The organism is Rheinheimera sp. (genome assembly GCF_036782235.1).
Classification (GTDB): domain Bacteria; phylum Pseudomonadota; class Gammaproteobacteria; order Enterobacterales; family Alteromonadaceae; genus Pararheinheimera.
Genome location: NZ_DAIPZL010000003.1, coordinates 346,029 through 391,118, shown reverse-complemented (window position 1 = coordinate 391,118; position 45,090 = coordinate 346,029). Strand labels below are relative to the sequence as shown.

38 protein-coding genes (1 of these 38 cut by a window edge) are annotated in these 45,090 nt (G+C 49.7%); 8 read left to right on the top strand and 30 right to left on the bottom strand.

Annotated elements, in window-relative coordinates:
• Nucleotides 1–94: 94 nt before the first annotated feature.
• On the bottom strand, nt 95–403 hold the full coding sequence (locus V7P87_RS05785) for a DUF6482 family protein (protein WP_333796576.1): 309 nt from the start codon (nt 401–403) through the stop codon (nt 95–97).
• A gap of 122 nt (nt 404–525) precedes the next feature.
• Nucleotides 526–1,605, bottom strand: a complete 1,080-nt coding sequence (locus tag V7P87_RS05780; RefSeq protein WP_333796575.1) for a DcaP family trimeric outer membrane transporter — start codon at nt 1,603–1,605, stop codon at nt 526–528.
• Between the two features lie 327 nt (nt 1,606–1,932).
• Here V7P87_RS05780 and acs point away from each other — a divergent pair, with 327 nt between their 5' ends.
• Nucleotides 1,933–3,882: an acetate--CoA ligase gene (gene acs / locus V7P87_RS05775; protein ID WP_333796582.1), complete on the top strand. Its 1,950-nt coding sequence runs from the start codon at nt 1,933–1,935 to the stop codon at nt 3,880–3,882.
• Between the two features lie 153 nt (nt 3,883–4,035).
• A complete protein-coding gene (locus tag V7P87_RS05770) occupies nt 4,036–4,716 on the top strand; it encodes a response regulator transcription factor (RefSeq protein ID WP_333796574.1) in 681 nt (226 codons plus the stop codon).
• Between the two features lie 7 nt (nt 4,717–4,723).
• On the opposite strand, the gene V7P87_RS05765 is transcribed toward V7P87_RS05770, so the two are convergent.
• From V7P87_RS05765 to V7P87_RS05755, 3 genes are all read right to left on the bottom strand, one after another.
• Nucleotides 4,724–5,515, bottom strand: a complete 792-nt coding sequence (locus V7P87_RS05765; RefSeq protein ID WP_333796573.1) for a kinase — start codon at nt 5,513–5,515, stop codon at nt 4,724–4,726.
• The gene (locus tag V7P87_RS05760; RefSeq protein ID WP_333796572.1) at nt 5,496–6,656 is read right to left on the bottom strand and encodes an AI-2E family transporter; all 1,161 of its coding nucleotides are present in this window, start codon (nt 6,654–6,656) and stop codon (nt 5,496–5,498) included. The genes V7P87_RS05765 and V7P87_RS05760 overlap by 20 nt, the downstream gene beginning before the upstream one ends.
• A 163-nt stretch (nt 6,657–6,819) precedes the next feature.
• Nucleotides 6,820–10,377, bottom strand: a complete 3,558-nt coding sequence (locus V7P87_RS05755; protein ID WP_333796571.1) for a PAS domain-containing hybrid sensor histidine kinase/response regulator — start codon at nt 10,375–10,377, stop codon at nt 6,820–6,822.
• A 164-nt stretch (nt 10,378–10,541) separates the two neighbouring features.
• Between V7P87_RS05755 and V7P87_RS05750 the strand changes: the two genes are divergently transcribed.
• The 5 genes from V7P87_RS05750 (at nt 10,542) to V7P87_RS05730 (ending at nt 15,825) form a co-directional block, all read left to right on the top strand.
• Entirely contained in the window at nt 10,542–10,805 is a 264-nt protein-coding gene (locus V7P87_RS05750) for a DUF4212 domain-containing protein (protein WP_260656852.1), read from the top strand.
• A gap of 5 nt (nt 10,806–10,810) precedes the next feature.
• Nucleotides 10,811–12,577, top strand: a complete 1,767-nt coding sequence (locus tag V7P87_RS05745) for a sodium:solute symporter family protein (protein WP_333796570.1) — start codon at nt 10,811–10,813, stop codon at nt 12,575–12,577.
• A gap of 92 nt (nt 12,578–12,669) precedes the next feature.
• Nucleotides 12,670–13,197: a hypothetical protein gene (locus V7P87_RS05740; RefSeq protein WP_333796569.1), complete on the top strand. Its 528-nt coding sequence runs from the start codon at nt 12,670–12,672 to the stop codon at nt 13,195–13,197.
• Nucleotides 13,198–13,329: 132 nt separating this feature from the next.
• Nucleotides 13,330–15,156 (top strand): DUF294 nucleotidyltransferase-like domain-containing protein, encoded by a 1,827-nt coding sequence (locus V7P87_RS05735; protein ID WP_333796568.1) that lies wholly within the window; start codon nt 13,330–13,332, stop codon nt 15,154–15,156.
• Nucleotides 15,157–15,825: an exonuclease domain-containing protein gene (locus V7P87_RS05730; protein ID WP_333796567.1), complete on the top strand. Its 669-nt coding sequence runs from the start codon at nt 15,157–15,159 to the stop codon at nt 15,823–15,825.
• Nucleotides 15,826–15,984: 159 nt separating this feature from the next.
• Here the strand turns inward: V7P87_RS05730 and efp are convergent, their stop codons facing one another.
• From efp to V7P87_RS05635, 19 genes are all read right to left on the bottom strand, one after another.
• The gene (efp, locus tag V7P87_RS05725) at nt 15,985–16,545 is read right to left on the bottom strand and encodes an elongation factor P (protein ID WP_442967935.1); all 561 of its coding nucleotides are present in this window, start codon (nt 16,543–16,545) and stop codon (nt 15,985–15,987) included.
• Between the two features lie 18 nt (nt 16,546–16,563).
• Nucleotides 16,564–17,736 carry an elongation factor P maturation arginine rhamnosyltransferase EarP gene (gene earP / locus V7P87_RS05720; RefSeq protein WP_333796566.1) on the bottom strand — a complete coding sequence of 391 codons (1,173 nt, stop codon included), beginning with the start codon at nt 17,734–17,736 and terminating at the stop codon, nt 16,564–16,566.
• A 13-nt stretch (nt 17,737–17,749) separates the two neighbouring features.
• Nucleotides 17,750–18,127, bottom strand: coding sequence for a hypothetical protein (locus V7P87_RS05715; RefSeq protein ID WP_333796565.1), 378 nt, complete (start codon nt 18,125–18,127; stop codon nt 17,750–17,752).
• Complete coding sequence (locus tag V7P87_RS05710; RefSeq protein ID WP_333796564.1) at nt 18,124–18,660, bottom strand: hypothetical protein; 537 nt, start codon at nt 18,658–18,660, stop codon at nt 18,124–18,126. Before V7P87_RS05710 ends, V7P87_RS05715 begins: the two co-directional genes overlap by 4 nt.
• A gap of 88 nt (nt 18,661–18,748) precedes the next feature.
• The gene (locus tag V7P87_RS05705; protein ID WP_333796563.1) at nt 18,749–19,177 is read right to left on the bottom strand and encodes a rhodanese-like domain-containing protein; all 429 of its coding nucleotides are present in this window, start codon (nt 19,175–19,177) and stop codon (nt 18,749–18,751) included.
• A 49-nt stretch (nt 19,178–19,226) separates the two neighbouring features.
• On the bottom strand, nt 19,227–19,844 hold the full coding sequence (locus tag V7P87_RS05700) for a LysE family translocator (protein WP_333796562.1): 618 nt from the start codon (nt 19,842–19,844) through the stop codon (nt 19,227–19,229).
• A gap of 226 nt (nt 19,845–20,070) precedes the next feature.
• Nucleotides 20,071–21,732, bottom strand: coding sequence for a glutamine--tRNA ligase (gene glnS / locus V7P87_RS05695; protein WP_333796561.1), 1,662 nt, complete (start codon nt 21,730–21,732; stop codon nt 20,071–20,073).
• A gap of 192 nt (nt 21,733–21,924) precedes the next feature.
• On the bottom strand, nt 21,925–23,448 hold the full coding sequence (locus tag V7P87_RS05690) for a S10 family peptidase (protein ID WP_333796560.1): 1,524 nt from the start codon (nt 23,446–23,448) through the stop codon (nt 21,925–21,927).
• 145 nt (nt 23,449–23,593) lie between these two features.
• The gene (locus tag V7P87_RS05685; protein WP_333796559.1) at nt 23,594–25,642 is read right to left on the bottom strand and encodes an LTA synthase family protein; all 2,049 of its coding nucleotides are present in this window, start codon (nt 25,640–25,642) and stop codon (nt 23,594–23,596) included.
• Nucleotides 25,643–25,727: 85 nt separating this feature from the next.
• On the bottom strand, nt 25,728–26,429 hold the full coding sequence (locus V7P87_RS05680) for a hypothetical protein (RefSeq protein WP_333796558.1): 702 nt from the start codon (nt 26,427–26,429) through the stop codon (nt 25,728–25,730).
• Nucleotides 26,426–27,166: a hypothetical protein gene (locus tag V7P87_RS05675; RefSeq protein ID WP_333796557.1), complete on the bottom strand. Its 741-nt coding sequence runs from the start codon at nt 27,164–27,166 to the stop codon at nt 26,426–26,428. Before V7P87_RS05675 ends, V7P87_RS05680 begins: the two co-directional genes overlap by 4 nt.
• Complete coding sequence (locus V7P87_RS05670) at nt 27,156–27,509, bottom strand: cupredoxin domain-containing protein (protein ID WP_333796556.1); 354 nt, start codon at nt 27,507–27,509, stop codon at nt 27,156–27,158. Before V7P87_RS05670 ends, V7P87_RS05675 begins: the two co-directional genes overlap by 11 nt.
• Nucleotides 27,510–27,559: 50 nt before the next feature.
• Nucleotides 27,560–28,975 carry a sensor histidine kinase gene (locus V7P87_RS05665; protein WP_333796555.1) on the bottom strand — a complete coding sequence of 472 codons (1,416 nt, stop codon included), beginning with the start codon at nt 28,973–28,975 and terminating at the stop codon, nt 27,560–27,562.
• A complete protein-coding gene (locus V7P87_RS05660) occupies nt 28,972–29,631 on the bottom strand; it encodes a response regulator (RefSeq protein ID WP_260656834.1) in 660 nt (219 codons plus the stop codon). The genes V7P87_RS05665 and V7P87_RS05660 overlap by 4 nt, the downstream gene beginning before the upstream one ends.
• Before the next feature lie 19 nt (nt 29,632–29,650).
• Nucleotides 29,651–30,358: a hypothetical protein gene (locus V7P87_RS05655; RefSeq protein WP_333796554.1), complete on the bottom strand. Its 708-nt coding sequence runs from the start codon at nt 30,356–30,358 to the stop codon at nt 29,651–29,653.
• Nucleotides 30,359–30,430: 72 nt separating this feature from the next.
• Entirely contained in the window at nt 30,431–31,213 is a 783-nt protein-coding gene (locus V7P87_RS05650; RefSeq protein WP_333796553.1) for an SDR family oxidoreductase, read from the bottom strand.
• Between the two features lie 2 nt (nt 31,214–31,215).
• Nucleotides 31,216–31,908 (bottom strand): TenA family transcriptional regulator, encoded by a 693-nt coding sequence (locus V7P87_RS05645; RefSeq protein ID WP_333796552.1) that lies wholly within the window; start codon nt 31,906–31,908, stop codon nt 31,216–31,218.
• 15 nt (nt 31,909–31,923) lie between these two features.
• The gene (locus V7P87_RS05640) at nt 31,924–33,483 is read right to left on the bottom strand and encodes an AMP-binding protein (protein WP_333796551.1); all 1,560 of its coding nucleotides are present in this window, start codon (nt 33,481–33,483) and stop codon (nt 31,924–31,926) included.
• Nucleotides 33,474–34,310: a thermostable hemolysin gene (locus tag V7P87_RS05635; protein WP_333796550.1), complete on the bottom strand. Its 837-nt coding sequence runs from the start codon at nt 34,308–34,310 to the stop codon at nt 33,474–33,476. The genes V7P87_RS05640 and V7P87_RS05635 overlap by 10 nt, the downstream gene beginning before the upstream one ends.
• Nucleotides 34,311–34,532: 222 nt before the next feature.
• Here V7P87_RS05635 and V7P87_RS05630 point away from each other — a divergent pair, with 222 nt between their 5' ends.
• Entirely contained in the window at nt 34,533–36,632 is a 2,100-nt protein-coding gene (locus tag V7P87_RS05630; protein WP_333796549.1) for an ATP-binding protein, read from the top strand.
• Nucleotides 36,633–36,760: 128 nt separating this feature from the next.
• Here the strand turns inward: V7P87_RS05630 and sucD are convergent, their stop codons facing one another.
• From sucD to sdhA, 6 genes are all read right to left on the bottom strand, one after another.
• The gene (sucD, locus tag V7P87_RS05625; protein WP_031570684.1) at nt 36,761–37,633 is read right to left on the bottom strand and encodes a succinate--CoA ligase subunit alpha; all 873 of its coding nucleotides are present in this window, start codon (nt 37,631–37,633) and stop codon (nt 36,761–36,763) included.
• The gene (gene sucC / locus V7P87_RS05620) at nt 37,633–38,799 is read right to left on the bottom strand and encodes an ADP-forming succinate--CoA ligase subunit beta (protein WP_260656862.1); all 1,167 of its coding nucleotides are present in this window, start codon (nt 38,797–38,799) and stop codon (nt 37,633–37,635) included. The genes sucD and sucC overlap by 1 nt, the downstream gene beginning before the upstream one ends.
• A gap of 199 nt (nt 38,800–38,998) precedes the next feature.
• The gene (odhB, locus tag V7P87_RS05615; RefSeq protein WP_333796548.1) at nt 38,999–40,192 is read right to left on the bottom strand and encodes a 2-oxoglutarate dehydrogenase complex dihydrolipoyllysine-residue succinyltransferase; all 1,194 of its coding nucleotides are present in this window, start codon (nt 40,190–40,192) and stop codon (nt 38,999–39,001) included.
• Nucleotides 40,193–40,459: 267 nt separating this feature from the next.
• Complete coding sequence (locus tag V7P87_RS05610) at nt 40,460–43,264, bottom strand: 2-oxoglutarate dehydrogenase E1 component (protein ID WP_333796547.1); 2,805 nt, start codon at nt 43,262–43,264, stop codon at nt 40,460–40,462.
• A gap of 149 nt (nt 43,265–43,413) precedes the next feature.
• Complete coding sequence (locus V7P87_RS05605; RefSeq protein WP_296299546.1) at nt 43,414–44,133, bottom strand: succinate dehydrogenase iron-sulfur subunit; 720 nt, start codon at nt 44,131–44,133, stop codon at nt 43,414–43,416.
• 12 nt (nt 44,134–44,145) lie between these two features.
• On the bottom strand, nt 44,146–45,090 hold the 3' portion of the coding sequence (gene sdhA / locus V7P87_RS05600) for a succinate dehydrogenase flavoprotein subunit (RefSeq protein WP_260656824.1). The gene runs 828 nt beyond the window's last position; 945 of the gene's 1,773 nt are visible here — the last part of the coding sequence; the start codon falls outside the window, past its right edge; it ends in the stop codon at nt 44,146–44,148.

The following is a 45,090-nucleotide window of genomic DNA, read 5'->3' as shown; positions in this document are numbered from 1 at the left end:
GAAATGGCGCAAGCGTGAATTTAAAGAAATATGCCTTTTTGCATTCAACCGCGCATTTAATAGACAAACTTAGGGTTTTGCCGCCTATTCCGGTTCAGATAAGCACCAGTCTGAGGCTATTATCTACTTTCCCTCCCTGCCCGACCATTTCATCATAAGCTGACTGATGTAGCAGTACCGCGTTTTTTACCTGTGCTTTATCCAGCAGTTGTAATACCTCTGTGACACTTTTGAATCTTTGTGGCCTGCGCAGACCTCGTTGCAACAAGTCGGCCTGCAGAATAAAACCAGTTTGTCCCCGACAATTCGCGTGCGCCAGATAAAGTCCCATTTCAAAAGAATGGATTGTCAGTTCATTAATGACGGTACCAGGTACATTAAGTGAGACCAGGGTGAATGCCATACTGTTTTGCTCCTCTCTGTTTAGAGAGCATTACGGCATCAAGATAAAAACGGATGAAAACAGCCCTTGTTTTCATCCGCTTTGTTTATTCACACTTCACTTGAGTTCACAACACTGACAAATCAGAAGTCGTATTTAGCCGAAAACTGCAGGCGATTTAAATCACCTTCCAGATCTGACTCCAGTACTCTGTTGGCATGACGGAATTCAACACCCACTGAAACCTTACTGGCCAGCTGATAAATCAGGTTGGCACTGTAACTGTGGGTACTTTCCGTTTGTGCTTGCCCTGTATATTGCACAGGGTTATCAATTTTTTGTGCTGAATAAAAGATGCTGGAGCGCAGTTTGTCATTCCAGGCATGTTTATAGGCCAGGGTGTAACCGACACTTTTAATCGCTTCGAGTTTGTTGTCACCGCGAAGTACTGCATCGTTGCCGGTGTTCAGGCTCATGTAACGCCCAAGCGCGTCACCATAGTTTACCGCAAAACGAATATCGTCGGTTTTTGACAAATTCACTTTGCCGCTAAATGACAGGCCGTAACCCTGCACCTGATCGTCAATCAGACCGTTTTCATAGGATAACTGACGTGATAATGCAGATACTGTGAGCCCGCCCCAGTCGGCTGTATGGTTGTAACGAACCACTAAATCCGGTGTTGAATTGTCATCTGTCACTAAACGGGTACCACCATTCAAAGGTGTCACTGTGGTTTCCGGGTTTTCAATCGCAAACTGGAAACCGCCTGTGGTGTAACGGATTTGCGCCTGACGTACGAAGATAGTGCCATCTGTGGTGCCAACAAAATCAAGACTATCCGGCAGCGCGTTCACGTCCATAAAAGTGGACCAGGTTTGACCGAACAACCAGCCGTCATAAGCAATAAAGGCATGACGGATCTCAGGTGCATAACCGTTACTGACGCGTTGATCGCCAATAGTGGTGGCCATCATGTCAAATTCAAAACGGCCACTGATTTTTTTGCCGTTTTCAAGCAAGGTATCGCTGGTGATAAAAAAGCGCGACTGGCGGGCATGCATATCCCATTTAGCCGACTCTGAATTGCCACCAACAGGAATAAGGCTTGGTACATAAAAATCACGGCCAATACCTGTGGCAATACTACCATCTGAGGTGTCTGTAACCATGGCATCAAGTTTCAGGTAACCACCAATACCAATTTCGGTGTTATCACCCATTTTAAAACCAGCATATGCGTGCTGGCTGCAAAACAGTGTCAGCATCAATGCCGCCACCGGGACTAATTTGTGTGTCTGAGTTGTTTTCGCATGTTGCATCTTGCTGCTCCGTTCGCCTTGTCGGTTATCATTGTTATAAATAGCTGTCATCATTCGATTACAAGCTAACTGTGGTGCAGGAATACAAAGTCCTCAATTAGCCTTTAGTCGAACACTAAATAAACAATGGTCAGCAGCTAGACTAATGTCTAATTTGCGCTGCTACACCTTTGCGGTAGAACAGCTTTATTAAAAACATCAGGTGCATAGCGCCTACGGGGAAGACAAATCATGTCACAACAACTTTATCCGGTAAGTGCGGCTGCAAAAGCCAGAACCTTGCTGACCAATGAAGCTTATCTGGCCATGTACCAACAATCTGTGGATGCGCCGGAACAATTTTGGGCCGAACATGGTAAACGCATCGACTGGTTTAAACCTTTTACCAAAGTCAAAGACACCAGTTTTGAGCTTGGTAAAGTCCATGTGAACTGGTTTAGCGACGGCACCCTGAACGCCAGCTACAACTGTCTGGACCGCCATCTGCCGGAAAAAGCCAATCAGGTTGCTTATTATTGGGAAGGTGATGAACCCGGTGTTGATAAGGCCGTCACTTATCAGCAGCTGTATGACGAAGTTTGTCAGCTGGCCAATGGTATGAAGAGTCTCGGCATTCAAAAAGGTGACAGAGTTACTATTTATCTGCCGATGATCCCGCAAGCCGCCGTCGCTTTATTAGCCTGTGCCCGCATTGGTGCTGTGCACTCTGTGGTATTTGCCGGTTTTTCTCCTGATGCACTGGGTAGCCGCATTGTCGACTGTGACTCTAAATTAGTGATCACTGCCGATCAGGCCCTGCGCGGTTCGCGCGTGACTGCACTCAAAGACAATACCGACCAGGCACTTGCCCACCTTGGCAAAGCTAATCCGGTGAAACACGTCATAGTGGTAAAGCATGTGGGTCAGAATATTGATGAACACGCTGGCCGCGATATCTGGTACCACGACTTATTGGCAAACCAGAGCAGAGAGTGTGCACCTGAAGTGATGAACGCTGAAGATCCACTCTTTATTCTGTATACCTCTGGCTCAACAGGTAAACCTAAGGGCGTGCTGCATACCACAGGCGGTTATATGGTGTGGGCTTCAATGACTCACCAGTATGTGTTTGATTACCATCCGGGTGATGTGTACTGGTGCGCCGCCGACGTTGGCTGGGTTACAGGCCACACTTATATAGTGTACGGACCACTGGCAAACGGTGCCACCAGCGTGATGTTTGAAGGGGTGCCAACTTACCCCAACGTTAAACGTATTGCGCAAATTGTCGATAAATTTCACGTGAATATTCTCTACACTGCACCAACTGCCATTCGCGCCCTGATGGCACATGGCACAGCAGCAGTAGAAGGTTGTTCCCTGTCCTCACTGCAAATTCTTGGCAGTGTGGGTGAACCGATTAACCCGGAAGCCTGGCACTGGTATCACCAGCAGATGGGCAAAAGCAACTGCCCAATAGTAGACACCTGGTGGCAAACTGAAACCGGCGGTATTTTAATTACACCATTACCTGGTGCGACCGCTTTAAAGCCAGGCTCAGCTACCCGGCCATTTTTTAGTGTCAAGCCTGCCATTGTCGATAACGAAGGCAATCTGCAGCAAGGCGCCTGCGAAGGTAACCTGGTGATCCTCGATAGCTGGCCAGGTCAGATGCGTACTTTGTATGGTGACCATGACCGTTTTGAGCAAACCTACTTCTCTACCTATAAAGGCATGTATTTTACCGGCGACGGTGCCAAACGGGATGAAGACGGTTATTACTGGCTGACTGGCCGCGTTGATGATGTATTAAACGTATCGGGTCATCGTTTAGGCACAGCCGAAATTGAAAGTTGTCTGGTGGCACACGAAGCCATTGCAGAAGCTGCAGTGGTGGGCTACCCACACGACTTAAAAGGTCAGGGTATATATGTGTTTATTGCACCTCGTGTTGGTGTGGAGCCGAGTGACGACTTAACCAAAGCAGTCAAAGAATGGGTCAGACGCGAAATTTCCCCAATCGCCAGTCCGGATCTTATTCAGTGGGCGCCGGGTTTACCCAAAACCCGCTCCGGTAAAATTATGCGCCGGATTTTGCGTAAAATTGCCGCCAATGAATACGATCAATTAGGGGATATCTCAACGCTGGCTGATCCGTCAGTGGTTGAGCACCTGATTGAAAACCGTCTGAATAAATAACCACTTGAACAAGTAACCACCGAAGCGGAGCATAAACCAATCCATGGTTTATGCTCCGGTAAAAGCATAGACAGTCAGCAATGTCTTGATTATGCTGGGGTCATAAACACGGCGTGCTTATTTTTGCGCCGCCTTGTCGCACCGGAGTCCAGTATGGCCAAACTAATAGTTGCGGATGATCATCCGCTGTTTCGTAATGCTCTGATCAATGCCATCAGCAATACTTTTGTTACCAAAGCAACCATCGAAACCGATTGTTTTGAAGCCACCTGTCAGGCGCTGGAACAACATCCGGACACCGACTTATTGCTGCTGGATTTGCATATGCCGGGCAACTGCGGTTTTCTGGGGTTAATTCAGCTGAGAAAAAAGTACCCGGCTTTACCGATAGTGGTGATTTCTGCCAGCGACGATCCGGACGTCATTCGCCGTGTCATGACTTTTGGCGCTTCTGCTTATGTGCCTAAATCGGCTCATCCGGTAGAAATTGGTAAAGCGCTGACGGCAGTGATGAATGGTGATGTTTGGCTGCCACAACACATGCAGCAGCTGTTTAAACCGGATCCGAATAATCTGAACGATTTGGATTTGGCCGCCAAAGTGGCGCAGCTCACCAATCAGCAATATAAGGTATTGTATTACCTGACTGAAGGCTGGTTGAATAAACAAATTGCCTACGATTTACATATTTCCGAAGCCACAGTCAAAGCCCACCTGACCGCTATTTTCAGAAAACTGGGTGTCACCAACAGAACCCAGGTGGTGATCCAAGCACAGCGATTACAACTTGAAGCACCGGTAGACAGAGCTTTAGCCCAGCAGCAGGACGCCTGACACCACCTTATTGGTTTTTGCCGATCATTTGTGTGACAAGATGCTCCGCATTCAGCCGCAGCTGTATCTGTGCGATCTTTTCCAGTTGGGTAAAAGCGGCCAGCGTCAGCCGCTCAAAACTGCCCATAAAATGCTGCAGTGTTGTCTCGTCCATACCTCTACCCGTTTTGTGCCGCAGTTGCTGTTCCTGCTGTGCCCGCCAGACACAAATCTGCTGCCAGTCTGGCGCCCTGAGCCAAATCAGCGGTCTGAATAATTGCCAATATTGCTGATATTGACCGCCAAGTTGCTGATTAACAAAACAGCGCCAGCGGCCATCGGCATCAAATTGTGTTTCAAAAGGGCTGATGGCTGTAGCGATCTCTTTTTTATCTTGTGGTTTGAGCCCAATACACCAGCCTTCCACCAGCAATAGATCAAGCTGCTGCGCGGGCAAAGCTGCGGCGGGTTCATCCAGCGCTTTATCAAAACGAGGTAACGCCACTGGATCCCCAGCCAGCACAGCTCTGGCATCTTCAATTGCTTTGTCAATATCATGTGTGCCTGGCACACCACGCTGGCGCAGCAGCGGATGCACATCTGCTGCCAGCTGTGCCCTTTGGGCACCGGACAGATAATAATCGTCGAGTGACACGGCGGCAGCGCGAAGGCCCAAAGCCGAAAAATGCGCCACCAGACGTGCGGCCAATGTTGATTTACCCGAACCCTGAGCGCCGCTGATCCCAATCACAGCGGGCAAAGACTGCAACTCCAGCTGCAACAGCAGCGCCTCTAATACGTCAAGGTTGGCTCTGGTCATCTGCAATAGCACCTGACGGCATGCTCTCTGGTGCTGCCACAACCTGCTCTGCGGTGTTGAGCTGGGCGCCCTGCTGCAAGTCATCATCTTCCAGCAGCTTATGCTGATTAAATTCAGTCATAAATATCTGCCAGAACGCCATAAAAAGTGCCGCCACTAAAGGCCCAAGCACAAAACCATTAATCCCCAGTAAGGTAATACCGCCTAAAGTGGAAAAGAGCACAATATAATCCGGCAATTTAGTGTCGCGCCCAACCAATAAGGGCCGCAGAATATTGTCAGCAAGGCCAATCACCAGCGCCCCATAGGCAATCAGCACCGTTGCCTGCCACCACTGACCACTGGCATACAGATATAAAGCCACAGGGAACCAGACCAAAGCAGCGCCTATGGCCGGTAATAAACTTAAAAAGGTCATCACCACGCCCCAAAGCACAGGAGCCGGTATATCTAACACCCACAGAATAAAACCACCTAAAGTGCCCTGCACCACAGCCACCACCATATTGCCTTTGACCGTTGCCCGGGTCACTTCCGCAAATTTGGCAAATAATAACCGCTCCCGCGCATCACCTAGCGGCAGTGCTTTTACCAAAAGCTCCACCAGTTTGGCCCCGTCACGCAGCAGGAAAAACGCCAGATACAGCATTAAACCAATATTTAAAAACAAACCGGCGGCATTCTGGCCTATCGCCAGGGTTTCTCTGGCGAGTAAACGACTCCCCTCCACAGCAGCGTCGGACAATTGCTGGCGCAGATTATCGGTATTGACGCCAAATTCCTGCAAAGTGGCAGACACTGTCGGAAAAGCACCACGGATTTTATCCAGCGTGGCGGCCGGATTCAGTTCGCCGTTCTGAATACGCTGGTAAAAAGCCACCCCTTCTTGCGCAAAAGAAAAGCCGATGGCCAAAATGGGTAACACCACCATCACCATACAAATCAGCAGGGTTAACAGCGCAATGCGGTTGGGTTTGTCACCCAGTTTTTGCGTTAACAGGCTTTGCAGCGGATAAAAAATCACAGTCAGGGCACAGGCCCAGAAAATGGCGCCCCAGAAGGGTTCCAGCACAAGCCCAAAAGCAATAGTGACAGCCACCAGTAAGATCAGAAAAAAACGCCGTTCCAGTTGTGCCCGCATTATAGCTATCTCCTTGTTTAAACAATGTTTAGCCTACCACGGCGCACTATGCTCTGCCCAGCATCAAGCTGCATGGCTGCTTTGCGTCTGGCTCAACACGCCGCGGTCCGCTTAGACAGCCTGGGAATACAGCTTGGGAATAAAGCGAAGTTTTCAGCTACTGCTAACCCCGGCCTCTGGCCAGTTTTACCGAATTTAAACAGGCCCGAAGCGCTGCCGCTTTAATAGGTTTGGCTAAAAAGATCAAACCAAGCTCGCGGGCTTTGGCCGGTAAATCTGGCTCGGGCGCCGCCGACACTAAAATGGCCGGCACTTGATACCAATACTGCTGTAACTCGCGGTACAAACTCAGGCCATCCTGCTGATTACTCAGCTGATAATCCAAAATCAGCAGATCCGGGGCCGGATGATTGGCGGCATAAGCCAGACTCTCTTCCACGTTATCTGAACTTTGCACCTGCCCCACCTGCCACTGCGCCAATAAAGTGGTCAGTGCCGCCAGATTGGTGCTGTTGTCATCTACACAAAATATTGAAAAATTGGCAAAAGGTCCGGCTTCTGTCAGCTGCACTATGGCCGCGTTGTCACCAGGCTCAACCTGCTGCTGCGCCACAAAAGGTACTGTTAAGCGAAACACTGTGCCTTGACCAGGCATGGAACTGACGCTGACCTGATGGCCCAGACTTTTGGCCATACGCTGTACCACACCAAGACCAAGGCCAACGCCCTGCTGACCACGCGAGGTCGCGTCCACCCGGTAAAAATCATCAAAAATATGCTGCACATCGGCATCATTGATGCCAGGGCCTGTGTCCCAGACTTCAATCAGCAACTGACTGCCTCTGCGCCTGCAGCCCAGCAATACGCGGCCGGATTGAGTGTATTTGATGGCGTTGGACAGCATATTCTGCAAAATCCGCCGTAAATAAGTCGGGTTACTGCGCACCAGATAAGGTACCTGCCGCACTTTCAGTTTCAGCTGTTTTTGACTGGCCAGCAGCGCAAACTCATCACCCAGCTGGGCCAGCATAGGCGCCAGTTGCAGTGTACTGATTTCAGGCTCCATTTTGCCGTCATCCAGTTTGGCAATTTCCAGCAAGGTCGAAATCAGCTCTTCGGTGGCTTTCAGTGAGCTATCCAGTTGGCGGATAGTTTCCTGCTGCCTGGCTGGTTCTGTTTGTTCCTGCAAAGCGGCAGTAAATAACCGGGCAGCATTGAGCGGTTGCAAAATGTCGTGGCTTGCCAGCGCCAGAAAACGGGTTTTAGAGGCATTGGCTGCTTCAGCTTCAGCTTTGGCCAGCAACAACTGTTGCTCTGTGGTGCGCCTGAGCTCAATTTCGTCCCGCAGCTCCTCGTTGATCTGACTGATCTTTGCGGTGCGCTCCAGCACCCGCTGCTCCAGATGTTGTTTGGCTTCTGCAAGTTGCTGCACCGCATGCACATGTTCAGTGATATCGGTAAAACTGGTGACAAAACCGCCGCCCGGTATTGGGTTACCGCGCATCTCTATCACTGTGCCGTCCGGGCGCACCCGCTGAAACACATGGGCTGTGCCACGCTGCATATGCTGCAGTCGTTTTTGCACATGTTCATCGGCGCTGCCCTGGCCACAAAGGCCGCGCTCGGCATTAAAACGGACAATGTCGGCAATGGCGCGGCCCACCCGCACCATGCCTTCGGGGTATTGAAACATCTCCAGATATTGTTTATTCCAGGCTACCAGCTGCAGATCACGGTCTACCACACTCACGCCCTGACTTAGGTTTTCCAGCGTGGAGAACAAAATTTTGCGTGAAAACTGAATGGCCTGACGGGTATCATCAAACAGTGTTACCACATCTTCAAAGGCCAGCTGACGACCATCGAGCACAGCGTTGACCATAGCAGCGGCGCTGGATGAGCCAATCACACCAGCCAGTTCACGCTCAACATGGCGCACCAGCGCTGGCACCGGTGTTTCATCCAGCTGCAAAGGCTGCGGTTGGCGACGGCTAAATTCAGCCAAAGATTCCCTGGCGCGCTGGTTGCCGACAAAACGTTCCAGTAAGGTTTTTAAATCCTGACCATAAACGCGGGTACGGCGGATTGATTTATCTTCATCCAGCGGTAAATTGGGTTTTACAAAAGCCACTGCCTGTAATCTGTCGTGCAGGTCAGCTTTATGAAGTAACGAAATACCAACATAAAACAGTACGTTCAGCCCCAAAGACCAGAACACGCCATGACTGAGCTGATCAAGCTCCAGCCCGAACAGCGCGGTGGGTTTAAGCCAGCTGAGGCCAAAGGCGCCGGATTGCAGCCATTCCTGCCCCAGTACACCAACACTGACCAGCTGTGGCAGCATTAAACAATAAAACCACAAGGCAAAACCAACACCAACACCGGCATACACACCCAAAGCATGGCCACGGCGCCAGTACAAACCACCAAGCACAGCAGGTGCCAGCTGGATGATCAGCGCAAAGGCCAGCAAGCCGGTTTCGGCCAGTTCGTAGTTACGGGCAAATAAACTGTAATATCCATAAGACAGCCCCATCACGGCAATAATCATCAGCCGGCGTACCCGCAGGATCAGCGGACTGTAGTCTTTTTCCAGCTGCTCTACAGTGCGGCCACGTAATAAAGTCGGCATCACCACGTCGTTACTGAGCATGTTACTTAAGGCCAGAGTAGCGATAATAATCATCGAAGTTGCGGCAGAAAAACCGCCGATAAACACCAGCGCACTGACACTTTCCCAGCCCTGACTGGCCGGCAGCAGCAGTACAAAACTATCCGCCTGTGCAAGTTTGTCTGGAAACAGCTGTAAACCCGCCAGTGCTATTGGCAGCACCACAATAGTTACCAGTAGCAGATAACTGCTAAACCAGCGTTTGGCGTGTTTTAAATGTTCAATATTGGTGTTTTCAACAAAGGTGACATGAAACTGCCTGGGTAGCAGAAAAATAGCAGCCATCGCCAGCACAGTTTTGGTGATAAAAGCAAAGATCCCACCCTGCTCGGCCTGATATGCGGTCTGACTATGACTACTGGCATACAAGCTAAAATCCGCCAACATCTGCCAGGGACGGTCGAGTACAAACCAGCTAACCGCCAGCGCCAACGTTAATAAAGCGGCTAGTTTGATCACAGATTCAAAGGCGATGGCCACCATTACACCGCGGTTTTGCTCGGTCAGATAGACCTTGCGCGTCCCAAATAAAATGGCAAACAACGTCATGGCCAGCGCACTTAACAGCGCTGAATCCTGCCACCAGATTTGCATGGCGTCTTCACTGCGCCCCAACAGCACCTGATAAGACACAGCCACAGCTTTGAGCTGAAGTGAGATATAAGGCACCACTACCACTAAACATAACAAAGCGGTCAAAGTGGCAATGGTGTGGCGTTTACCATAACGGGCGCTGATAAAGTCGGTAATAGAAGTTACGTTGTGTTTTTTTGCGACATGCAGCAGCTTTCTTAGCACTCTTTGGCCGAAGATAAACACCAGCAAAGGCCCAAGATAAATAGGCACATAGTCCCAGCCGGAACTGATGGCTGAACCAACAGCGCCATAGTAGGTCCAGGAGGTACAATAAACCGCCAGCGCCAGGCTGTAGATCAAGCCCCCATACTTTCGTAGTAGCTGATCAGAGGCATGGCGCTCCGCCCAGTTGGCAATACTGAATAAACCACCGACGTACAGCAGTGCTAATACCGCTACAATCCACGCTGCCACGCCCTTCTCCTTAAAAAACATTTGACTGCATCAATACCCATCTTCGCAGGCAAGGCCCTGAAGTCAAGCCAGGCGCCATTCTCTTCGACTAAAGTCGGGCTATCGCTTGACAAGGCAACTGCTAGATTAAGTTGGCTCGAGAAAAATAACTAGAGGAAACAACTATGGCGGACGACAAACACAACGCTCAGGCCTATTGGCAAGCCAACTTGCGCCTGATCATCATTAGCCTCGTCATCTGGACTGTCGTGTCCTATGGCTTTGGCATTTTATTAAGACCTTTGCTGGCAGGTATTGAAGTCGGCGGCACTGACTTGGGCTTTTGGTTTGCACAACAAGGCTCAATTCTGACTTACATCGCGCTGATTTTCTTCTACGCCTGGAGAATGAATAAGCTCGATAAAGAATATGGCGTGGACGAGGAGTAACTCAGATGAGTCAGTTTGCAATTAATATGATCTTTGTGGTCGGCTCTTTTGCGCTTTATATCGCCATCGCGATTTGGGCAAGAGCAGGCTCCACCAAAGAGTTTTATGTGGCCGGTGGTGGTGTACACCCTGTGATGAACGGTATGGCAACAGCCGCCGACTGGATGTCTGCGGCTTCTTTTATTTCAATGGCCGGTTTAATTTCAGTGGGCGGTTATGCCAACTCCACTTACCTGATGGGCTGGACCGGTGGTTATGTGCTGCTGGCCATGTTACTGGCACCCTACTTACGTAAATTTGGTAAGTTCACAGTACCAGACTTTATCGGTGACCGTTTTTACAGCTCTGGCGCCCGTTTAGTGGCCGTGGCCTGTTTAATCATCGCTTCTGTGACTTATGTTATCGGTCAGATGACAGGTGCCGGTGTGGCCTTTTCGCGCTTTTTAGAAGTCAGCAGCGATATGGGATTAATCATCGCCGCAGTTGTGGTCTTTATGTACGCTGTACTTGGCGGCATGAAAGGTATTACCTATACCCAGGTGGCGCAATACGTAGTGCTGATTGTGGCTTATACCATTCCGGCCGTGTTTATCTCATTACAGCTGACCGATACCTTATTACCGCCTGTTGGCCTGTTCTCTGAACATACCCAATCAGGTGTGCCACTGCTGCAAAAACTGGACGAAGTGGTGCGTGAACTTGGTTTTGTCGATTACACCGCTGATGTAGACAATAAACTGAATATGGTGTTATTCACCCTGTCACTGATGATCGGTACTGCAGGTTTACCACACGTGATTATCCGGTTTTTTACTGTGCCAAAAGTTGCGGATGCTCGCTGGTCGGCTGGCTGGGCGCTGGTGTTTATTGCCATTTTATATCTGACTGCTCCTGCTGTTGCTTCTATGGCACGGTTAAATCTGATGACCACTATTTACCCTGCGGGCCCAACCGCTGACGCCATTCAGTATGCTGAGCGTCCGGACTGGATCAAAAACTGGGAAAAAACCGGTTTGATTAAGTTTGAAGATTTAAATGGCGACGGTCGGGTACAGCTGTATAACCACACACCACAGTTTGCCGAAAAAGCAGCTGAACGCGGCTGGAAAGGCAATGAGCTGACGGTGAATAACGACATCCTGGTGCTGGCAAACCCTGAAATTGCCAACCTGCCAGCCTGGGTTGTGGGTTTAATTGCTGCCGGTGGTCTGGCTGCTGCTTTATCCACAGCTGCTGGCTTATTATTGGCGATTTCTTCAGCCGTCAGCCATGACCTGATCAAAGGCTCCATTAACCCCAATATCAGTGAAAAAGGCGAACTAAGAGCGGCCCGTATTTCAATGGCAGTCGCAATAGTGGTAGCCACTTATTTAGGGATGAATCCGCCAGGCTTTGCAGCGCAGACAGTGGCGCTGGCTTTTGGTATAGCCGCTGCGTCCATCTTCCCGGCGCTGATGATGGGGATATTCTCTAAACGGATAAACAGCAAAGGTGCTATTTGTGGCATGCTGGCGGGTTTAATCTCGACCACTGTGTATATTTTCCTGTTCCTGGGTTGGTTCTTCATTCCAGGCACTGCTTCTTATGAAAATATCCCGGCCAACTGGTTCTTCGGCATCTCCCCACTGTCCTTTGGTGCTGTGGGTGCGATGATTAACTTTACCGTGGCCTTTGCAGTGTCCTCGGTCACCGAAAAACCACCTGTGCATATTCAGGATCTGGTAGAAAGCGTTCGTTTCCCACGTGGCGCTGGTACTGCGGTTGATCATTAAGTAGCATAAGGCACTGACCTTAAGCCACTTTTAACTCACGGGCTTTAGCGATAGTAGATGCTAAAGCCCGTTTTATTTCAGGAAAAAACATTATGCTCTGGGAACTTGTTGCCACAGTTTTTGCTGGTTTAGGCGCTGCTGGTATTGCCTTAATGCTGAGAAAATTATCGGCACAAAAATTACCCCGTTATCTGGTGCCTGTGTTCGCCGGCCTTGGCATGCTTGGCTTTCAGATCCACAGCGAATACAACTGGTACAGCCACCAGCTGACGTTACTCCCTAAAGATGTCGTGGTAGTTAAAGCTGTAGAAGAAAAAATCAGCTGGCGCCCCTGGACTTTGCTTAAACCACAGATCACCCGTTTTATGGCATTGGACGTAAAAAACTCTGTGGCTAACAGCAAGAATCCGGAATTAATATTGGCCAATCTGTATTTGTTTGAACGCCGTCAGGCCGCAATTAATGTAAAACTCGTCGTGCACTGTCCGAGCAAACAAAGAGCCAACTTTACTGAACAGCTGGAACTGCCAGCCCAGGGGGAAACTCCGGGCACAGACTTTATAGCTATAGCCGCAGATGAAAGTGTGTTGTTACAACTTTGTCCGCAAAATAACGCCTGATCAGGCGTTTAACCGCCACACCGGCGCAGACTACCGACTAAAGTAGACTTTCGCCCCCCTATCGCTGTTGCTACAGTTGCAGTGCTGTTGATGCCCTTGTCACAACTGCACTGAAGCTGCAAAGGAGCAGTGATGGAAATCAGCGAAGTTATTAAATTTCTTGCCAAAACCACACCTTTTAACCATTTGTCCACGGCCGAACTCAACCAGCTGTGCAAACATATTGGGGTATATTATTACCAGGCAGAGGACAAGGTGCCCACCAACGGTCGCCGCCTGCTGATCGTCCGTACCGGCGTTTTTGCACTGTACAGCGACCAGCAGCAGTTATTGGCCAAACTGCAGGAAGGTGATTTTTATGGTTATCAGCTGTTATTAACAGATTTAACCGATGCCGATGTGCTGCAGTGTGAAGAAGATGGTTTGGTGTATTGGCTGGACGGTCAGATTTTTCACCAGCTACGCCATCAGTTTAAAAATGTTGATTTGTTTTTCCAGCGTTTATTCAGCCGCCGGCTGCATCAATACAAAGAACAACAACAAAGCTCCCGTTTTACGCTGAAACTGCACGACGTGGTGCATGCCCATAAAATTGCCATTACCCCAGAACAAACAGTGCAACAGGCCGCCCTACTGATGACGGAAAAACGGGTATCGTCATTATTGGTCGAGCAGGAGCAAAAGCTGGTGGGTATAGTGACAGACCGCGATTTACGCAGCAGGGTTCTGGCGCAGAACTTACCCGCCAGCACAACGGTGGCAACTATCATGACCCGCCAACCGCACACTATCGACAAAAATGCCTATTTGTACGAAGCAGTGCAACTGATGAGCCGTTTTAATATCCATCATTTGCCGGTGACCGAACAGGGTCTTTGTTTTAGCATGATCACCGCCACCGATATTATCCGGGCGCAGCAGGATCATCCGGTCTATCTGATTGGCGAAATTCACCGCCAGCAATCAGTGGACGGACTGGAGCAATGTAGTCTGCATATTCAGGAGCTGGCGCAAACTCTGGGCAAACAACAGGTACCGGCCCATGAAGCGGGCCATATTATTACCACTATCACCGACGCCCTGACACAACGTCTGATTAAACTTGCTATGCAACAATTGGGCGACCCCCCTTGTGTGTTTTCCTGGTTGGCCTTTGGTTCGCAGGCCAGAATGGATCAGAGTTTAAATGCCGATCAGGACAACGCCCTGCTGCTGGAAAAAGAGCCGGTCGGTGATGTTGAACTTTATTTTGCAGCGCTCGCAGATTTTGTCTGCACTGGTCTGGCCCGTTGTGGTATCAAACTCTGCCCCGGCAATATTATGGCCAGCAACCCTGAACTTCGGCTCAGTTTAAAAGGCTGGTCCGGTCGTTTTGCCCGCTGGATCACCACTCCAACCCCTCAGGCGCTGCTCAACGCCAGTATTTATTTTGATCTGAGAGTGATTGAAGGCAGCCGCGGTTTATTTAATGCGCTACAACAAGATATTCTGGCAAAAACAGCTAACAACGACTTGTTTTTACTGCATTTATCCAAAACAGCGCAAGAGCGCACTGCCCCGCTTGGATTTTTGAAAAACTTTATTCTGGAACAGGACGGTAAACACAAAAAAGGGCTGGATCTGAAAAAACGCGGCATTAGCCTGATCACCGATCTGACAAGGGTTTATGCGCTATCGGCCGGCATCAGTGAGGTCAATACCAGGCTGCGACTCAAGGCCTTAGCCGATAGCCAGGTGATGGATAACCGTGATGTACAGAATTTACTGGACGCTTTTGATGTGCTGGCGCAACTTCGCTGGGATAAACATCTGCAGGAGCTGCAACAAGGCCATGATGTGACTAACCTTTTGGATCCGGCGCAGTTATCTGCACTGCAGCGTCATCAGCTCAAAGACTGTTTTGCCGTCATTCATGAAGCGCAGTCGTCAATGCGCTACCGTTTTAGCCGGGAGCTGTAGATGTTTGGCTGGTTAAAACTACACAAAGAGCCGGTGAACGCCATAGTGCAGCAGTTTGAAGCTGTCGCCTGGCCCAGCCCGGACACCCCAGTATCCCAGTGTCGCTTTTTGGTGCTCGACCTTGAGACCACCGGCCTTGATGCCAAAAATGATCATATTGTCAGCCTCGGTTGGGTTGTGATTGAACAACAGGAAATTGATCTTGGCAAAGCACAACACCTGCTGGTAAAGCCACCGGTCAGCGTAGGTCAAAGTGCAGTATTCCATGGGTTACATGACAAAGATTTATCTAAGGCGCAGGATTTAGCCGATGTCATGGCAGAGCTGCTGCAACTTTATGCCGGCGCCGTTTTTGTTGCCCACCATGCCAGTATTGAACAGAAGTTTTTAACCATGGCCTGCCAGCGTTTGTATGGCCGCTCACCCAAATTTAAGTTTATCGATACCATGCAACTGGAGTGGCAAAGGTTATTAAATCGCGGCAAGGTGGTGCATCAACGTGATTTACGTTTACCCTCTTGCCTAAGCCGTCACCATTTACCACACAATCAGCATCATCATGCGTTAGAAGATGCCTTTAGTTGTGCTTTGCTACTGTTAAGCCAGCTGAAAAAAAGCCGCAACCATCAGATGACACTGGGCGAACTGGCCGCACTGAGCAGGGGTTGAAACGTGGTTGAAGCCGGGTGTTAAAGATTACAGAATAACACCGGAACAACGCCCCCAACTTTGGCCTGTGCCACATAAAAACCAGGCGTTTCACAAAAGGTAAAATGCAAAAAAGCCAGTCAATGACTGGCTTTTTCTAACGCTGTGCGCTGCTAAAAATTATTTAGCGCGGCCACGGTATTCGTCAGTACGGGTGTCGATTTCAATCATGTCACCAGTTTCAACAAAAGCAGGAACCATCAGCTCAAAGCCGGTGTCCAGTTTAGCTGGTTTCATTACTTTACCTGAAGTGTCACCACGGGCAGCTGGTTCTGAGTACACAACTTCGCGAACAACGATAGTTGGCAGATCAACAGAGATAGCGCGCTCGCCGTAGAAAACAACTGAACACTGCATGTCTGGCACTAAGTATTTCAGTGCGTCAGTCATGTTTTCAGCTTCGATTTCGTACTGGTTGTATTCAGCATCCATGAATACGTACATTGGGTCGGCGTAGTAAGAGTAAGTCACTTCTTTGGTGTCTAACATGACTTGTTCAAACTTGTCGTCAGCACGGTAAACAGTTTCTGAACCCTGACCAGACAACAGGCCTTTTAACTTCATTTTTACTACAGCAGCGTTACGGCCAGATTTGTTGAATTCAGCTTTCTGAACAACCATTGGCTCGTTGTTGACCATGATCACCTGGCCAGCGCGTACTTCTTGAGCAGTCTTCATCATAATTGAAATATCTTCTTGTTAGGAAAAATTGCGGGGCATTTTACATTTATTTTCGGCAAAACGCACGAGGTTGCTGGCAAGATCTTCATGTGTCATTAAAAAAGCGCGCCATGCCTTGTTATAAAGCGCAATTTTTTCTTTATTTTCAAGCAATAACGGCCAAAGCTCCGCCAGAGGTAACTCCAGATCCCAGCGCCGGTGCACTTCAAGTAACAGCTGCTGCAAAGGCGATGCAGCCTGCTGCAGATACTTTGTTAAAAAGGCGTCCAGCTTTACCTGATGTGCCTGCTCCTGCTGGCGGTAAATTTGCCAGATAAAAGTTTTGCCCGCCCAGTGTGCGCGGATCACAGAATCTTCACCGCGGACAAAGTTAATATCACAGGCAGCAAGCAGATAGTCGTATTGCTGCTGCGGCATAAAAGGCAAAATATCAATCCGAAGTTTACCGCGCTGTGCAAAACTCTGACTGCCAAGTTCAGGCCACAGCGTTTTTAACCTGTTGGCCAGCACACCTTCAGGTACCAGCAACACTGTGCTATCTGCACTTTGGCTCAGCTGTTCTAACCAGCTGCCAATCGCAGGCTGATCATAAGCAAACAAAGATACTTTGCTATCAAATTCAGTAACATGGCTAAGCCCAAGCTGTTGCCAGAATTGCTGTTGTGCCTTTGTGTCAGCAGCAAAAGCATCCAGTGTTGCCACCAAATTGCGCTCTCTTAATAAAGCGCCGGTTTGTGCGGTAAACCCAGGGAAAAAAAAGTATTTGTGAAGTGCCAGCCCCGGCTGTGGGGACGCCAGGCCATGACAGCCATGCACCCAGTCTTCCGCCGATAAATATTCCAGATTCAGCCAGAGTGCCTGTGGTTGGTGCTCTGATAGCGCCTGCAAATAAGAAGTGGGAATAGTACAGGCCAAAGCTTCAATCACCAGATCCGGATATTCTGCCGCCTCAAGCTCAGCCAGCGGTGAGCTCCATAAGCACACCTGCACCCCTTCAATCCGCTGCGTTGTTTTGTCCGGCTGCACCTGCGGGCAAATTCTGGCAAAACTGACAAGGTCGTCCACCCACAACCTAATATCCAGCTGATGCTCGGCCACCAACTGCCGCGACAGCCGCCAGCAAATGCCAATATCCCCAAAATTATCAATCACACTGCAAAAAATGTCGCAGCGCTTAATCGCGGACGTCATGAAAAATTCCTATTTAGAAAAGCGTTCTGGCCACAACCGACAACAGCTTGACTGTTGCATACAGGCTGACGGCCAGCAGCAGCAAGGTTGCCAGCGCCAGGCTGTGCAGTCTGAGGCCAAACACAAAGGCGCGCAGTTTATCACGAAAGGGCTGGCCTTTTGACAGCGGCGCTGTGGTGGTAAAACCGGCACAAATCAGCAGATACAACAATAACCACAGGGCCAGCAATAATGGCAACAACAGCTGTGCACCCACGCCTTGTTGCAGCAGCTGCCATGTTGCAACCACAAATGCCAGCAGGCAGAGCACTCTGCCGGACCACAACGGCAATAAGCGGCGCTGTGCAATGCGCTGCAACAGCTTTACATAACGCGGGTAAAAACCGATCAAGCCAGACTCCGTGCCTGTTGCCACAAATGCTGCGGGAATAACGGCACTATGCCGGATAAACCAAATAAATCGCCGACTAACCAGATTTGTTCAAAAGGATGTTGGCTGGGTAATAACAAACGGGGTCTGTGCTGCTGCAAATCCTGACTCCGCCAGTGGGGGTTGGCATTGCGGATCACCAGCCACACCCTGCTGCTGTCATAACTTTTGCGGCCTTTTTGTGCGATCAGCCGGTTTAATGCTTCCAGTAACCTGTCTTCTGCCGGCACCTGCTGCAAAGCCAGCAATTCCTGGTGTGTTTGCAAACTTAACGATCTACCTAAGATTTGCATAGCTTCGGCTTCACTGCCGTATAAATGGGCAATTTCCAGATCAAGCCGCTCATCCGCCAGATAACAGGACACATCAGGTTTAGCCGGTTCGTTATGCCAGATATGCCGCATTGGCAGTTGATATTTCTGCTCATACAAGCGCATAAAAAGCCGGGCTGCGTCATGCTCCAGCTTAATTTTTTCTAACTGCTGCCCCTGCATCCTGGTGCTACTCCTTTGCAGTATGAATGGCACATCAGTGCTCTATAAACCGGATGCCCGAGCTGTAATGAGGCCGACATCCTGCAAATCATGGTTGCTGCTTTTGTTCAGCAGCCTGCTCTTTAAGTTTTTCATAAGCACCGGCATTCACCACCCTGGTATAACCTTGCGCCTGCAAGGCATCAAGTGCCAGGCCAGAGCGACGGCCACTGCGGCAATACAGGTAAATTTCGGCATTTTTATCCTGAGTAACTTTGGCTATCTGTGCGGCAATTTGTTCATGCGGAATATGCAGCGCCCCCACCAAATGACCGGCATTAAACTCATCTGCAGTGCGCACATCAATCCAGATGGCAGAGCCGGCTTTTTCTGTCGCTGTTTGTTGCTGCAGTGCTTGAGCCTGAGTTCCTGCCAGCACTCCAGTCTGCTCGAACTGCGCTGCCAGCAACGAAGTGCTGAATAACAGTGCCGGCAGCACCACAGCCAGACCTGATGTTTGCATCAATAATTTTTGCATGAGCTGCTCCATAAAAGCTGTTTGTTGAAAATGTCAGCTCAGTAGCTGATTAATCTGCTTTGAGCTGCTGCACTATTTCCAGCAGCACGGGCCAGACCGAGACCAATAACAACAACGCCATACTGATATTAAAACCGCGTTGAGCAACCGGCTGGTTCAGCCAGCGCCTGAGTAAAGCGCCAAATAACAACCAGCTGCCGACACAAGGCAGGCTCATCAGTAAAAAAGCCAGGGTAATTTGCATCACATCCTGATAAAACTGGCCCTGCATTGTGGTAAAGGCCGCCACTGCGCCCGATGCCATGACCCAGGCTTTGCCATTGACCCACTGAAAAGCGGCCGCCTGCAGGAAACTAAAAGGTTTGCTGTTGCTACCTTCAAGCGACGTGGGTGTACTACTGGCAATTTTCCAGGCCAACCAGCACAGATACAACACCCCCAGCACTTTAATCGCCAGGTGTAACCAGGGCTGATTGCTTAGCACCACACCAAAACCCAGCCCAATCATCAGCACCATCAGCGGAAAACCAAGACAGATGCCGAATAAATGCGGCAAACTGGCTTTGACACCATAGTTGACGCCTGAGCTCATCATCATAATGTTATTGGGCCCGGGTGTGATGGTGCTGGAAAAAGCAAAAAACAACACGGCAAAAAATACGTCCACCTGCAGCTCTCTTATGGTTGGGCTTTGTCAGCCATGGTAATGCCCGCCAGCAGCCATTGGCAATGGTTTACCGGGCTATTGCACACTTTATATAACAATTCGTACTCAGGGCTATAAATCGCCCTTTGACATTTTGCGGCAACGCCACAACCTGAAGCGGTGCAGTGCCAAAAGGTATAAAAAAACCAGCAATACGCTGGTTTTTTATCAGGTTTACCCGTGCGGGTTAATCATCAAAGAAGGTATCGCGCAGTGCGACGGTACGGTTAAACACCAGGTTATCTTTGCTGAAGTCTCTATTGTCAGCACAATAATAACCTTCACGCTCAAACTGATAAGCTTGCTCTGGCTTGGCATCCACCAGACTTGGCTCGACAAAACCATGTTTGATGGTTAATGACTGCGGATTAATCACGCTGATAAAGTCTTCTTCCGCTGCCGGGTTTGGCACGGTAAAAAGTTTATCGTACACACGGAACTCAGCCGGCTTGGCCTGGCTTGCTTCCACCCAGTGAATAACACCCCGTACTTTGCGGCCATCAGCCGGGTTCACGCCCAAAGTGTCCGGGTCGTAACTGCAAATCAGCTCAACAATATTGCCGGCTTCATCTTTAATCACTTCGTCCGCCCGAACTACATAGGCACCACGCAAACGTACTTCACCACCTGTGACCATACGTTTGTATTTTTTATTGGCTTCTTCCCTGAAATCAGCGCGGTCAATATAAATCACTTTGCCAAATGGCACCTTACGGCTACCCATGGCTTCTTCTTTCGGGTGATTATGCACTTCCAGCCACTCAATCTTGTCGGCCGGATAGTTGCTTAAGGTAATTTTCAGCGGATCAATGACCGCCATGGCGCGTGGCGCATGGGCGTCTAAATCTTCGCGGATACAAGCATCCAAAGCGCTTGCTTCAATCATATTGTCTTGTTTGGTGATACCAATACGTTTGGCAAATTCACGCAAAGACGCCGGTGTATAACCACGACGGCGCAAACCGGCAATGGTTGGCATGCGCGGGTCGTCCCAACCAGACACATGGCCACCTTCCACCAGGGTGTGCAACTTACGTTTACTCATCACCTGATATTCCAGGTTCAGACGGGAAAACTCAATTTGCTGCGGGTGGCAGTTGATGGTGATGTTATCCAGAATCCAGTCGTACAAACGGCGGTTATCCTGGAATTCCAGTGTACAAAGTGAATGGGTAATGCCTTCGAGCGCATCAGAAATACAGTGGGTGAAGTCGTACATAGGGTAAATGCACCACTTGTCACCGGTTTGATGGTGATGAGCAAATTTCACACGGTAAATCACCGGGTCGCGCATACAGATAAAAGGCGAGCTCATATCAATTTTGGCACGCAGTGAACATTCACCTTCTTTAAAACCACCGGCACGCATTTTTTCAAACAGCGCCAGGTTTTCAGCAGGTGAAGTGTCGCGGTACGGGCTGTGTTTGCCAGGCTCAGTTAAGCTGCCACGGTACTGGCGCATTTCTTCGGCGTTTAAAAAACACACATAAGCCAGACCTTTGTTAATCAGCTCAACGGCGTAACCATACAAAGCGTCAAAATAGTCAGAAGAATAACGCACTGCGCCATCCCACTGAAAACCCAGCCAGTTCACGTCGTTCTGGATTGAATTGACAAAATCGATGTTTTCTTTTTCCGGGTTGGTGTCGTCAAAACGCAGGTTACACTTGCCCTGATAATCTTCGGCAATACCAAAATTTAAACAAATTGATTTGGCATGACCAATGTGCAGATAACCATTTGGCTCAGGCGGAAAGCGGGTTTGCACTGTGTTGTGTTTGCCGGAAGCTAAATCGGCATCAATAATTTGCCGGATAAAATTGGTGGGGCGTGTTTCGATGTCCGCCATATAAATCAGATCCTTGTGTGTCGACAAAAATAAAGGAAGAAAAAATTCAGTTGGCCGCATTATAACAGCAACAAAAGCGCTGACCAGTAGCGCGTTAGGCTTTGCCGGTTTTTGTTAGCACACTTTACAACTGCAGCAATAAAAAGGGCTGCCCGAATGGCAGCCCTGGTCTCTTCAGCCAATGAAAGCGGATTAATATTTTGCTGCTTGATCAGCCGCCGGCAAAGTGGCCTGGATAAACTCTCGCAGGTCCTGATTGGACTGTTTTAAATCCTCATAGCGCAAATACATCATATGACCGCTGCGATAGCCTTTAAAACTCAGGCGGTTTTTCATTTTGCCGCTAGGGTCTAACTGCCACATGCTGTATTTGGCATCAAAATAGTTGGTAGCACCGTCATAATAACCGGACTGGATCATCACATGTAAAAACGGGTTTTGCGCCATCGCCTGACGTAAGTTCTCACCTGTGTTGTCGTCGCTGTTATCCCAAGGGCGTACCGGGCCAAACATATTGTATTTCACGTCGGTTTTGTAATTGAGCTCAGTGCGCAGGTAATGGTTAATGGCTGGCGTAAAAGAATGCAGCCAGGACGTCAGCTCCGCATTAAAATCCGGACTGTCACCGGCATCCCGCCGGTCTATACCAATATAACGTGAGTCTAACCGACCCACGGTTTGGCCACGATCGCGCAGCAGCTCTTTCCAGAAAAAGTCATTTGGAATATCCAGATTGTTCTGCAGAACCGCCTGCAAAGATAAACCGGCATATTGTGCCACCTGACGGGCGATCTGATCTTTTTCTTCAGCGCTGATAAAAGCACCTTTGGCCAGTGCTGGCAGGTACTGATTAATGGTGAAATCTTCAACCTTTGGCAGTAAATCCATTAAATCCAGCTGCTGCAGCTCAGGGCTGAGTTTTTTGTGATACCAGGCAGTGGCGGCAAAATAAGGTAAACGGTTGGCTACATCCACCGGGCCTTCCCGTTTAATGCCTATTTCAGTTGGGGACACCAGCACCACACCGTTTAAATACATCCACTGCATATTTTGCAGCGCCAGTGCCAGGCCAGACACCCTTGTAGTGCCGTAGCTTTCACCAATCAGATACTTAGGTGACTGCCAGCGCTCGTTGCGGGTGACAAAAGTATTGATCCACTCAGCCAGGTATTTGACGTCAGCATTGACACCAAAAAACATTTTGGCCTGCTCGTCTTTACTCATCATTTTGCCGTCTTTATCCGGCAATACTCTGGAATAAGCGGTGTTTACCGGATTCACAAACACAATGTCGGCGGTGTCCAGCACCGAATAAGGGTTTTGTTTGGTGCCATAAGGCTGCAGCGGATAACCTTCGCTGTCAACATTCAGCGCTTTCGGGCCAGTGTACGCAATCTGCATCCAGACCGAGGCTGAGCCAGGGCCGCCATTAAAGGAAATTAATAAAGGCCTTTTGCTTTTGTCCTTAATGTCGGTGCGCTGATAATAAGTGTAAAACACAGTGGCAACGGCTTGGCCTTCGTCATTCCACACCGGCTGGGTGCCTGTGGTGGCGCTGTAAGGAAAGGAGTTGTCGTTCACTGTGGTTTTATGTTGGGTCACCACCACTTCATCGGCGGCAATTTGCCGATCATTGCTAGCTGCACTGTCGCTTTTAGCCGTTGCCGGCAGCGCCAAAAACCAGCAAGCGCTTAATATTAAAAGTTTTGTTTTCATCTGAGTCCGGGATCTATCTCTGGTTTGTTATTCTCCCGGTGTAGCACCGGGCCCTAGGGTCATCAGATTGTTATTTAACTGAAGTTTTCCATCAACAACAAAAGAGTTGAGACTATCTGCTGCAAAACAGGTCAGATGGCGCTGTTTAACCTTTACTGCAACTGAGTTTGTCCTGGTATTTTTGTTCGCGGTACAAATAAGACGCCAGTTGTACCTCGGCCAGAGCGCGGTTTTTCTCATCAACAGTCACAGCGTCACTCACCAGCTCCAGCTTTTTACGGTTGGCATCATAACGGCCTTTAACGGCTTGCTGATAGGGTTTAAGCACCACCACTTTATCTTGCTCCAGCAAGGCAAAATATTGATCAAACTGCAATAAAGCGCGGCCAGGGCTTTGGCTGTCGCGGCTAAAATCACGCCCTGTCAGCGGATGACAAGCCGACACTCCGGCCAGCGACAATAAAGTGGGCGCCAAATCAATTTGACTGGCAAGTGGTTGAATGTGCTGTGGCTCTACTGCCCCACCTAAAATCAGCGCCGGAATACGGAATTTTTCCACCGGCACCAGGTTATTGCCGTACACCCTGTTGTCGTGATCGGCCACCACTAAAAACAACGTATCCTGCCAATAGTCAGATTGCTGCGCTGTTTTAAAAAACTGCCCCATGGCCCAGTCGGCATATTTCACCGCGTTATTGACCTGAGCTTTCGGCTGCTGATGCAGGCTAATACGGCCATCCGGAAACTCAAAAGGCTCATGATTGCTGGAGGTAAAAATCAGGCTGAAAAAGGGTTGGCCTTGCCGGTGTAATTGCTGCAGCTGTTGATGAGCTGCGTGGAACAAGTCTTCATCACTGGCGCCCCAACTGCCAACAAATTGTGGATTGTTAATTTTGGCAAAATCGACAATATCGCTAAAACCATTGCCGGTGAAAAAACTGCGCATATTGTCAAAATGGGCTTCACCACCATAAATAAACTGGGTGTGATACCCCTGTTTTTTTAAAATAGAAGCCAGGGTGCTGAAGTTATGCTGGCTGTTGGACAGTTTTACTGTGCTTTGCGCCGGTGTGGGTGCAAAACCGGCCACCACGGCTTCAATCCCCCGCACCGAGCGGGTGCCCGTGGCGTACATTTGCTCAAACCAGATCCCCTGATTTTTCAGTTGCTCAAGTTCAGGTGTTACAGCTTCCCCCCCCAATGATTTGACAAAAGTAGCGCCCATACTTTCTTGCAGCACTATCACGATATTCAAAGGTTTATCGCGGCTTGTTGTCGCCTGCTGCTGATGCAGGGTAGGAAGACTGGCATGGTTAAACTGCATTTGTTGATGCCAGGGCCAGCCAAGCGCATATTTGAGCATCTCATCTGTTGCTAATTGTCCGTAAATCGCACTGGAACTGGCTTCGTGACGCATGCTGTACAACGCATACAGTACCGAATAGGGCGAGCTTATCACCAGCGAATTGACCATAGCATCGCCAGTGATGGCGAACATGGCCGGGTTAGCCGGCCTGTGCTGGGTGGTAGAACGAATGGCGATAAACACCAGCAGCAACACCAAAGGCCAGCTGAACCACAAGGTTTTGTTACAGGCGCATCTAGTGCTGCTGAGACCCGCCCTTAAATAACGGTAACTGCCATAAAGCAGCACCGCTGTGGCACTGACCCCCAGCAACAAAGGCGCACGAAAGCCATACCACAGGGTGGAAAATACTTCTTTGGGGTATTTCAGATATTCAAGATAAAGCCGGTTTGGCCTGACATCATATTGCAGCAAAAAAGCCGGGGTGGAGAGTTCGACAAATAACAGCAGGCTGAGCATCAACATCAGCCACCACAAACTAAACCGCTGCCACAGCCCTTGCGATTGTCGTCTGGCGAGCACGGGGGCCAGCAAGATAGGCAGAATCAGCATCAAACCCAGCAAAATAAAGTCAGCGCGCAGCCCCTGCAGTAATAACCAGAACGGCGCGCCGCTTTGTTCAACTCTTGACCATTGCCAGATAAAAAGCGCCAGCCGGCTTAAAGATAAAAACCCCAGCGCCAGCAGCATAAAACGCAGATATAACCGATAGGGCCCGATAACACGCTGCCAGAACGACAACCTTGGGTAAGCGGCCGGTATAGCGGCAATGTCAGTTAAAGCAGCGGTAGCAGGCGCAGCTGCACCGGCAGATAACAACTCAGACACAAGAGCAACTCCGTTATTATTGTGTCTGCAGTCTCACCTGCTTTCCTTAACAATTTCTTAAGACTGGGTCTGCAACAGACCGATGTTAAAATTCATACTCCAGTGCAAAACGCAAGGTGTTATTCACGGTGGAAGCGTCAATGGCAAAAATCACCGCAAATTCCCATTTTAATTGTTCTAAACCACTGAATTTATGCACGCCCATCATCGAAGGGCCGGCACCTTTGTAATTTTCACCGGCATAAAATTCAATGGCAGGCTGTACAGCCGGCAACCAGCGATAGCGGTATTGCAGGCGAAATTCGGTTTCAAGCTCAGACTCTAAAGTCTGACCCCATTCGTATACCAATAAACCATTGAGCGTCAAGCTGGTCGGGCCAAACTCTTTTTCCATTAATAAACCGGTGGTGAATTCATAATTATCCGAGTTATTTTGCCTTTCCAGCTCAAACAGCATGCCCCAGTCGGCACTGTACTGGCCCTGCTCTGTTAACATCCAGCGTAGCTCCAGCTCATAACCACTGAGCTTGTAATCTTCCGGGCTTACCCTGTCAGCCATCACATAAAATTCCAGCGCCATCCGCTCGGCAATAGAAAAACCATAACCGAGCTTTTGCGCCATGGCATTATTGTCCGGATGTTCAGCCTGTTTCTGGTAGGCAAACCTGTATTCAAATTCACGCTCCAGCGGCTGCACATAAGGATGGTAGACTTTATCTACCACCCGGCCGTCGGCCCAAGCCGGCACGCTGCATAACAAAAACAGCAATCCCAGTCCCAGTCTCATTTTTCTACCTCCAGGCGGCGGCTTTGCCACAACAACAGCAAAAAAGCAGCGACAAAACCCACCAGTTGCATCAGGCCAGGCGTTGCTTCATAACCCAATAACGCATTAAAAAAGTGGCCATATTCCGATTCTTCAGACAACAACCATTCGCTGTTCCAAAGTTGTGGCCCGCTTGCGAGCCAATCAGTTTGCACCAGCAACATCACCGCCATGCTGATTTGCCGGGCTGCCAGCAGTGACAGACACAACTGTAAAAACACCCGCCAGCGCCCCGCCAGCTCCAGTTGCAACTGATACCAAAGCACTGCCACACTAAGGCCAATGCCAAGCCCCAGCGCTGCGCCCAGCAACAGCGCCGGGGAGGCAAACAGATTTTGCTGATAGACAAACAAAAACAGCACCAGGTTACTGCCGTTGACCCACAGCAAACTGGCCACCGCTAAACCGGCCAGCCTTGCTGACCAGTGTGGTTGTCCGGCAAAAGCCACACTCAGCAACAACAAAATAAAAGTCAGCAGATAACAGCAGATATACAAAAGCTCCAGGCCTGAGCCTGAGGCAAAATCAGAAATACGGCTAAACTGGCTGGCAATCAGCAACAACCCAAACACTGTTGCCCCCAGCAATACAGGTAATAAAAATTTGAGTCTGCTGCCCTGCCATACCAACAGCGTGCTTAACAGCAACAAGGCCGGCAGTAACTCCTGTAAAAACATCACCACAGTGTTAATCAGCACCGCTGCCCTCCTTTGCCTGTTGCTGCGCCTGCCATTGTGCTTTAGGGAGCACTATCAAGGTGCCGCGGGCACTATCCGGGTGATATTCACCGACAAAAGCATGTTCACCCGGCTCAAGCGGGCCGATAAACACCACCCCTTTGCTGTTGCCTAAAATCACTTTTTCCCGGTTGAGGCTAAAACTTTCAAATTCTTCCGGGGTGCTGTCCTGGTTATGGATCAGCAGTTTGACCTTTTCGCCCTCTGGCACATAAAGTGTGGTGGGACTAAACAGATGGTCTTTTAACTGCAGCTGCAATACCAAAAGTTCGGCATAAGCGGGAAAGCCGATTAGAGCGAGCAAATAAAGCCCGAATAGTTGAAGTTTGTGCACTAGGCTTTGACGCTCTGGCTTCACTGCGGTAATTCCACTGTTATTTTAAGTCCTGAAGCAAATCCCGATGGCCCAAGGGTTAAACTGCCAGCATGCAGCGCAACAATTTCTTTGACAATAGCCAACCCCAAACCCGAGCCAGGTTGACCGGACTGATGCCGGTCGCCACCCACCCGGTAAAAACGATCAAATACGCGCTGATATTCTTTTGGATCTATGCCAGGCCCCGAATCTTCCAGGGTCAGTTTTATCAACTTTTGCTCAGTCGCAAGCGTTAGCTTGATCTCACCATGGGCAGGAGTGTATTTAATGGCATTGCCAAGCAGATTCACCAGCATTAAGCGCAGTGCAAAAGTATCGGCCATCAGCGGCACATAAGATGCTCCACAGAGCTCCACTTGCTGGTTTTTTTGCAAAATTTGTGGATACAGCTCAGCGATGACTTCGCGGCATAAGGCCGCCAAATCCATGTTTTGCAGCTTGGCTTTAAAATGCTCCGGATTGGTTCTGTTGAGCAGCATAATTTGTTCGATGAGCTGACTCATACGCTGCACACCGTCCTGCAGCGCCGGCATTAAGCCTTGTGGATCGGCCACACCGGCCTGTTGCCACTGTGAAATGGCGTTGTGCAGATTCACCTGTAAGACACTGAGCGGTGTACGAAGCTCGTGCGCCACATCTGAGGCAAAACGTTTTTCCCTTGCAAAAGCATCACTGAGTTTGGCCAGCAGCTGATTGGTGGTGCCAAGCACCTGCGACAGCTCAGCCGGCACTTGCGAAAGCTGCACCGGCGTTAAATCGTCGGCCTTTTTGCCCGATAACTGCTCGGCAAATTTTAACAGCGGCGATAAACCTTTACTGACCGCCAGCCAAATCAGCAGCGCCTGTAGCGGTAAACTCAGTACCACAGGGTAAATAGACGCCAGCACTACTTCTTCCGCCAGTTGCTGACGCTGTTTGAGCGGCTGCGCCACTAATACAGTCAGGGGCACAGTTTGCGCAGCTGTAGTGGCCGCATCTGTGCTCTGCATACTGTCCGTACCCTGCATCCTATCAGTACTTTGCACACTCTGAGCGCTGACAGCTGCCGGCACCAGCTGCAGATAAGTGCGCCAGCGCTGACCGGAAAAGTTTTGTTCGCTGTAACCTTCAGGGGCCTGAATTTTCTGTGCTGGCGCATTGGCGGACCTGTATAACAAGGTGTTGCCACGCCAGATTTGCACCACGCTGCCAAGTTTGTCGTCAGCAAGCTCCGGGCCTGTGGCCACTTTGGTAAAAGATGGCAATAAACTGGCCGCCAGCATTTGTAAATCATCATCAAACAGCTGATCCGCCCTACTGATACTTTCACGATAACTATGCAGCGCCGCCATAAAACTGGTCAGCGTCAGCATTGCAATCAACATAGTCACCAGATAACGGCGGATAGAACTCATGCCGGACTCACGCTGTAACCCACACCACGCACCGTTTTAATAAAGTCTTTGGGCAGCTTTTTCCGAAGATTGGAGATATGCACTTCAAGGGCATTGCTGGCCACTTCTTCGCCCCAGGCATATAAACTGGCTTCGAGCTGCTCGCGGGTTTTAATGCGACCAGCCGACTCCATCAGTACCTTTAGCAGCATATATTCGCGTCTGGATAAACTGAGCACAGCACCATCCACCGCCACCTGATGTGCTGTGGCGTCAAGCTCAACATTCTGCAGACGAATAAGGTGCGAGCTGGCAGTGCCTAAACGCCTTTCTATCACTCTGAGGCGGGCAAAAAGCTCGGACATGGCAAAAGGTTTTACCAGATAGTCGTCCGCCCCTAAATCCAGACCGCGAATGCGGTCGTCAACGCCATCGCGCGCTGTGAGCACCAGCACCGGTAACTTGGCGTATTTTTGCCGGGTAATTTTTAATACATCCAGGCCGTCGATGTCGGGTAAACCCAAATCCAGTACCACGGCATCACAGTCCTGACTGCGGATAGAGGCCAGCGCCTGCTGGCCCAGTGACACCTGATTAACCGTAAAACCCTGTTCACGCAGCGCAAGTTGCAGACCCTGCGCCAAATCCATGTCATCTTCAACCAGCAATATCCGCATTGGCTTTACCCTACCACTTTTAATGTTTTAATTTTTTCGCGACTTTAGCCATCAGCATAGCAATTTCCTGCTGCCGCCCGGCATCGGCACTTTCGCGGCCCGGCCGTTTTGGGGCTTGTTTGGCCTGTTCAAGATAGCGCATTGCTGTGGAATAGTCGCGTTTATCTGCCAACAATTCTGCATAAAAGTAATTTGGATCAATACCTTGCGGGTTTATTGTTAAAGCTTTGGTTAAAAGCTCTGCCGCTTTTTTATCACTGCCAAAACCAATAGGCCAGCCTGGCACTTTAAAATACAACACGCCTAAGCTGGTGTAAGCCGAACCTTGCAGCGCATTGGCATCAAGCGCCAGGGCTTTTTCAAAATCGACTTTAGACTCCTCAGCCACACCTAAAGCACCAAGACCACCTTTGGCACCGGCCAGGCTGGATTTAATAATGCCACGCCAGATATAGGCTTCGGCTTTATCGGCATTGGCAGCCACCACCTGGTCGGCAGTGCCTACTAACTCGGTAAAAGCTTGTTCGCGCTTGTCTTCATCCAGCTGATAGTTAATGTCGGCCCAGCGCTGCTGCAAAGGCGCTATATCGCTCAGCACATCAGCCCAAAGTGCCGGGCTCCCGATAAAAGCAGCCGCCAGCAGCAATAGACTCAGACCTTGATTGAGCCCCTTGCTCAATCTGCCGCGTACTTTGTTCGCCTGACTATTGTTGGTTAAAGTCTTCATTTTTACCTCGTTGCCCAGCTACTGAGCCCTGTTAAAACCAGTTGAATACCAATTTTTTATTGAAAACTGTGGTTAAGTCCGGCCGCTGGCATACTTTTCAATCACAGCGAGTTTTTTCTGCAGTGCTTTGTCAACCAGCGCCGGAAAAATCGCATTTAGTCTGACAAAAAGTTGCTCAGGCCAGCCTAAAAAGCGCCGGCTTTGTGCTGTTTCCAGTTGTTGTAACAAGGCTTTGGCTACCAGCTCAGGGCTGTCCATCTGATTGCCCAGTTGTTGATTCATCGCTACAACAGCGGCACTGTTAATAGCAGTGTTGGTGGCTCTGGGTGCAAAATACAGCACCTTCACCCTGGTGGCGCCAAGCTCCCGCCGGAGCGCTTCGGTAAAACCCCGCAGGCCAAATTTGCTGGCACAATAGCCCGAATAGCCCGGATAACCTATGCTGCCAAAAGCAGAGCCGACATTGACAATAAAAGCGTCGTTTTGTTGTTTCAGCTGGGGCAATAACAACTGGCACAGCTGCATTGGTGCCAGCAGGTTCAGCTTGATTTGCGCTGCATAATCCTGCTCGGCACAAAGGGCAAACTGACTGATGCCGGCGTTGTTAATCAGGCCGTGCACAGCCCCCTGTTGCTGACAAAATTGCTGCAGTTTCTGCAGTGCCTGGATGTCTGTGACATCAGCGCTGAATACTCTGTGCTGGCCCGGCAGCTGCTGGCGCAGCCGCAGCAGCGCTTCACTGTCGCGGCTGACCAGGATCAGCCTGGCGCCCCTGGCCGCCAGTTCGGCCGCAATAGCGCGGCCAATACCGCCGGTGGCGCCTGTCAGTACTATGGTTTTATCCTGAATATTCATCTTCAAAGCTCCGCCGTTTCGGCTTGTGGCATTTTGCTGATGCCATGATTGGCGTCCAGACTGAAAAAGATGTCACCATAAAGCCGGTAAAAACGTTTGGCCGCGTGGATGATCAGCTGCTGCTCCTGCTCGTCGTCAATGTTGTCCATCAGGCCTTTGAAAAACTTAATGTGCTCCTGATCCAAAGCGCCGTGCGAGCTTAAATAACTAAAAGCTTTTTTCGGCAGTTGCAGCTTTTTTGCAATAACACCGGCAGCCTGGTCGGCCAGTGCTGTGGATGTGCCTTCCAGCACCAGCACCATGCCAAAAAAACATAAAGGGTGGATACGGCGCACTGAGTCGTAGGCATAAGCCACCATCATTTCGGTGGCAAAAGACGGCTTACTACCACGCACCTGTTCTTTGTCATAACCACAACGGGCAATGTCATTTAAAACCCATTCCTGATGGCCCAGCTCTTCTTCAATATATTCAGCCACAGCTTCACGCAGCCATTCTTTTGATTCTGGTAATAAAGCGCCCACCGACATTAACAGCGGAATGGTATGTTTAACGTGGTGATAGGCTTGCTGCAAAAAGGCAACGTAGTCATCAAGGGTGATGTCGCCATAAAAACAGCGGTGGATCACCGGGGCTGACAACAAGTAATCACGTTCTGCTGCAGTGGCTTCAATTAACTTCTGATGAAAACTCATAAACAACTCCTGATTTCAACAAGCAGCTGATGCTGCAGCAACTACATCGGATTGAACGCTGTCGGTGACAGCATCATTGGTATAAAGCGCGGCGATTTGTGCCTGATACAGTTCGGCAATTTGGGTACGTTTGGGTCTTTGATTGGCAGTTAAGGTGCCGCTCGCTTCGGACAAAGGCGCGCTGAGGCGGTAAAAACGCTGCACCCTGGCGTAATCAGGCAAACTTTGATTCACCTGTGCCAGCCAGTTTTTAATCTGGCTGTTGCTGATAGCTGACTCTTGGCAATACACCAGGGCGCTGCAATAAGGCCGGGCATCGCCGACCAGCACCGCCTGTTGCAACAAGCCATTTTTTAACAGTTCGGCTTCCACCCATTCCGGATTAATATTGCGACCCAGGCTTGAAATCAGCAGATTTTTTTTACGGCCTTGAATTTGCAGCCGGCCATCAGGCAGCATCACGGCCAAATCGCCGGTGGCTACCCAGCCTTGTGTTTCATCTGCAGCCGTTGCTTCTTGCCGTGTTTGTGGCTTTGCATCAGACTGAGCATTCAAGTCCGACAAATAGCCTAAAAACGGCGTTTTAACCCAGAGTTCGCCTGCAACAATTTTCACCTGCAAATGGGATAACGGCTTACCCACTGTGGCTAAATCTTCCAGGCTGGCCGTTGCAGCATTTACCTCTGATAAAGCAACCACAGAGCCACATTCACTTAAGCCATAACCCTGATACACCGGCAAACCGGCTTTGGCGGCCTGAGCCAGTAGTTGTGGCGCCACCACAGCGCCGCCCACTGCAATAAATAACAGGCTTGCCGGTGCCTGCCAGCCGTGCTGACAAGCCTGCACTAACAGCTGTAACAGCTCGGGCACTAAAATCAGTGTTTGTGGTTGGGTGCTGCTGATAAGGCCTAATAATTTTTTCGGCTCTGCCAGGCTGCTGCCATGAAAACCACGCTGGAATTCGTCGGTCAAAAGCACTTCACCACCAGCCAGCAAAGGTGCATAAATGCCGGCGATATTTTCCAGCAAGGTACTCAATGGTAATAAACACAAATGACGCGGCGCTTTGATGGAAATTCGCTCCACCAGACTTTGTGCCACCTGCAGCTGGGTCGCAGCCGATAAACACACCCCTTTGGGCGTACCGGTAGAGCCTGAGGTAAAGGTAATTTTCTGACAGTCTGGTGGTAACTGCAGAGCCTGGTCGGCCCGCTCGCACTGATAAGCATACAAATGATGGAAATTGCCCACCGGCCGGAACCCCTCCAGCTGAAGTGTATTGCTGCTGAAGATTAAATCAGGTTTAACCGCAGCCAGGATATGGTGCAGCTGCGCTTCACTTAAATAAGTGGGCAGTGGTACTAACAAGGTATTGCTATCGAGGCAGGCTAAATCCAGCAGCGCCCATTCCAGATTGCCCGGGCTTAACAACAGCACTCTTTTGGCAGAGAGTGCCTGCAATTGTTGTTGCCACTCATTCACTCTGGCCCTTAGCAGAGTCAGATCCAGACTTTCACCACTGATGGCGTCCGTTAGTTTTGCGGTGTGCGGGAAATTCAGTTTCACGCGCATCTGCCTTGGTTCACTGTTGTTGTCTGATCCACAGTTGCTGCGCTGGTTTTGGCGGCAGATTTTTGTTCAAGGCTCAGGCCTGTCACAGTGGCATGCAGAGAGGGCCAGTATTGGTGTGGTAACGCCAGTAATCTTGGGGAGCTGCTGATAAGCGCCATGGCCTGGGTTAAATCCAGCGCACAAACTTTAGGGTGACTTTGATAATAACTGCCCCAGCTCAGAGCACTGTCACCAAGGCGGCTGGCGTCGCCTTCAGCCAGAAACGTCAACTCCAGGCCATGACGCTGCAATAAATCCTGCACCTGAGCTGTGGCACAGCACACCAGCTGGCGATACCCCAGCTGATACAAGGCATAAGCCAGCACCACAAAGAGCAATAAAGTGTATTGACGGTTGGCGGAATACAGATTGCCAATTTCAACCAGGCTATCTCTGCTGCTGTGAATACCGGCCGAGCGCAGCACAGTGCAAATATCGGCATCCAGATACTGCTCAACAAACAAGGACTGATTCTGGCCACTGCGAATACCCAGCACCGCCTGCCACTGACCTTTGGCCTGCACCGCCAGTAAATCCGGCATAAAAGTCTGTACATCGGCACCATAAGCCTGGTGAAAACCACTGGCAATAAACTGCTGTAACGAATGACGCTGCGCCGCATCCTTGTTCAGTAACAAGAGTTGTGCCGCTTTATCACTCTGCAGACCAGCATCCATCGCTGCAGGCTCTGACTGCAGCTGTGGCGCAACCTGCCCCTGTTGAGCGCTAAACTCTGGTTTAAAATTGGGCTTCAACTCAGGACTAAACTGAAACTGCAGTGCCACCATCACCAACTCCTGCTCTAAGGCTATGGTCGCGATTCTGGCTGCTGATACTTAAAACAACCTTAAGTCGGAAAATTTGTCTGTTATTACCAAAGTGGCCCACTGAGCAGCGACGGCACTGCTTCAGATGTTGCTAATTTATTTGGTAAAACCGCAAGCTGGACGCTGCGGCCTTTCACAGATAAGTCATACTCAGCTGTAAGCAGTTACAGGCGGATTAGAGTTATGTCAGGGCAACAAAGCTGGCTCCCACCTTTTATGTTTTTTCTGTTGTTGTGTGTCACCCCCTTGAACGCTGACGGCAACAACACCGGCCGTTCTACAGAGCACAAGGAGCAGCAACAAAACGACGCTGATAGATTTGAACAGCTCAAATTGATGAGTAAATCCAGACCGCGTGAGGCCAACTCAGAGATAGACCAGTGGTTAACCACAGTACCCAAACATGACTTTGAATTACGCGAGCGGCTGATTACCACCAAAGCATTTAATCTGATGGTGTTGTCTGAAAATGATGCGTCAGCGCAGTTACTGGAAGCCTGGCTTCACGAAGTGCAGCAACAACATCCGGCCAGAACCACCAGAGCACTGGAAATTCTGGGTTATATCGCCATGCGCCGTGGTGACCATATCAAAGCCAGCAATTTACTGGCGCAAGCGGTACAACTCTCGACAGAGTACAATCAGCCGGAACGCCAGATCACCAGCCGTATTTATACCGCCATTCAGGCGGTACACACCGGACAAAACCAAACTGCACTGGAATTGTTCCAGGCTGCCCGCGCACTCAATGAGCAATATAAGTTTGATTATCTGAGAGTGAATATTCAAAACAACATCAGTAATTTGCGCATAGAAATGGGCCAATACCAGCAGGCTCTTACCGATTTAATGGCTGCACTTGACGATCCGGCCTACGAGGAAGCCGATTTAATTTATGTCAAAATGAGTCTGGCACGCTGTTATCTGGCGCTGAAACAACATGATACTGCCCAGCCATATGCTGAAGCTGCACTTTTGGGTTATCAGCAGCGGGAAGATCCCTATTATCAGAGTGTGGTGTTATTGATGCTGGCGGAAATCGCGCAGCATCAGCAAGATGTTCAGCTGGCACAGCGCCATCTTGACCAGGCCTTAACCCTGGCCACAGCGCAGCAGCTGAACCGGCAACTATCTGATGCTTATCTGTTAAAAAGCCAGCTGCTGCAACAACAGCAACAAGATGCACAAGCGCTGCAAGCCATGCAACAACATCTGCACTATTACAAGAAGTACCACAATGAAGAGGCTCAGCAGCAGTTGCTGCAATTGCAGAACCGGATAGAAAACTTAAGAAAACAGCAACAGATCAAAACCTTAGAGCAAGAGCTAACAGTCAGAAACCTCAAATCCAGCCATCAGCGCCGCACAGTCTGGTTAACTGGCAGCGCAGCTTTAGCCATTATTCTGCTGCTGTTATTCCTTGTCCGGCTGCAACAGAAAAAGCGCCAGCAATCCGAACTTTATTCCAAACAACTGGCCGCGTCTTATCAGCAGCTACAACTCACGCAACGGCATTTAATTGCTTCCGAAAAAATGGCTGCAACAGCGGGCATGGTGGCTGGTTTGGCGCATGAGTTGAACACCCCGCTTGGCATTCTGACCACAGCAGTAAGTTTATTGCAGGAAAAAACCACTGAATTTCAGCAAAAACTGGCTACAGGCCTGACGAAACAGGATTTGCAGCTTTATCTTGCCGACAGCAGCGAGGTTCAGCGTTTATCGGCACAAAACGTAGAACGTTGTGCCCGCCTGGTACAGCACTTTAAGCAACTGGCTGTACAGCGTAGTGACAATTACAGCAAATTTAACCTGCAGCAGTTGATCACCGATGTGATGGCATTATTGGCGTCCCGTTTTGACCGGCAGCGACTCAGCATCGATTACCAGCAGACAGAACTGATGTTGTATGCCGATGCACAGAGTTTTCAGCTGCTGCTGGTTGAACTGATTGATAACGCCATTTTGCACGCTTTTCCCGAAGGCAAAACCGGCCAGATCCGGCTTTGGATAAAATGCCTGCCTGAGCATTGGGAGCTGCATTACGAAGACAACGGCATGGGTTTTTCTGCCTCATCCCCGGACAAAGTGTTTGAACCTTTTTATACCACCAGCCGGCACAGCGGCCACACAGGTTTGGGTTTAAATCTGGTGTATAACCTGGTCACAGTGGCACTGGAAGGAGAAATTGAGGCTCTTGCCGTCAGTTCAGGTTTTGCCCTGGTGTGCCGTTTACCCAATCAGCTGCGAGCAGCTGCTGAGCCAGAAATGGCTCAACGCTCTTAAGCACAGCAACACTTAAGCACAGCAACACTTAAGCACAGCAGAGCTTAAGTTCGAGCGCCTTACGAAGCCCTGATACAAAAAAACCCGCACAAGGCGGGTTCTTTTTTGCACTAAAAACTAAACCGCTCTTACCAGCCAGTCAGTTCACGCAGTGCTTTACCGATATCTGCCAGAGAACGCACAGTTTTAACACCAGCGTCTTCCAGAGCACGGAATTTGTCATCAGCCGTACCTTTACCACCAGAGATGATGGCACCGGCGTGGCCCATGCGCTTACCAGCTGGTGCAGTTACACCGGCAATGTAAGACACAACAGGCTTAGTCACGTGGGCTTTGATGTAAGCAGCAGCTTCTTCTTCAGCAGTACCACCGATTTCACCGATCATGATGATGGCTTCAGTCTGTGGATCTTCCTGGAATAATTTCAGGATGTCGATGAAGTTAGAACCTGGGATCGGGTCACCACCGATACCAACACAAGTAGACTGACCAAAACCTTCGTCTGTGGTTTGTTTCACAGCTTCATAAGTCAGAGTACCTGAACGCGATACGATACCTACTTTACCTGGCTTATGGATATGGCCTGGCATGATACCGATTTTGCATTCGCCTGGTGTGATAACGCCAGGGCAGTTTGGACCAATCATACGTACACCTTTACGGTCAACGTATTCTTTGGCAAACAGCATATCGATAGTCGGGATACCTTCAGTGATACATACAATCAGCTCTAAACCAGCATCAGCGGCTTCGATGATTGCATCTTTACAGAATGGTGCCGGAACATAAATCACAGTGGCAGTTGCACCAGTGGCAGCAACAGCTTCTTTCACTGTGTTGAACACTGGTAAACCAATGTGCGTGGTGCCACCTTTACCTGGGCTTACACCACCAACCATTTTAGTGCCGTATTCCAGCGCCTGAGTGGAGTGGAAAGTACCCTGGCTACCAGTGAAACCCTGACAGATGACCTTAGTGTCTTTGTTGATGATAATAGACATTATTTGCCCTCCGCGGCTTTCACTACAGCTTTAGCAGCTTCTGATAATGAAGTGGCAGCGATGATGTTCAGGCCAGAACTTTGAAGCTTCTGGGCACCTAATTCAGCGTTGTTACCTTCTAAACGCACAACAACTGGTACGCTTACACCCACTTCTTCAACGGCACCGATAATACCTTCAGCGATCATGTCACAACGCACGATACCACCGAAGATATTCACGAATACTGCTTTCACGGCAGAATCAGACAGGATGATTTTGAATGCTTCGGTTACGCGCTCTTTGGTTGCGCCACCGCCAACGTCCAGGAAGTTTGCTGGCTGGCCACCGCTTAATTTCACGATGTCCATAGTACCCATAGCTAAACCGGCACCGTTTACCATACAACCGATGTTACCTTCTAAAGCAACATAGTTCAGTTCCCATTGGGCAGCACGGGCTTCACGCTCGTCTTCCTGTGATGGGTCATGGAAAGCGCGCAGTTTTGGCTGACGGTACAGTGCATTGCTGTCAGCAACCAGTTTGGCGTCTAAGCAGTGCAGGTTGCCCTGAGAAGTGATCACCAGCGGGTTTACTTCGATCAGTGCGATATCCAGGTCAACAAACATCTTGGCCAGGCCCAAGTAGATGTTAGTGAACTGTTTGATTTGCGTGGCGTTTAAGCCCAGCTTGAAGCCGATTTCACGCGCCTGGAACGGCTGAGCGCCTACCAGCGGGTCAATCGCCATCTTGATAATTTTTTCTGGTGTTTCTTCAGCGACTTTCTCGATGTCTACACCACCTTCAGTCGACGCCATAAATACAATGCGACGGCTTGAACGGTCTACCACGGCACCCAGATACAGCTCTTTTTCGATATCTGTACAGGTTTCAACCAGGATCTTGCTGACAGGCTGACCTTTTTCGTCAGTTTGGTACGTAACCAGATTTTTACCCAACCAATTTTGAGCAAAGTTACGGATTTCTTCTTTAGAAGAAACTAATTTCACACCGCCCGCTTTACCGCGACCACCAGCGTGAACCTGAGCTTTCACTACCCACTTGTTTCCACCAATACGATCTGCTGCTTCTGCTGCGGCCTGTGGAGTTTCTTCCGCATAACCTTCAGATACAGGTAAACCGTATTCGCGAAAAAGCTGTTTTGCCTGATATTCGTGCAAATTCATGGCTTCTTTCCGTTTTTCTATTGATTGTAGCCGCCCTTTCGGTGCGGCCTGACCCATTGGATAATGCCTTGTGGCTATATCCAGATGATTTAAAAGGCTGCTTTAACGCAGCCCTTCCGCTCTATTTTCCCGGTTGCAACTTCAGACCTGGCCAGAACTTTGTGTTGTCTGGCCGGGTTTTCAGTGGCTTAGGGTAATATCAGATATCCAACAAAATACGGGTTGGATCTTCTAATAATTCTTTCACTGTGACCAGGAAGCCCACAGATTCTTTACCGTCGATGATACGGTGATCATAAGACAGTGCTAAATACATCATTGGCAGGATTTCCATCTTGCCATCAACCACCATCACACGGTCCTGGATCTTATGCATACCCAGAATTGCCGATTGTGGCGGGTTGATAATTGGCGTTGACATCAGAGAGCCGAACACACCACCGTTGGTGATAGTGAAGTTACCGCCCATCAGGTCGTCCATCGCCAGTTTGCCGTCACGGCCTTTGATGGCTAAATCTTTGATAGCTTTTTCAATTTCAGCCAGATTCATTTTGTCGCAATCGCGCAGCACCGGGGTGACCAGACCACGTGGAGTTGACACTGCAATACTAACGTCGAAGAAGTTGTGATACACAATATCGTCGCCATCAATAGCAGCATTCACTTCAGGGTAACGTTTCAGCGCTTCGGTCACGGCTTTTACATAAAACGACATAAAACCTAAACGGATACCGTGTTTTTTCTCAAACACATCAGCGTATTGTTTACGCAGATCCATAATTGGCTTCATGTTCACTTCGTTAAAAGTGGTCAGCATGGCTGTAGAGTTTTTCGCTTCCAGCAGACGGTTAGCGATAGTTTTACGCAGACGTGTCATAGGCACACGTTTTTGTGAACGGTCACCAACCACAGCAACTGGTGCTGCAACGGCAGGGGCGGCTTTAGCAGCAGGAGCTGCCGGCGCGCCAGACAGGAATTTTTCCACGTCTTCTTTGGTCACTCGGCCGTTTTTGCCTGAACCCTGGATTTTGCTGGCATCTAAGCCTTTTTCAGCAATCATACGACGTACAGAAGGTGTTAACACTTCATCAGCGTCGCTGGCGGCAGCCGGGGCTGCAGCAACAGGAGCAGCGGCAGCAGCTGGGGCTGCAGCAGCAGTTGCGCCGGCGTTCAGATGACCAATCACCTGCTCGGCCAGCACAGTTGCACCTTCAGCGTGGATGATTTCGCCCATCACGCCATCAGCTTGTGCCACAACTTCTAAAACAACTTTGTCAGTTTCGATATCAACCAGAACCTGGTCGCGGCTGACGGTTTCACCTGTTTTTACATGCCAGGTAGCGATAGTTGCATCAGCAACAGATTCGGGTAGTACTGGGACTTTAATTTCCACTTTGTCACCTTTTTACAGATTGGTCTGCGTTTGTGTTCAGTCTTACAAAGCCAAAGCCAGTGTCGTTATACCCGTCATCCTTGAAGTTGCAGGGGTGTTGCCTTCACTCGCTCGCCCCACTCACATAGACAACTATGCTCCTGGGGTCTCACTCACTCGGCGCCTACCTGCGACTTCAATGATTTTGGGTATAAACCCACACTGACCATAAAAAATCGTTAAATACCCAACATCCTCGACGATGATGGGTACTTAGGTTTTGTCTGTTTACGCCAGCGTCAGCGCGGCATTAACTAACGCCTGCTGCTGCTTGTTGTGTACCGATAAATAACCAACAGCTGGTGATGATGAAGCATCACGACCGGCATAAGTTAATCTGGCGCCATTTGGAATAGCGGCCCAGAAATTATGCTGACTGCAGTACCAGGCACCCTGGTTTTGTGGTTCTTCCTGACACCAGACAAAATCGGTCACGTGCTGATATTGCGCCAGTACTTTGGCCATTTCTTCCTGCGGGAACGGATACAACTGCTCCACACGTACAATAGCAATATTGTTCAGGCCACGTTTACGGCGCTCTTCCAGCAGGTCGAAATACACTTTACCGCTACAGAACACCACACGTTTCACGTCTTTGGCGTTGATATCATCAATCTCACCAATGACGTTGTGGAACTGACCTGACGCCAGCTCTTCCAAAGTTGATGTGGCCAGCGGATGACGCAGCAGGGACTTAGGTGACATCACAATCAGCGGACGGCGCATTGGGCGTACCATCTGACGACGGATCATGTTAAACACCTGAGCTGGCGTGGTCGGCACCACCACCTGCATATTGTGATCAGCACAAAGTTGCAGGAAACGCTCTAAACGGGCTGACGAGTGTTCCGGGCCCTGACCTTCATAACCGTGCGGCAGTAACAGTGTCAGACCACAGAGACGGCCCCACTTTTGTTCGCCTGAACTTAAGAACTGGTCGATCACCACCTGAGCACCGTTGGCGAAGTCACCAAACTGGCCTTCCCAAATCACTAAAGCACGTGGTTCAGCTGTGGCGTAACCATATTCAAAAGCAAGTACGGCTTCTTCTGACAATGCAGAATCGTATACCTGGAACGGACCTTGTGTCGGGCTTAAATGTTCCAGTGGTGTATAAGTACTGGCGTCGTTTTGGTTGTGTAATACCGCATGACGGTGGAAGAAAGTACCCCGGCCAGAATCCTGACCCACAATACGGATACGGGCACCTGAACCGACAGTGGCAGCGTATGCCAGAATCTCAGCAAAACCCCAGTCGATTTTTTTCTCGCCTTTGAGCATTAAAGCGCGGTCTTCATACACTTTGCCAACCTGACGTTGTAATGTATGTTCAGCCGGTACCTGAATGGCTTTTTCACCCAGCGCCACTAAATCGGCAACATTCATGCTGGCGTCGTAAGCTGTGGTCCAGTCGTGACCTAAGAATGGAGTCCAGTCTACAGCCACTTCGCTCATTGGACGCCACTCTTCAACCACACAGTCACCTTTGTCCAGCGCGTTGCGGTAGTCGTCAACCATGGCCTGAACTTCGACAGCGGTAAATAAACCGGCTTTGATCAGCTTGTCAGCATAAATTTCACGGGGTGTCGGGTGTTTTTTGATTTTTTGGTACATCAGCGGCTGCGTTGCATTCGGCTCGTCCGCTTCGTTGTGACCGTTACGACGGTAACACACCAGATCAATCACCACATCACGTTTAAAGGTGTTGCGATAATCAACCGCCAGCTGGGCAACAAACACCACAGCTTCCGGGTCATCACCATTCACATGGAAAATTGGCGCCTGCACCATTTTAGCGATGTCAGTACAATATTCGGTAGAACGGGTGTCTTCCGGGTTTGACGTGGTGAAACCCACCTGGTTGTTGATCACCAGACGGATAGAACCACCTACCTTAAAGGCACGGGTCTGAGAGATGTTAAAGGTTTCAGCAACCACACCCTGACCAGCAAAAGCAGAGTCACCGTGAATGGTAATTGGCAGCGCCAGTGAACCGTCGGTACAACCACGACGATCCAGACGGGCACGCACTGAGCCCATCACCACAGGGTTCACAATTTCCAGGTGAGACGGGTTAAAGGCCAAAGCTAAATGCACATCACCACCTTTGGTGGCAAAGTCAGACGAAAAACCCATATGGTATTTTACGTCACCGGCACCAACGACTTCGTATTTACCGGCAAACTCATCAAACAGCTTGCTTGGGTTTTTACCTAAGACGTTGACTAAGGTATTCAGGCGACCGCGGTGCGCCATACCGATAATACAGTCTTTTGCGCCCTGCTCACCGGCACGGTGGATCATCGCTTTGATCATCGGCACCATAGCGTCGCCGCCTTCCAGACCAAAACGTTTGGCGCCCGGGAATTTGGCCGATAAATAACGCTCTAAACCGTCCGCAGCAACCAGACCTTTTAAAATCTGGGCTTTGGTCGCTTTGTCATAATTCGGGGTAGAACGCACTGACTCTAAACGTTGTTGGATCCAACGTTTTTCATCAGTGGACACAATATGCATATATTCAGCACCGATAGAACCGCAATAAGTGGTCTCCAGCGCTTTCACCAGTTCACCGAGTTTCATCGTTTCAGTGCCGGCTACAAAAGAGCCCACATTAAACTCGGTGTCAAAATCATCCTGGCTTAAATCATGGAAAGATAATTCTAAATCGCGCACCCGTGGACGTTTCCACAGCTCCAGCGGATCCAGTTTGGCATGTTGGTGGCCACGGAAACGGAAAGCATTAATCAGTTGCAGAACCTTTACCTGACGGCTATCACCGCCACCTGTTGCCACCACCACTTCACGGTGTTTATTTTTGGCAAGTTCAGCAAACTGCTGACGGATCTCGGAATGCCGGGATTCCAGTTCTACACCATCAATTTTTGGTAATTTTGCGAAGAACTCGCGCCATTCATCACCAACACTGGTAGGTTCAGCTAAGTAGGATTCATAGAGTTCATCTACATAGGCCATGTTGCCACCGCCAAGATGAGAAGACTCCAACCACGCCTTCATTACACCTTCGTGCATTTACTTTCCCTTATCTCGAAGCACCTGGAAAAAAGTAGCAAAAAAATAGCCATGGAACAGGTTTGATGGCTATTTTTTCCTGGTTGGCGGTCACTGACCCAGCTGGCCGCCGTTCATTGTGTTACATCAGCTGTCAGAAAAGGGGCGCTTTACAGCGCCCGGTTTAATAACATCGATTTGATTTGACCAATGGCTTTGGTCGGGTTTAACCCTTTTGGACATACGTTGACACAGTTCATAATACCGTGGCAGCGGAATACGCTGAATGCGTCGTCCAAATCGTTTAACCGTTGTTCTGTGGCAGTGTCACGGCTATCCGCCAGGAAGCGGTAAGCATGTAACAAACCAGCCGGGCCGATGAACTTGTCAGGGTTCCACCAGAATGATGGGCAAGACGTTGAACAGCAGGCACACAGAATACATTCGTATAAACCGTCAAGCTTGGCGCGCTCTTCCGGTGATTGCAGATATTCACCGGCAGGTGGTAAATCGTCATTGATCAAATATGGTTTTACTTTCTCGTACTGAGTGTAAAACTGAGACATATCAACCACTAAGTCACGCACAACAGGTAAACCTGGCAGCGGACGGATCACCAGCTTACCACCTTTACCTTTGCCTAACGCAGACAATGGTGTGATACAAGCCAGACCGTTTTTACCGTTCATGTTCAGACCATCTGAACCACAAACACCTTCACGGCAGCTGCGACGGAAAGATAAGGTTGGGTCTTGCTCTTTTAATTTCAACAGTGCATCTAACACCATCATGTCGCGGCCTTCCGGATTATCCAGCACATAGTCCTGCATCCGTGGCGCATTATCGACATCAGGGTTGTAACGGTAGATAGAGAATTCTAACTTCGTCATTCTGTATCCCTCTTAGTAAGTACGGGCTTTAGGTGGGAAAGCCGGACGGAACTTAGGTTCCATATTCACTTTCCGCTTAAACATAGACTCAGTGTCCGGTGAGTAGACGCTATGGCATAACCAGTTGTCGTCATCACGGTCCGGGAAGTCAAAGCGAGCGTGGGCGCCACGGCTCTCAGTTCTGTAGTTGGCAGCAACTGCAGTTGAGAATGCGGTTTCCATCAGGTTGTCCAGCTCCAGACACTCGATACGCTGGGTATTAAACTCAGCACTCTTGTCGTCCAGACGGGCATATTTCAGCCGCTCACGGATCACTTTTAACTGCTCTAAGCCTTCAGCCATTGCCTTACCTTCACGGAATACCGAGAAGTTCAGTTGCATACATTGCTGTAAGTCTTTTTTGATTTGCGCCGGATCTTCACCCTGGCCTGCTTTGCTATCTTCCCAACGTTGAGTACGGGCTAAAGCAGCTTGCAGATCGGAGTCAGAAGCGTCGCGGTATTCAGAAGTTGCAGCCAGTGCTTCACCCAGGTGTAAACCTGTAGCGCGACCGAATACAACTAAGTCTAATAAGGAGTTACCACCTAAGCGGTTCGCACCGTGTACAGATACACAAGCAATTTCACCACAGGCAAATAAACCTGGTACTACAGCCTCAGAGCCATCCGGTTTTGGATGAATCACCTGACCATGTACGTTGGTCGGAATACCACCCATCATGTAGTGACAGGTTGGGATCACCGGAATTGGCTCTTTTACCGGGTCAACGTGAGCGAAAGTACGGGACAACTCACAAATACCAGGTAAACGGCTTTCTAAAACTTCTTCACCTAAGTGGTCCAGTTTCAGTTTGATATGCGGGCCCCATGGACCATCACAACCACGGCCTTCACGGATTTCCGTCATCATAGAACGGGCAACCACGTCGCGGCCTGCCAGGTCTTTGGCGTTTGGTGC

What these genes read in the sequence shown, in the direction of transcription:
- V7P87_RS05785 (WP_333796576.1), bottom strand. Translation starts at nt 403, where the DNA reads ATGGCATTCACCCTGGTCTCACTTAATGTACCTGGTACCGTCATTAAT.
- V7P87_RS05780 (WP_333796575.1), bottom strand. Translation starts at nt 1,605, where the DNA reads ATGGGTGATAACACCGAAATTGGTATTGGTGGTTACCTGAAACTTGAT.
- V7P87_RS05770 (WP_333796574.1), top strand. Translation starts at nt 4,036, where the DNA reads ATGGCCAAACTAATAGTTGCGGATGATCATCCGCTGTTTCGTAATGCT.
- V7P87_RS05765 (WP_333796573.1), bottom strand. Translation starts at nt 5,515, where the DNA reads ATGACCAGAGCCAACCTTGACGTATTAGAGGCGCTGCTGTTGCAGCTG.
- V7P87_RS05760 (WP_333796572.1), bottom strand. Translation starts at nt 6,656, where the DNA reads ATGCGGGCACAACTGGAACGGCGTTTTTTTCTGATCTTACTGGTGGCT.
- V7P87_RS05750 (WP_260656852.1), top strand. Translation starts at nt 10,542, where the DNA reads ATGGCGGACGACAAACACAACGCTCAGGCCTATTGGCAAGCCAACTTG.
- V7P87_RS05745 (WP_333796570.1), top strand. Translation starts at nt 10,811, where the DNA reads ATGAGTCAGTTTGCAATTAATATGATCTTTGTGGTCGGCTCTTTTGCG.
- V7P87_RS05740 (WP_333796569.1), top strand. Translation starts at nt 12,670, where the DNA reads ATGCTCTGGGAACTTGTTGCCACAGTTTTTGCTGGTTTAGGCGCTGCT.
- V7P87_RS05735 (WP_333796568.1), top strand. Translation starts at nt 13,330, where the DNA reads ATGGAAATCAGCGAAGTTATTAAATTTCTTGCCAAAACCACACCTTTT.
- V7P87_RS05730 (WP_333796567.1), top strand. Translation starts at nt 15,157, where the DNA reads ATGTTTGGCTGGTTAAAACTACACAAAGAGCCGGTGAACGCCATAGTG.
- efp (WP_442967935.1), bottom strand. Translation starts at nt 16,545, where the DNA reads ATGATGAAGACTGCTCAAGAAGTACGCGCTGGCCAGGTGATCATGGTC.
- earP (WP_333796566.1), bottom strand. Translation starts at nt 17,736, where the DNA reads ATGACGTCCGCGATTAAGCGCTGCGACATTTTTTGCAGTGTGATTGAT.
- V7P87_RS05710 (WP_333796564.1), bottom strand. Translation starts at nt 18,660, where the DNA reads ATGCAGGGGCAGCAGTTAGAAAAAATTAAGCTGGAGCATGACGCAGCC.
- V7P87_RS05705 (WP_333796563.1), bottom strand. Translation starts at nt 19,177, where the DNA reads ATGCAAAAATTATTGATGCAAACATCAGGTCTGGCTGTGGTGCTGCCG.
- glnS (WP_333796561.1), bottom strand. Translation starts at nt 21,732, where the DNA reads ATGGCGGACATCGAAACACGCCCCACCAATTTTATCCGGCAAATTATT.
- V7P87_RS05690 (WP_333796560.1), bottom strand. Translation starts at nt 23,448, where the DNA reads ATGAAAACAAAACTTTTAATATTAAGCGCTTGCTGGTTTTTGGCGCTG.
- V7P87_RS05680 (WP_333796558.1), bottom strand. Translation starts at nt 26,429, where the DNA reads ATGAGACTGGGACTGGGATTGCTGTTTTTGTTATGCAGCGTGCCGGCT.
- V7P87_RS05665 (WP_333796555.1), bottom strand. Translation starts at nt 28,975, where the DNA reads ATGAGTTCTATCCGCCGTTATCTGGTGACTATGTTGATTGCAATGCTG.
- V7P87_RS05660 (WP_260656834.1), bottom strand. Translation starts at nt 29,631, where the DNA reads ATGCGGATATTGCTGGTTGAAGATGACATGGATTTGGCGCAGGGTCTG.
- V7P87_RS05655 (WP_333796554.1), bottom strand. Translation starts at nt 30,358, where the DNA reads ATGAAGACTTTAACCAACAATAGTCAGGCGAACAAAGTACGCGGCAGA.
- V7P87_RS05650 (WP_333796553.1), bottom strand. Translation starts at nt 31,213, where the DNA reads ATGAATATTCAGGATAAAACCATAGTACTGACAGGCGCCACCGGCGGT.
- V7P87_RS05645 (WP_333796552.1), bottom strand. Translation starts at nt 31,908, where the DNA reads ATGAGTTTTCATCAGAAGTTAATTGAAGCCACTGCAGCAGAACGTGAT.
- V7P87_RS05640 (WP_333796551.1), bottom strand. Translation starts at nt 33,483, where the DNA reads ATGCGCGTGAAACTGAATTTCCCGCACACCGCAAAACTAACGGACGCC.
- V7P87_RS05635 (WP_333796550.1), bottom strand. Translation starts at nt 34,310, where the DNA reads ATGGTGGCACTGCAGTTTCAGTTTAGTCCTGAGTTGAAGCCCAATTTT.
- V7P87_RS05630 (WP_333796549.1), top strand. Translation starts at nt 34,533, where the DNA reads ATGTCAGGGCAACAAAGCTGGCTCCCACCTTTTATGTTTTTTCTGTTG.
- sucD (WP_031570684.1), bottom strand. Translation starts at nt 37,633, where the DNA reads ATGTCTATTATCATCAACAAAGACACTAAGGTCATCTGTCAGGGTTTC.
- sucC (WP_260656862.1), bottom strand. Translation starts at nt 38,799, where the DNA reads ATGAATTTGCACGAATATCAGGCAAAACAGCTTTTTCGCGAATACGGT.
- V7P87_RS05610 (WP_333796547.1), bottom strand. Translation starts at nt 43,264, where the DNA reads ATGCACGAAGGTGTAATGAAGGCGTGGTTGGAGTCTTCTCATCTTGGC.
- V7P87_RS05605 (WP_296299546.1), bottom strand. Translation starts at nt 44,133, where the DNA reads ATGACGAAGTTAGAATTCTCTATCTACCGTTACAACCCTGATGTCGAT.